The following is a 48,080-nucleotide window of genomic DNA, read 5'->3' as shown; positions in this document are numbered from 1 at the left end:
AAGTCCCTCGCCGACTACCTCGCCAGGATCGCCCCACCCAACAGTCAAACCGGAACCGACTAACCCTCAGGATTTCCGGCGCAGCACACTAGCTCGGACGTAGAGCTATGGATACTCGGACAACGGCGCACCCCCGCCCCCGCCGGTGGCGCTACGCGCTGATCGGCATTTTCGGCACCACGATGTCGAGCGGGCCGTCCGGAATCGCGACCGCGTCCGTGGACCAGCCCCAGATCGAGCAGACCCGCCGCGAGGTGTCGCTGTGGCCGTCACGCCCGTGCAGGACCCGGTAGTTGTCGATACACATCATCTCGCCCGCCTCGACACGGAACATGGGGCCGGTGTCGCGTGCCGCGACGACAGCCTCCTCCCACTTGCGCACGAAGGTCCAGTGCTCATCCTCGGACGAGCCCTCGACCGGCGCGAGATACGGGTGGTAGCGCCCCTGGAAGCGCCCGGAGGGGACGGTGCGGACGATGGGCGCGTACGTGCCCTGGGGGTAGTTGGGCTCGGAGTGGTCGATGTGGGTGGCACGGCAGAAGTCCGCGACGCCCGACCATTCCGGGTCGGCGGCGAGCAGATCGAGCAGCCGGGAGGTGTCGATGAGGAAGGAGTCGCCGCCCTTGGCAGCGGGGCGCTCGCACCACAGGAACAGGTGGTCGGGCGCGTAGTCGCCGAAGGCGAAGCCGTCGTTGTGCGCGACCATACGCTCCTCCGTCGGCGCGAAGCTCCGCTTGCGGCCGCGCGAGTCGGCGGGCTGCATGGCCACCTGCGCCGCCTCCCGCTCGCCGTGCGTCTTCGTGGCCTCGAACTGCGTGCCAATACGGACGGCCTTGTCGCCCATGACCTCCCGGCCGAACGCGACGGCCGACTGCTCGTCGCCGAGCCCGGTCACGATGGCCGCACCCTCGGCGGCGAGCACTTCGCGCGCTTCGACGGCACCGGCCACCCGGCGCGGGATGAAGCTTGCGGAACTGACGTCCATTTCCGACTCCCCTTGACGTGGGTCCAGTGTCTCCTGCGTGAACACAGCGTTGAACCGATCGGTTCAGCCAAGGTAGGGCCGCCGTGTTTCACCCGCATGTCCCGCACGGAACGCGTCGAATTCCCCTGCAGAGCAGGACATTGGGGCACACGAGCCCGCTGGCGGCCTTGACTCGTGGGAGCGCTTCCGATTGGGTCGCGCGCATCCGCTGCACCGCAGTCCGCCGCACCGCAAACGCACCGCACCGCACCGCAATGCACGCACTGCACCGCCATCCACCGCAACGGAAGGGTTCCACCATGAGACGTCTCGCTGTCCTGCTGGCGACGGTATGCGTGACGACCCTGCTCCCCGTCTCGACAGCGGGCGCCGACAGCCCGGTGGCGGGCCGGCCGACCGGCGCGGAGCCCTGGGAGCCCTACATACAGCAGGAGTTCACCGCCGCTGCCGGCCGCTTCTGCTCCTTCCCGCTGCAGCTGAAGGTCCTGGAGCAGGACATCCGCAAGCGGGTCCTGGAGCGCTACCCGGACGGCAGCATCAAGCGCGAGGAGTACGCGGGTCCGCTGGTCGTCGCGTACGTCAACGGCGACACCGGCGCGTCCGTGGAGCGCGACACGGGTGGCCGCGGCTTCCCCCAGTACCGCACCGACGGCACCTTCCTGCGCTACACATCGGTCGGCCCCGTCGGCTTCGGCATCCGTGAGGGCGACGACTTCCCGAAGGGCTACTACGTCGTCGACGGCATCCACGTCATGGAGTTCGCCGCCGACGGACGCCGTAGCTTCTCGGTCCGGCGGGGCCCGGAGGAGAACGTCTGCGAGGCCCTCGGAGACTGACTGAGCGGCTCGGCCCCGCAGAACCCTCTCAGTGGCGGGACGCGTGCGGTTGAATGGCGGGAGTTTGGGGGTGATGGGCATGGTGTCCACGGACCGGTTCCTGGCCTTCGCCGCGATGTCGCTGCTGGTGATCATCATCCCGGGGCCGAGCGTGCTGTTCGTCATCGGCCGGGCCCTGGCGCACGGGCGGCGGACCGCCGTGGCGACCGCGCTCGGGAACGTCTTCGGCTCGTATCTGCTCGTCGTGGCCGTCGCGTTCGGGGTCGGCTCGGTCGTCGAGCGGTCCGTCGTGGTCTTCATGACGGTGAAGCTGGCGGGCGCGGCGTATCTGGTGTTCCTCGGCGTGCAGGCGTTCCGGCACCGCAGGGAGCTGACGGCCGACGCCATCAGGGCGGCCGTGCCGACCGACGCCACGGCACACGGCGATCTCCGTACCGTCGTCGACGGCGTCCTCGTCGGTATGACGAACCCCAAGGGCATCGTCTTCTTCGCGGCGGTGCTGCCGCAGTTCGTCGACCACTCGGCAGGCCGTCTGCCGGCGCAGATGCTGCTGTTGGGGCTGATCCCGATCGGCATCGGCCTGGTCACGGACACGCTGTGGGGGCTGACGGCGTCCGCGGCGCGCGCCTGGTTCGCCCGCTCCGACCGTCGCCTGTCGCTGATCGGCGGCGCCGGCGGCTTCACCATGATCGGCCTCGGCGTGACGGTCGCGGCGACGGGCCGCGCGGACTGAGCCCCGCGTGACGGCCGCGGCGACGGGCCACGCAGACTGACCCGCCCCTCGCGTACGGCGGCCCCGCCTACGCGACCACGGTCCCGAACCGGATGTCGTACGAGGATGCGCCCGTCATCACCTTCAGCATCCGCTCCCCCTCCGCCGCCACCTCGTCCCGCTGCACCCGGGTCAGGGCGTCGAAGGGCTCGATGGTCAGCGTCGCCGCCGCGCCGTCCCCGGTCTCCTCCAGCCGCCATACGCCCGCCAGGAAGCCGTCGACGAGCAGCGTGCGGTAGGCCTGGTTGCCGTTCCAGCTGCGGCCCTTGTGCTCGGCGGGGACGACGCGGGTGCGGTCGGCGTGGGAGAGCAGCAGGTTGTCGAACTCGGGCAGGAAGCGGGGCGGCGCCGGGGTGTCGGCCCCGGGCCGTGGCGCGTCGGGCAGGTCGAAGAGTTCGGTGCCGCGCTCGTCGCGGAAGGTGAGCAGCCGGGGCCGCAGCCGCTCGAAGGCGTCCCGCAGCCGGGACAGGCCCGCCCAGGTCTGCATGTCCTTGACGGAGGCGGGGCCGAAGGCGGCGAGATAGCGCAGGACGGTCGCGTCCGGCGCCGGAGCTGGTTCGCCGGGACGGCCCAACCACTTCTCCGCCGTCGTGAGGACGACCTGCCCGCTGCGCCCCCACATGCCGCGCGGTGTGATCTGGACGAGCGGCAGCTTGCAGCGGGCAGCGACGGTGAGCGCCTGCGGATCGGCCTCCGGCCACTCGGCGAGCAGCGCCTCGCGCAGCTGCTTCATGGTGCGCGGTTCGGCCTCGACCAGCGCACGGCCGAACTCGGCGAGCCGGTCCAGGTCGACACCGGCGAGCCCCTCGCGGAAGGTGTTCAGCTCCCGATCGCGTGCTGCCTGCACGAGCGGCCGCAGGGTGAGGCAGTCGTCGGCGGTGTGGGTGTGGATGGTGGACCGCATCGTGACGATGCGGACGACGTCACGGGAGGCCATCAGCGCCGAGAGCTCCTCGGGGTCGAAGCCGTCGAGCCGGGCGGCCAGGGCGAAGTACGGCGGCTTGACGTTCTGCGCCTGCAGGCCGACCAGGTGTTCGACGGCGTCGCGAGCGGGCAGTGCGGTACGGCGAAGGAGCAGCTGACGGTCGAGCGTGGCGCGGTTGAGCTCCCGGGTGCCGAGCACGGGCGCCGCCGAAGTCGTCGTCTTCGTCATGCTCGGCACGCTAGCCCGGCTTGCGGACAGCTACAGTCCTATGAGGGCGGTCGAAGACCGCCGGTGGGACACCGGTCATACGGTTACAGGCACGAATCGGTACGCGGAGCGGTACGCGCATCGATACCCGAAGCGATACGGACACGGGAGGCTGCCGCGATGTCAGAGCGACGAGCGCGCCCCGTAGCGGCTCGAAGGATGGCGAGGAAGTACGCATGGCGGCGTGCGGCGGCTTCTCCCCCGCCGCCGTCCGCCGAGTCCGCGCCGCCGAAGCAGCCGCAGGACGCCTCCGCCGACCCGGGTGCGGAGGTCGACAGCATCGTGCAGGCGGTGCTGTACCGCGACGGCGTACGCGTCTCGGCACCGGCCACCCTCGCGGAGACCTTCCACGAGCTGCGCAAGCAGCAGGACGGCATGGCATGGATCGGCCTGGCCCGCCCGACCGAGGCCGAGCTGCTCTCCCTGGCGGCCGAGTTCGACCTCCACCCGCTCGCCGTCGAGGACGCGATGGAGGCCCACCAGCGCCCAAAGCTGGAACGTTACGGCGAGACGCTGTTCGTCGTCCTGCGCGCCGCCCGCTATCTCGACGCGCCCGAGGAGGTCGACTTCGGCGAGCTGCACGTGTTCGTGGGCCCCGACTTCGTGATCACGGTCCGGCACGGCGCGGCCCCGGACCTGTCGGCCGTGCGCCGCCGCATGGAGGAGACCCCCGAGCTGCTGAAACTCGGCCCGGAGGCGGTCCTGTACGCCATCCTCGACGCCGTCGTCGACGGCTACGTACCCGTCGTCGCCGGCGTGCAGAACGACATCGACGAGATCGAGACCGAGGTCTTCCGCGGCGACCCCGAGGTGTCCCGCCGCATCTACGAACTCTCCCGCGAAATGGTCGAGTTCCAGCGCGCCACCCGCCCCCTGGTGAACATGCTGCACGGCCTCATGGCCGGCTTCACGAAATACGGCACGGACGAGGAACTCCAGCGCTATCTCCGCGACGTCGCCGACCACGTCACCCACACCAGCGAACGCGTCGACGGCTTCCGTCAGGCCCTGGCCGACATCCTCACGGTCAACGCGACACTGGTGACCCAGCAGCAGAACGCGGAGATGCGAGCGCTGGCGGAGGCGGGCTTCGAGCAGAACGAGGAGATCAAGAAGATCTCTTCTTGGGCAGCGATCCTGTTTGCACCCACGTTGGTGGGAACGATCTACGGGATGAACTTCGACGTGATGCCGGAGCTGAACTGGACGTTCGGCTACCCTTTCGCGATCGGGCTGATGGCGGTCGTGTGCGTGAGCCTGTACTTCATCTTCAAGCGTCGGGACTGGCTGTAGTTGCAGGCCCCAACGCCTTGATCAACTTCGCGTACGCGAACATCCTTTAGGGCTGCTCCCGACCCCCTGGGGAGAATCTGGGGAGAATGCGCTGCGCTGGGGAGTGGGCAATCACCTCCCTCACCTGCTGTTCCACACCTGCCGAGCGCCTCGGTTCCAGTCGAGCGGCTGCCGTTGGCCGTCACCGAGAGTGCCTGGCGGGGCCCTGCCGACGCCTCGCTGGACGCGGTCAACCGGGCCCAGGGCACCACTCCAAGGGGCCCCGGTGACGGACGCCGACGCCGAGGAGTCCCGCCGCCGCCCGCCGGGGCGTTCGGCGTCGGCCGAAAACCCGTTGCCTGCCGGTCGCCGTCCTGGTGCGATGCAGGGGTTTCGATGGCGGGAGGGGACGGCTTGGCAGTGTGCGGGCTGCGGTGCGGTGCTGACGGCGGCGGTGTCGGAGGTGGCACTGCCGATCTGCGGGCCGTCGGCCATGGAGGGTCAGGCAGTTGCCGAGTAGCCGGAGCGGCGCTGCGGGGCTGCGCCCACGGGGTTCAGGGCGGCGTTGCAGCGCGAGTCGGCCTGTTCCTGCTCGCGTATCCAGGCGTCGAGTGCGTCGAGCCGGTACGTCACGCGCCCACGGGCGCCCATCCGGAAGCTCGGCGGTCCCTGCCGCCGGTGTCGCCAGACGTACAGCGTGCGAGGCGAGAGGCCGAGGTAGACGGCCGCCTCCTTCACGCCGAGGAACGCCCGGTCGACGGTGACGTCGCTTCGGGAGGCCGGGGAACCATCAGGAGACGTCGATATGCGCGCAGACAAAGAAGACACCTTTACAACGAGGGCGAAACGGGATGTGGCGCGACAGCCGAGGGCACGCGCCGTGCAGGAAATACTCCAGAGGATCCCCGGTTTCGGTAACCGGGAATCGTGATGTATAAGCGCTCACGCTGCCCGCGCCCAGAATCTGCTGGGGCGAAAGGGCGCGGAGTCTGTTGTAGCTCGCGCCGAGATGGGGAAGCGGTAGTCGTCTGCTGTGAGCGATTCCCGGGAACCCGTCACCGGAAAATGGCGAAACATAGCAGGGGATCCCCGGTTGGCGAAATCATGGCACGTCAGGCCAGACGCCCTGGTGGGCGTGCCTGCACAACAGGACCTTCAGAGCCGCTCAGTGGATATGCGCTGCCGTACGAGGCGGGGACTTCAAGCGCGTTGCCGAAGCATGGCGACTTGCCCGTATTTCAGCCCACCAATTCCTGGGCTATTTCGGCAACGGGGGATCCGGGTTTACTGTTTTGGTCCCACCGCAGGGACGTGTTCGCCGTGAGCTGTGTGCTTTCTCGGCGGAATGCTGGACTTGCGTGGGTGGGTGTGGCTGTCTTGGTCAGGCGCCGGAATCCTGATTCCGGCGCCTGGGAAACCCGGTATGCCAAAGCCGGGCCCAAGGAGCCCTCGTGTACACCCCGCGGGCCCCGCCGGCACGTCCGAGCCGGAGACCTCGCACCACTCCCCTCCCCACCCCCGAAGCGGGACACCCCTGCCCCGCCCTGACCTAGGAGCCGCCACACAATGAGCCTCGACGCCCAAACCTGGGTGTGGGACCACAGCCGCAGCAAAGGCACCGCCCGCATGGTCCTCGCCCTGATCGCAGACCGGTGCCTCGACCGCGACTACATCGCATACGCATCCGTCCCCGCTCTCATGAAGCGCGCGAACGCGTCCCGCACCGCCGTGCGCGACGCCCTCAGCAAGCTGACCAAGGACGGCGAGCTGAAACGGCTCGACGACCGGAAGGGGCCTCGCGGAGAGACGTACTACAAGCTCCCGAACGCCGCCCGATTCCTCGCCGAGCAGGCCGCTGAGGAGGGCCGGAGAACCGCCCCCACCGATCCGAAATCCGCCCCTCCCGACTCCGTCGCAGGGGGACCGGAAAGCCGCCCCGGGGAACAGATCCCGCGTCCGGGAGGGAGCAGATTCCGGCCAGAAGAGATTCCGCGCCCCAGAACAGTAGTGAACCGAAGGTGAACGGTAAGAGCAGCAGCACTGCCACCTTCCTGACCGCTGCTGACTGGCAGATCGACGACGCCACCGAAGCCTGGCTGGACCAGGACGGGCATCTGGCCAGGCTCGGCGAGCACGGACTGCGCACCGCCGACGAGAAGTGGCGCTCGTACCGGGCAGCGGGGGCACCCCGCGTCGCCGCCGCCTGAGCCGCCGACTGGCGCGCATGGATCGCCCGCGAGCACACCCCCGTGCCCCAACGCCCGCATCTGCGCGCGCTCCCCGGAGGCAGTGCCCCCGCCGCGGCCAGCCACTCGGCTTTGGGCTGCACGTATCCCGTCATGTGGGTGAGGGTGAAACCCTCGTCGAGCAGGTCGTCGAGTGACTGTGTGTCTCCTTCGACCATGGCGTCCAGGTAGGCGTGGTGGGCCTGGAGGATGCTTTCCCGGTCCGTCTGACTGGGGGTCGGTGGCACGCTGACTCCTTGCTGCGTGGCGGCCGTTGCGTGGCAGACCTGGGCTGTCGTCACGCCGCGGCGCGTGCCCGGACGGCGTCGAGGTCGTCGCGGACCCGCTGCGGCTCGGTGTCGAGCGGCATGTTGGCCTCGTCCCGTACCGCGTCCAGTGAGCCGGGCGGGTCTTGGTCCAGCGCCGCGAACAGCGGCCCCAAGTCGCTTGGTGCGGCACCCTGTTCGGCCACCAGCTCGAAGGTACGACCGGCCGCCTCGGGAGCGGTGAGGGCCGCCACCAGAACCCGTGCGATGTCGGTACGCGCGACACATCCGTCGGCGGGGCCGCCAGAGCGGCGGCAGTCGCCCTGGAGGAACACCAGTCGTTGCTCGTCGGGTCCGTTCATGTCGAACCAGCCCGGCCGCACGATGGTGCACGTGAGGCCACTGGCCCGTACAAGACGCTCCGAGCGGCGCTTCCACTCCAGCAGATGGCCGTAGCTGCTGCTGCGCGTGGTGGCCCCGATGGACGTCATCAGCGCCATGCGGGGCCGCGCGCCGTCCAGGGAGCCGAGGGCGCTCAGGACGTTGCGGACGCCTGCGTAGTCCACGGTCTCCGGCGAGGAAGCGCCGGTGCCGAAGGAGCCGAGGGTGAGCACGATGGCGTCGGCGCCGGCCGCCGCCTCGGGCAGGGTCTCGGGCCGGGTGACATCGCCGACGACAAGCTCGGCGTCGGCGGGGAGCAGCTGGGCGCCCTTCGCGCGGTCACGTACCAGGGCCCGGACGGTGTGCCCGCGGGCGATCGCCTCGGCCACCACGAGCCGTCCGATGCTGCCGGTGGCGCCGATCACCAGCACGGTCAGGGGCTGTGCTGCCATGTGCGTTCCCTCCTCGCCAGGGCACGGGTGGGATGAGCACCCGTGCCGTCAGTCTCACTCGGGCGTCGCGATCGCGCGCCCTGTGCGTCAAATCCCCCTGCGGGTGGTGTTGCCGCAGGTCACTCCCGTACGAGGGCGATTCTCAGCGCCCTCGTACAGCGTCCACGTGGGGGCCGGTCATGCCTGCTTCGGCTTCGCGAAGGTGGCGCCGTCGATCACGAACCGGTAGCGGACGTCGGAGGCGAGGATCCGCTCGTAGGCGGTGTTGATGTCCTGCGCGTCGATCAGCTCGATGTCGGCCGTGACGTCGTGCTCGGCCGCGAAGTCGAGCATCTCCTGTGTCTCGGCGATGCCGCCGAACAGCGAACCCACGAAGGACCGGCCGTTCTGGAGGAGAGTGAAGACCTCCATCGGCATCGGCTCGGTCGTCACTCCGACGTTCACCATCGTGCCGTGCAGGCGCAGCATCCCGAGGTAGTCGGGGAGGGACACAGGTGCGCTGACGGTGTTCAGGATGATGTCGAAGGTGTTGGCCAGCTCGGTGAACGCCGAACCGTCACCGGTCACGGCGTAGTGGTCGGCGCCGAGGGCCGCGGCGGCCTCGCGCTTGCTGCCGGACTGGGACAGGACGGTCACGTCGGCGCCCATGGCCTTGGCCATCTTCACGCCGAGGTGGCCGAGCCCGCCGAGGCCGACGACCGCGACCTTGGTGCCGGGCCGGGCGCCGAACCGCTTGAGCGGGGAGTAGACGGTGATGCCGGCGCACAGCAGCGGAGCGGCGGCGGCCGGGTCGAGAGCCTCAGGAACGCGGACGACGAAGTCCTCCGGGGCGACGATCGCCTCGGAGTAGCCGCCCTGGGTGTGGGCGCCGGGCTCGGCCGGATCGGGAGCCCCGAAGACAAGGGTGTTTCCCTTGAGGCAGTACTGCTCCTGGCCTGCCTGGCAGTTCTCACATGTGCGGCAGGAGTTGACCATGCAGCCGATGCCGACCAGGTCGCCGACCTGATGGCGGGTGACGTCGGGACCGATCTCGGTGACCCGGCCGACGATCTCGTGGCCGGGGACGAGCGGGCTGACCGCCAGCGGGCCGAACGTCCCGTCGACGTAGTTCATGTCGGAGTGGCAGATCCCGCAGTACAGGATGTCGAGCTTGACGTCGCGCGGGCCGACGTCGCGGCGGTCGATGGTGACGGGAACGAGCGGCTTGCCTGCTTCGTGGGTGCCGAACGCGTTGACGGTGGTGGGCATGATGGTTCCTTTGCTCAGGTACGAGGTGGGGTCAGGCTTCGGGGATGGCGCGGCCATAGGCCGCGAGGGTGACGTTCGTGGGCTCGGGGCCGCCTCGTCGACCGGTCTCCAGGGCGTCGAGGGACTTCAGCTCATCCGCGGTCAGGACGAAATCGAAGACGTCGATGTTCTCCGCGATGCGGTGCCGCTTGGTCGACTTGGGGATCACCGAGCGGCCCTGCTGGATGCCCCAGCGCAGCAGCACCTGGGCCGGGCTCTTACCGTGCACCTCGGCGATCGCGGTGACGGCCGGGTCCTCAAGGACGCTCCTACGGTCCTCGCCATATCCCGGGTAGAAGGTGATGCCGCCGATCGGGGACCACGCCTGGTTGAGGATGCCGTGCTCGGCGTCGAAGTCGAGGACCGCGCGCTGCTGGAAGTACGGGTGGATCTCCAGCTGATTGACGGCCGGGACGACGGAGGTCGCGTCAAGCAGCGTGGTCAGGTGATCGACCATGAAGTTGCTGACGCCGATCGCCCGGACCTTGCCATCTGCCATCAGCCGCTCCAGGGCACGGTAGGCGGCGAGGGTCTTGTCGAAGTCCGACGGCAGCGCCTGGTGCAGGACCAGCAGGTCGATCTGGTCCACACCGAGCTTGGCGGCGCTCTTGTCGAAGCCGTGCAGGGTCTCGTCGTAGCCGTAGTCGCTGATCCAGATCTTCGTCTCGATGAAGATGTCGTCACGGGGCACCGCGGAGGCGCGGATGGCCTGGCCGACCTCGCGTTCGTTGCCGTACGCGGCGGCGGTGTCGATGTGGCGGTAGCCGAGTTCGAGCGCGGCCGCGACGGCGGCCCGGGTCTCGTCCGGCGGGGTCTGGAACACACCGAGCCCGAGGGCGGGCATCTCGACGCCGTTGTTGAGGGTGAGGGTCTGCATCACAGGGACCTTTCGTGCGGGCGGGTACGTGCGGGGACGATGAGGGTGAGGGTGGCTGCGAGGGCCAGGGCGAGCAGGACGGCGGACCCGGTCAGCGCGGCACCCGAGCGGGCCGCGATGTCGGCGGCCCCGTGATCGGTGGAGACCGAGGCGGCCACAGCGGTCAGAACGCTCAGGCTCAGCGCACTGCCGATCTGGTGCACGGTGTTGACCAGGCCCGAGGCGGCTCCCGCGTCCGCGGGAGCGACCCCGTCCACGCCGCTGGAAGTCAGCGGGGCCAGGACCAGGCCCTGGCCAGCGCCGATGAGCACCATCGGCAACGCCACGCCCGTCAGGTAGGGCGTGTGCAGGTCGAGGCGGCTGAGCCACACCATGCCCACCATGGTCAGGGCGAGCCCGGTGGTGAGCACCTGCGGCCTGCTCGCCCGCTCCAGCAGCCGCGGCACCTGGACGGCGAAGACGAAGTTGACCAGCGTCATCGGCAGGAAGGCGAGACCGGCCTGCAGCGGCGTCCAGTGGTAGACGCTCTGTACGAACTGCGCCGTGAAGAAGAAGAACCCGATCATCGCGCCCATGTAGAGCATTCGGGTGACGTAGGCGCCGCTGCGCTCCCGGTCGGCGAACAGCCGCAGCGGCACGATCGGCTGCGCGGCCCGCCGCTCCACCAGGACGAACAGGGCCAGCATCACCAGTCCCGCCACCAGCGGAATCAGGGTGGCCGGAGCGGTCCAGCCGATGTCGGTGGCATCCACGATGCCGAAGACCAGAGCGGTGGAGCCCGCAGTCGCCAGGAGCGCCCCGGCGACGTCGAAACGGCCGCCCTGTCGCTCGGTCTCCGGCAGGAACCGCACGGCCAGCGCCACCATCGCGATGCCGACCGGGACGTTGAGGAAGAACCCGGCCCGCCAGGAGATCAGGTCGGCGACCAGGCCGCCCACCACCAGACCGAGAGCCGCGCCGAGCCCGGCCACCGCGCTGTAGGCGGCCATCGCCCGGTTACGGGCTCGGCCCTCGGCGAAGCTGCGGGTGAGCAGGGACAGAGCGGAGGGGGCCAGGACCGCCGCTCCGACGCCCTGCAGCGCCCGGGCGCCGATCAGCCACCACTGGGTCTGGGCGGCGCCGACCAGGAGCGAGGTCAGCGCGAAGACGACCAGGGAGACCAGGAACACCCTGCGGTGCCCGAACAGGTCACCGGCCCGGGCTCCCAGGAGCAACAGGCCGCCGAAGACCAGGACGTAGGCGTTGGTGATCCAGGACAGGCCGGTTTCGGAGAACCCCATGTCGGACCGGATCTGCGGCAGACCTGTGAAGACGATCGAGTTGTCGAGGATGACCATGAAGTAGCTGACGCAGATGATCGTGAGGATCAGCGTCGCCCGGGCCGGGGCAGCAGGGGCCGGCACACGCACCGCCATGGGCGGCGTGGATTCCGCTATGGCGACGTCGCCCGTCCCGTCGTACTTGGGTGCTGCGCGCACGGTGTGTCCTTCGCTTTCAGGGTGAGGGCCTGGTGTCGGACTCCTGGTCCTCGGTGCTCTCCAAGAGAACCCCGCGCGGGCACAGGGGTGGGAGTCACTGGTCTTCCAGGTACTGGCAGTACCTCGCAGGTCCTCGCGGACGGACCTACGGTGAAGGTCAAGGCACGACCGTCGTAGGTCGGGCTGGACCGTCCCACCGGGGCGCGATCACCGGCGGCGGAGCGATTTCAGGGATCTGGACGATGGCAGACAGAGACAAGAAGAGCGTGGCCGCCGAGGTCCGCGAGTTCCTGAGCACCCGGCGTGCCCGGATCACGCCCGAGCAGGCCGGGCTGCCGGTCTACGGCGGCAACCGGCGCGTCGCGGGCCTGCGCCGGGAGGAGGTCGCGCTGCTCGCGGGCATGAGCGTCGACTACTACGTCCGCCTGGAGCGCGGGAACCTCTCCGGCGCCTCGGACTCGGTACTGGAATCCCTCGCGCACGCGCTGCAACTGGACGAGGCCGAGCGCACTTACCTCTACGACCTGGCCCACGCGTCGACACCGTCGGGCCGGCGCCCCACAGCGACGACGTCCCGGGTGCGGCCCACGATCTTGCGCCTTCTCGACTCGATGGCCGATGTGCCGGCGTACGTGCGCAACGCGCGCTTCGACCTCCTGGCCGCGAACATGCTGGGGCGGGCACTGTACGCACCCCTTTTCGACTCGCCGCTGTTCGCCCAGCGCGGCCCGGCCAACGCCGCCCGCTTCATGTTCCTGGACCCTGCGAGCAAGGACTTCTGGGTCGACTGGGACAAGGGCGCTGACGACGCGGTCGCCTTCCTGCGCAACGAGACAGGCCAGGCACCCCACGACAAGGCGCTGACCGACCTGATCGGGGAGCTGACGACCAAGAGCAGCGACTTCGCCCGCCGGTGGGCCCGCCACGACGTGAAGTTCCACCGCTCCGGGGTGAAGAACCTGCACCACCCGCTGGTCGGCGATCTCGCCCTGCCCTACGAGGCGATGGAGTTGTCGGCCGATCCCGGACTTCGCCTCAACTTCTACACGCCCGAACCGGACTCCCCGGCGAGGGAGGCCCTGGACCTGCTGGCCAGTTGGGCAAGCACCGGGACCGTCGTCCCGACCGCGAACGACTGACCACCGAGCACACCCGAGGAGAACCCCTTCATGCAGTACCGACCGCTCGGCCGCACCGGCGTCCAGGTCAGCCCGCTCTGCCTGGGCGCGATGATGTTCGGCCCCTGGGGCAACGAGGACGAGGCCGACTCGATCCGCATCATCCACCGCGCCCTGGACGCGGGCATCAACTTCGTCGACACCGCCGACGTGTACTCCGCAGGCGTCTCGGAGGAGATCGTCGGCAAGGCCCTGAAGGGCCGCCGCGAGGACGTGTTCCTGGCGACCAAGTTCTTCATGCCGATGGACCAGAACGACCCCAACCAGCGCGGCGGCTCACGGCGCTGGATCATCCGCGAGGTCGAGAACTCCCTGCGCCGGCTCGACACCGACCACATCGACCTCTACCAGGTCCACCGCCCCAGCGCAGACACGGACGTCGCCGAGACCCTCGGCGCCCTCTCCGACCTCGTGCACCAGGGCAAGATCCGCTACATCGGCTCTTCGTCCTACTCCGGCTCCCAGATCGTCGAGGCCCAGTGGACCTCGCGGGAGCGACACCTGGAGCGGTTCGTGACCGAGCAGCCGCCGTACTCCATCCTGGTCCGTGGCATCGAGGAGGACGTCCTGCCCACCGTGCGCCGCCACGGCATGGGTACCCTCACCTACAGCCCGCTCGCCGGCGGCTGGCTGTCGGGCCGCTACCGCAAGAACGCCGCCGAGGGCCCCGCCTCCGCGGCACGCCCCCAGGCCCGCTTCGACATGAACACCCCTGCCAACCAGCGCAAGCTCGACGCCGTCGAACAACTCGCGCTCCTGGCGGAGAAAGCGGGTCTCACCCTGATCGAGCTGGCCGTCGCCTTCGTCGTCAACCACCCCGGCGTCACCTCGGCGATCATCGGACCGCGCACCATGGACCAGCTGGAGGCGTTTCTGCCCGCCGCCGACGTCACACTGTCGTCCGACGTACTCGACGCCATCGACGAGATCGTCGCGCCCGGCGTCACCGTCAACCCGGTCGACAACAGCTACGGCGACTTCGAACTGCGCGCCGACCAGCGACGCCGCTGACGCGCCCCGGGCCGGCCGGTCACGCCGGCCGGTCACGCCGGCCGGTCGCACCGACTTCCCCGCGACCACCAAAGGCGCACCGCTGCCGGGGTCCGCAGACTCTGCTCGGCTCCGAGGTCGGGCCGATCACCGGTGTATGGCCAGTACGTGGGGCGGCATGACCCGGTGGGTGGCCTCACTCGGCCGGTTGTGCGGTGGCCTGGTACTGGTCTGCGGCCCAGGAGGCGAGGATGCGCAGGCCGTCGTGGGTGGTGGAGCCGACTTCGGCGGTCCAGACGACGAGTTGCTGGTCGGGATCGGTGCTGGCGGTCAGGGTGTCCCAGTCCAGGCAGAGCTCGCCGGCGACGGGATGGTTGAGAACCTTTGTGCCCACGCTGAGGGTGGCAACGTGGTGTGCGGCCCACCACTGTCGGAAGTCCTCGTCCTGTACGCACAGTTCACCGACCAAAGCGGTCAGGCGTGGATCGTCCGGATACTTCGCCGCCTCCATGCGCAATTGCGCGACCGCAGTCCGTGCGACGCTTTTCCAGTCGGCATACAGGGTGCGCATCGCCGGGTCGGTGAAAAGGATCCGCACGTAATTGCGATGCTTTTCCGGGATAGCGGCGAAGTCGGTGACGAGTGCCGCCGCGAGGGGGTTCCAGGCGATGACGTCCATACGGCGGCCCATCACGATGGCGGGCGTGGCGGTGAGGTCGTCCAGGACTCTGCGCAGTTGTGGCTGGACTTTCTGCCGGGCTCGGCGGCGCGGTTTCGCCGTCTCCTTCCCGGCCAGGCCGAACACGTAGCGCCGCTGGTCGTCGTCCAGCTGCAGGGCCTGGGCCACTGCCTCCAGCACCGGCGCCGAGGGAGGCAGGCGCCCCTGCTCCAGGCGGGTGTAGTAGTCCGTGGAGATCGCGGCGAGCTGAGCCACCTCTTCCCTGCGCAGCCCGGCAACGCGACGCTGCCCGCCGCTGTCGGGCAGGCCGACGGCGCGCGGGCTCAGCTCGGAGCGACGCGCCTTGAGGAACTCGCCCAGCTCGTTCAGATGCGGTGTCGGACTCATTTCTCCAGTGTGGCAACGGAAGGGCCCGGTGTGAGGGGGAAGGATTCTTCCCAGGATGTTTCGTTCCCAGGAACAAACCCTCCACTGCACAGGCGCGTGTGGGGGTGCAAACCTGGAATTGCGCCAGACAGGACAGCGAAAGGAAGAGCATCGTGCCGGAAAAGGAATCCGCAGCACAGCAGGCCATCGGTGACGTCGCCCCCAAGCTCGCCGACCTCACCGACCAGGTGCTCTTCGGTGACGTCTGGGAGCGCGAGGGACTTTCCCCGCGGGATCGCAGCCTGGTCACCGTCAGCGCGCTGATCGCCCTGTACCGCTCCGACCAGCTCGGCTTCCACCTCAAGCTGGCCCTGGAGAACGGGCTGACCAAGGAAGAGCTCACCGAGGCCATCACCCACCTGGCGTTCTACGCCGGCTGGCCCAACGCCATGGGCGCCGCCGCGCAGCTCAAGGCCGTCCTGGCGTCAGCCGACGCCCCCCAGGACCACTGACACACCCCCTTTACGCAGGAGCTCCTCTTTCTCATGAGCAAGGTCTTCTTTGTCACCGGTGCGGGCCGCGGCCTGGGCACCGACATCGCCCGCCAGGCCCTGGTCGCCGGCCACCAGGTCGTCGCCACCGGTCGCCGCCCCGACAGCGTGCTCAAGGCGCTCGGCGGCGAGCAGGACAACCTGCTGGTCGCCGCCCTGGACATCACCAGCGCCGACGCCGCCCAGGCGGCGGTCGATGCTGCCGTGGCCCGGTTCGGCCGCGTCGACGTGCTGATCAACAACGCCGCCACGTTCCAGGCGGGCTATTTCGAGGAGATCTCCGAGGCGCAGATGCGCGCGCAGATCGAGACGAATCTGTTCGGCCCGATGAACGTCACCCGCGCCGTCCTGCCCGTAATGCGCCAGCAGCGCGCCGGTCACATCGTCACCATCTCCTCGATCGCCGGTCTGGTCGGCCAGGAGTTCTGCGTCGCCTACGCCGCCTCCAAGTTCGGCGTCGAGGGCTGGATGGAGTCCCTGCGCTACGACGTCGAGCCGTACGGCATCCGCACCACCATCGTCGAGCCCGGCTTCTTCCGCACCGAGCTGCTCGTGGACGCCTCCACCAGCTGGGCCGAGCTGTCCATCGACGACTACGCAGAGCGCACCCGGACCACCAAGGCGATGTGGCAGTCGATGAACGGTCAGCAGGCCGGCGACCCGTCCAAGCTCGCCGACGCCCTATTGAAGGTCACCGACCTGGACACCCCGCCGCTGCGATTCGTCGCCGGCGACGACGCCATCCCCACTGCTGAGGCCAAGGGCGCGGAGATCACCGCGCAGGCCACCGCCTCCCGCACTCTGGGCACCGGCCTCGCCCACGCTGACGCCGCCTGACCCCCGCCGCCCCAGGCACCCGATCCGCACCAAGGAGCACACCGTGGAATTCCTCAAGCCGCAGCCCACCGGCAAGGGCCCCGAAGACTGGTTTACCGGAGACGTCTGGTTCGACGTCATCCACGCCGGCCAGGAGCCGTCCCGCATCCGCGCCAACATGGTGCGCTTCGCGCCCGGCGCCCGCACCGCCTGGCACCACCACGCCGTCGGCCAGACTCTGCACATCGTCGCCGGCATCGCTCTGATCGGCACCCGCGACGGCACCGTCTACGCCGCCCACCCCGGCGAGACCGTCACCTGCCCGCCCGGCGAGGAGCACTGGCACGGCGCCACCGAGGACCGCTTCATGCAGCACCTCGCGCTGTGGGACGCCACCGCCCCGAATGACGACCGCCCGGAGACCACCTGGCTGGAGCACGTCACCGACGCCCAGTACCAAGCCCCCCGCACCCGCAACAGCCACTGACCCCGTCCCCACGATGAGGAGCATCCGATCATGACCGCGACGATGACCGCCCTCTTCGTCGCTCCCACACTCGTCGGCACGATTTACGGCATGAACTTCCAGAACATGCCGGAGCTGCACTGGAGGTTCGGATACCCCTTCGCGATCGGCTTGATGGGGGTTGTCTGCACGACTTTGTACGTGATTTTCAAGCGGCGGGACTGGCTCTAGACCCCTCGCCCCTCCGTCAGCGTAGGTTTCGCACTTTGCTCTCATGCGTCCTGCTGCTGCCGCGCCACCAGCGGTCCTTGACGGATTGCGACGGGATTCAGGTCCCACGCCTCGACAGTGAAGTCGCTGCCCCGGATGCCCGTGGTGTGGGCCTGCAGCCGCCATGGTCCGTCGCCGACGGGATAGAACCTGAGGGTGAGGACTTGACCGGTGGACAGGTAGATCTCGGCGATCGAGCGGTCCACGATGACGCGCAGTTCGACAGGAGTGCCGGCGACCCTCGCGACCGGGCAAGGGACGGTGTATACGCCCTCTCGTGCTCGTGCGTCCAGTGATGCATGGCTGCGGTCGACGGTGAGACGGCCGGCGGTGGGGTCGAGGCTGATGTGGAGGTACTCGGTGCCGTCAGCGGAGGTGATCAGACGCAGGCTGCTCGTGCCAGTGGGGTCGGGGGTCAGGACCGCAGTGAGGTCGAAGGTGCGGCTGACCTCCCCCAGTTCAACCGGCCGGGCTCGGGTGACGTGTTCCGTGCGGTGCAGGACGCGTTCCCCGCGCAGGGCGAGCAGTTCGCGTGCGGGGCGTTGGCCGACTGTGCCGTCGTCAGCCAGGGTCAGTTCGCGCGGGAGAGTGAGGACGCCTGCCCAGCCGGCCTCGTTCGACCACTCCGCGTCGCGGGCCTCCCACGCCCAGCCCCACAGCAGCCACCGGTCTTCCTCGGAGGCCTTGAGTAGGGCGGGGGCGTAGAAGTCCGGGCCGTGGTCCATCCGTACGGGCGGTGCGGCCGCCGTGAAACCGCCGTGTACCTCGTGGCCGGTGTGGACCGTCACGTGGCTTGGGCCGCCCTGCGGAGTCCAGTCGCTGACGATCAGGACGCCGCGGCCGCCGAAGGTCGCGTACTGGGGGCACTCCCAGCCGACCGGCTCGGTCGGGGCCGCTGGGCCGCTGGTGTGGAAGGGGCCGCGAAAGGCCCAGTTCTCCAGGTCGTCGGACTCGTAGAGCAGTGCCGCGGCTCGGCCGTCGGTCAGGGCAGAGCCGACCAGCATGCGCCAGCGGCCGTCCTGCTGCCAGACATAGGGGTCGCGGTACATGGTGGTGTCGGTGGGCGGCTGCGGGATGAGCAACTCCGGCCGCTTGGCCCAGGTGTGTCCGCCGTCGTGGGACTCGGCGGTGGTGACCGGCTGCCACCAGCGGCCGGTGCGGTTGGCGGAGTAGAAGGCCAGCAGCCGGCCGTCGACGGAGATGGCGTTGCCGGAGAAGCAGCCGTCCGCGTCGTCGCCGCCGGGGGTGGGGGCGAGGGCGACCGGGAGCTGTTCCCAGGTGATCAGGTCGGGGCTGCGGAAGTGGCCCCAGTGCACGTTCGCATGCTGCGGGGCGTAGGGGTTGTACTGGAAGAACACGTGGTAGTGGCCGCTGTGGAAGACCAGCCCGTTGGGGTCGTTGATCCAGTTGCGGGGCGGTCGCAGGTGTACGGCGGGCCGGTGGGGGTCGACGGGCGGCGTGGACACACGGGGCCTTTCGAAGGGTGCGCGAGGCACAGGGGGGTGGCATGAGAAGTGAGGGCGGGCGCCGGCGGCCCGGCGGAGGTCAGCCCTTGACGCCGCTGGAGGCGATGCTGCTGACGAAGGCCCGCTGGAAGGCCACGAACAGCGCGAGCACCGGCACGGTGATCATCGACGAGTAGGCCATGACCTCGCCCCAGGAAGGGTTGAGCTGGAAGAAGTAGTCGATGCCGACCATGACCGGCCGCAGTTCCTCGCTCTGGACGACCATCAGCGGCCACAGGTAGGCGTTCCACATCGGCAGGAAGGCCAGGATGGCCACCGTGGCGATCGCCGGACCGGACAGCGGCATGACGATGCGCCGGTAGATGCCGAACCAGCTCGCTCCGTCGATGACCGCCGCTTCGTCGAGTTCCTTGGGGATGCTCTGGAAGTACTGGTGGAACAGGAAGATGAAGAGGGCGTTGCCGACGAACGGCAGGATCTGCACCTGGTAGGTGTCCAGCCAGCCCTCGGTCACGATGAGCCGGCCGCCGTCCAGTTGGAGCCAGGGCAGTTTGTTGACCCACCAGACCATCGGCAGGGCGTAAGTCTCGAACGGCACGATCAGCGTCGCGATCACTGCGGTGAGGACGATCTTCTTTCCGCGCCACCGCATCCGGGACAGCGCGAACGCCGCGAGGCTGTTGATGAAGATGCTCAGCGCCACCGTGATGGCGGAGATCCCGATGGAGTTGAGCAGGAACCGGACGGCGGGCACCCGGTCGAAGACCCCGGTGTAGTTGTCCAGGGACAGGTGGCCGACCGGTAGGAATGCCTTGATGCCGTCCAGGTCGCCGAAGATCTGCTCGTCGGGCTTGAGCGACGACACCAGCATGAAGACGATCGGGAACGCGAAGAACAGTGCGAGCGCGATGCGCGCCGCCTGCAGGCCGATCAGGCGGAGCGACGGCCTCCGGCGGCGGCCCGGGCGTGCGGGGGCGGGGGATACGGAGGTCATGTCAGCCCTTCTCCCGGGTGAGGAAGCGCTGGACGAGGGAGACGGCCAGCACCAGAACGAAGAAGACGAGGGAGATCGCGGACGCGTATCCGGTCTGCTGCTGGCTGTATCCGGTCCGCACGGCCTGGTAGACGACCGTGCTGGTGGCGTCCAGGGGTCCGCCCTGCGTCATCACGCTGACCTGGGTGAACAGGGCGAACGCGCTGATGGTGATGGTGATGAGCACGAAGGTGCGGGTGGCGCTGAGGCCGGGCCAGGTCACGTGCCGGAAGCGCACCCAGCGGGTGGCCCCGTCCATGTCGGCTGCCTCGTACAGATCCTGCGGGATGGTCTGGAGTCCGGCCAGCCAGATGATCATGTGGAAGCCGACGCCCTGCCAGACGGACATGACGATGATGGCGGGCATGGCCGTGGACGGGTTGGTCAGCCAGTCCGGTCCGTGCACGAGACCGAGGGTGAGGCGGGAGATGATCTCGTTGACCAGCCCGGTCTTCTGGTACAGGAGCGTCCACAGGATGGAGACCACGACCATCGAAGTGACGACCGGGAGGAAGTAGACGGTGCGGAAGAAGTTGACGCCTTTGACCTTGGCGTTGACGAGCAAGGCGAGCACCAGCGCCAAGCCGCCCTGCAGCGGGACGACGACGACGGCGAAGTAGAAGGTGTTGCGCAGCGACTTGTAGAACAGCGGGTCGTCCAGCAGGGCACGGAAGTTCTGCAGGCCCGTGAACTGGGCCGGGGTCGGGGACACCAGGCGGGCGTTGGTGAAAGCCAGCGCGAAGGCCAGCACCACGGGGATGACGATGAACATCACCAGCAGGAAGACGGCCGGGCTCACCATGCCGAGTGCGGCGAGGCTCTCTCTGCGCCGTGCGCGCCCCCGCGTTGCACGTCGGGTCGATGGGGCGCCGGCGGCAGTGCCGGGTCGGGTGGACATTGACGACATTGTGGTGGTCATGGGACATCCAGGCAGGTACGTGTCCCGGCGGAGGCGGAGGGGAGGAACCGCATCCGCCGGGACGGGCGGGCGCGGTCAGCTGCCGGTGGAGTAGTTGTTGGTCGACAGGTTGTTATCGATCTGACTGACGGCCTGGTCGAGGGCGCCCTTGACATCGGCGCCGGCCAGGATGTCCCGAGCCGTCTTGGAGAACACCGTGGAGATGTACGGGTAGGCCGGGGTGACGGGCCGGACCACCGCGAACTTCTGCGCTTCCTTGAGGAAGATGTTGAACTGGCCGCCTGTTTCGTAGCCCTTGACCTCTTCCGCTGCCGCGTTGGTGGCGGGGATGGTGCCGGCGGACTTGGCGAAGTCCACGAAGTACTTCGTCTGTCGGGAGAAGTTCAGGTAAGCCTGAGCGCCTTCCTTGTTGGCGCAGGTCGAGCTCATGCCCCACTGCCATGACGCTCCGCCGATCTTCGGTCCGTCGCCGAAGTCGACCGGCGGGAGGATCGCCAGGTCGCTGCCGAACTTGTCCGTGTTGGCCTGGGCCGACCAGCTGCCGTCCCACTGGATGGCGGTCTTGCCGTTGCGGAAGTCGTCGGCGGGGCTCTTGCCGGACTTCTGCGGCGCGTAGCCCTTCGTGACCATCGAGCGGAACCACTTGCCCCACTCGACGGCCTTCTCGCCGTTCAGCGCGCCCTTGGCGGTCTTGTAGTCCGAGCGGTCGATGAGGTCGCCGCCGAAGCTCTGCAGCATCGGGGAGTAGGCGTACGGCCACCACTCACCGGGGTCGCCCGTGCCGAGATCCAGCGTGTTCTTGAACTTGCCGCTCGCCTTGATCTTGGCGAGCGCGTCCATGAACTCGTCCTTGGTCCAGGGCTTGTCGAGGGTGGGGATGCGGATGTCGTACTTCTTCAGGACCGACTTGCGGGAGTACATGGTCAGCGCCACGTCGTAGAAGCCGAACGCATAGGTCCTGTCCTGGTACGTGCCGACCGTGCTGGGCAGCTGGTCCTTCACGGCGACCTTGCCCTTGGACAGGTCCAGCGGCGCGAGGTACCCACCCCAGGCCCAGTTCGGGACGTTGGGCCCGTCGACGTCGAGGATGCACGGCAGCTTCTTCGCGGAGGCCGCGGCCACCACCGAGTCGTTGTAGGAACCCTGCGGGAACGCCTGGATCTTGACCTTGTACTTGCTCTGGCTGGCGTTGAAGTCCTTGACGACCTGCTTGACGACCGCGTACTCGGCGGCGTTGCCGGCATTGTGCGTCCACAGGGTCAGCGTGTTGCCGTCGGCGCCCGACGAGCCGGTGCTGCCGCTGCCGCCGCAGCCGGCCACGAGCGTCGCCGCAGCCAGGGCGGCTATGCTCGATACCGCGAGGCGCCTGGTTCTCGATTCCACGAGGTTCCTCCAATTTCACTGGGCACGGTCCTGGCAGACCGTGCCGGCGGCCGGTGATCACGGCCGCCTGTATCGGTGGTGCTTCGCCGTTCCGGGGTCAGAGTCGGGGCGGCGAAGCGACCGATGCCCGTACCACCAGCGGGCACGGCAGCATCTCCTGAGCAGCCGGAGCAGGTTCCTGGCCCGGTGCGCTCGTGAGCGCGAGCAGCTGTGCGACAGCCCGCGCCCCCATCTCGTAGTGCGGCAGGGCGACGGTGGTCAGCCCTGGGAACAAGCCGTCGCAGATCAGCTCCTGGTTGTCGAAGCCGATCACCGACAGGTCCCCGGGGATCGACAGCCCCAGTTCGGCGGCGGCGCGGTAGACGCCCATCGCCATCCGGTCGGCGAAGCAGAACAACGCGGTGGGCCGTGGCTCCGCCTGCAGCAGTCGCAGCGCCGCCCGGTACCCACCGGCGGCGTCGCTGGTCTCCGCCACCACCAGCCGGGGGTCCTCGGCGATGTCCGCCTCGGCGAGAGCGCGCCGGTAGCCCTCGAGACGTCCGTGGGTGGCCGGGATGTCGTCGACGTTGTTGATGAAGCCGATCCGGCGGTGGCCGTGGCGGACCAGCTCGCGCACCGCCGTCTCCCCGCCCAGGACCTCGTCCGGTACGACCGAGGGCACGGCGGGGTCGTCCGAGCGCGCGTCCAGCAGCACCGTGGGGACCGACCGCAGCCGCTCCGGCACCTCCACGACCCGGTGGTACATGGACGCGTACAGCACGCCGTCGACCTGGCGCTGCAGCAGCAGGTCGATCTCCTTGCGCTCCAGCTCCGGGTCGCCGCCGGTGTTCAGCATGAGCAGCAGCAGGCCGTGCTTGGCCGCCTCCTCCTGCGCTCCCAGGATGATCCGGCCGGCGTGCGGAGTGGTGGCGATCTGGTCGCTGACGAAGCCGATCGTGTTCGACCGCTTCAGCCGCAGTCCCCGCGCCAGTCCGTTGGGCGCGTACCCCAGTTCCCGGGCCGTTTCGAGAACGCGCTGCCGGGTCTCGGGGTTGATGCGCTTGCCCTCGACCTCGTTGAGGATGTGGGAGACGGTCGTGGCCGAGACGCCGGCCGCTGCCGCCACGTCCTTGATCCCGATCCGCCTGCCCATGTCGTGCCCAATCGTTTTGGCAAGTGAGTGCGGGATGAGATTGCGCCCCGCGAGGCGCCCCTGTCAACGGCTCGTTACGAACTCGTGGCCAAGCAATGTCGGCGCGAGGCGACGACCGGAGGCCGCCCGCCCCTGGCCCGGTGGGCGCCAACCAAGCCCACCGGGCCTGCGGTTCGGCCACGAACGCGGCGCCGGCGAAGCAGCCGGCCGCCCGGCCGGATCTCATCGGACAGCGGGCGGGTGGCCGGTCCCACGGCACGACAAGGGCCGGGCCCGCGAGGCGGGCCCGGCCGACGTCAGGTCACCGGATCAGGGGGCCGTCAGGTCACCGGATCGAGGAAGGTCAGCACGGAGGCGTCCTCCTCGATCAGTGGGGCGAGTGCGGTGTTGAACGGGCCGCCGTACGGGGCCTTCAGGTGTGCCTGGAAGGCGTCCTCGTCCCGGTACACCTCGAAGATCCAGTAGGCACGCGGGCTCGACGCCTTGGTGTAGACGTCGAAGGCGAGGTTGCCGTCTTCCTCGCGCACCTTCTGGGCGTAGTCCAGGATCAGGCGGGCGACCTCGTCCTCCGCACCCTCGCGGGCGGTGAACTCGGCGAGCAGGGTCTTGTTCACGGTGTGGCGTCCTCCGTGGTCAGGCGTGGTTGAGGATCAGTCGCGGTAGGAGTCGAGGTGCCAGACGCGGGCCTGGTCCAGCTTCACCGAGCCGTTCTCGGCGAAGACCTGCACGCCCTGGCTGGCGGGGTCGGGGAAGATCTGGTCGGTGATCACCGCTTCACCGCTGCCGCCGAAGACCTCGACGGACGACCAGTCGACGAGGATCCGCAGCTTCACCTTGCCGTTCTTGGCCTGCAGCGGGGCTCGCTGGACGCCGGGGAAGGTGCTGTTGAAATCCACGGCACCGGAGCGGGTGCGGTCGACGTACAGCTCCTGTGTCGTGGTGTCGTAGCCGATGACGGTCTCCTCGCCGTTGGCGCCGGTGCGCACCTTCAGGCCGAAGCGTTCGGCGTCCTTGAGGGCGAAGGTGGCCTCGATGTCGAGTGCCTTGCCCCTGGCCGCAGGGCCGATCAGGGGCTGTGAGGTGCTCTTGACGGTGACGCCGGCCGCCGTCGCCGGGCTCTTCTCCCGGAGCGACGCCAGGCTGTCGACCGGCTCGCTGGTCAGCCGGATCCGGCCGTCGACGGTGCGCAGGGCCATCTCCCGGGGGGCGCTTTGCGCACCGCGCCAGGGGGAGGTGGGGATGGCGCCGCTGTAGTCCCAGTTGTTCATCCAGCCGATCATGTACCGCTTGCCGCCCGGTGCGTTCTCCCAGGACACCGCCGCGTAGTAGTCCTTGCCGTAGTCGGCCCAGTCGGCGCGCTGCACGACGGACTTGGCGGGGGTGCCGGCGGCGGTGAACTGGTCGGCCATGATGTGGCCCCAGCCGGCGGTGTTCATGTCGACGATCTGGATGCGTGCCTTCTTGCCGGCGTAGGGACGCAGGTCGAAGGAGGACCAGTCCAGGGTCTCGCTGTTGGCGCCGGTGGCGCTGCGGACGACCTGGCCGTCGACGATCAGGTTGACGGACGTCTCCTGGGAGACGGGCTGAGCCTTGGTGTCGGACAGCATGATGTGGTCGACGTTGAGGTGGCCCCAGCCGCCGGTGTTGTCGTCGACGATCCTGATCTGCGCCTTCTTGCCGGCGAGGTCGCTGACGTCCCACGAAGCCCAGTTGAGTGCCTCGGCGTCCTTTCCGGTGGCGCTGCGCACCACTTGGCCGTCGACGAGGAGTTCGACGGCGGTGGGGTCGGCGGAGCCGGCGGGGTGGTTGCCGCCGCCGATGAGGAAGTTGATGTGGTTCTTGTCGACGGTGAATTCGGGCGAGGTGAGGGTGCCGGTGGTGGAGTCGCCGTTCCGGTAGGTGTTGACCAGGCCGTCGCCCAGGAATCCGGAGACTTCTTGCTGGTTGGGGAGGGTGCCGGTGGCCGGTGCCGTGCCGAAGGCGTCTCCGGTCGTCGTCCAGTCGCCGTAGCTGCCGCCTTCGAAGTCGGCGAGGACCGTGCCTGCGGGCGGCGGTCCCTGCTCCATGACGGTTCCGGACTCGTGCGGGTGCCGTCCGCCGCCGACCTTGAAGTTCAGGTAGGAGCTGTCGACGGTGAATTCGGGTGAGGTGAGGGTGCCGGTGGTGCCGTCACCTGAGTGGAAGCTGTTGGCGAGGCTCTTGCCGTCGAAGCCGTCGACTGTCCCCTGCCCGGCCAGTGCCCCGGCCGCCGGTCCCTCGCCGAACGCGGTGCCGGCAGTCGTCCACGTACCGAAGTCGGTGCCCTCAAAGTCCTGAACCACCGTGCCGGTGGGCGGGGTGTAGGTGCCCTTGTCCTCGGCGGTGAACTTCTTGCCGTCGAAGTCGCCGATGAAGTACTGGGCGGCCGAACCGCCCGCGATACCACCCGGGTTGATGTTGACGACCAGAACCCACTTGATGTTGTTCTCGTCCCCGTCGACCGCGAGGGGGAACAGGTCGGGGCACTCCCACACGCCGCCCGTCGCGCCGGCCGGCCCGAACTCGCTGAGCAGGTTCCAGTCCTTGAGGTTCTTGGACGAGTAGAACTGCACCTTGTGCTCGGTGGACAGCGACACCGTCATCAGCCAGCTCTTGGTCGGCGCGTACCACTGGACCTTGGGGTCGCGGAACTCCTTGGAGCCGATGTCGATGACGGGATTGCCCTGGTACTTGGTCCAGGTGCGGCCGCGGTCGGTGCTGTAGGCGAGCGACTGGGCCTGTATGCCCGTGTCCTTGTTGTAGCTGGTGTAGATCGCCACCATGGGCGGGTTCTCCTTCGTGCCGAACCCGGTGGTGTTGTTCCAGTCGACGACCGCGCTACCGGAGAACACCATCTCCTTGTCGTCGTGCGACAGGGCGAGCGGCAACTCCTTCCAGTGCACGAGGTCCTTGCTCACCGCGTGTCCCCAGGACATGTCGCCCCAGGAGTTGCCATTGGGGTTGTACTGGTAGAAGAGGTGGTACTCGCCCTTGTAGTACACGAGGCCGTTGGGGTCGTTCATCCAGTTCTTCTCCGGGGTGAAGTGGAACTGGGGTCTGTAGGTCTCGGAGTACGGCGGGGTGTCGGCAGCGACGGCCTGGGGGGCCAGCGGGGCCCCGGACAGGGCGCAGACGGTCGCCACCGCCGCGATCATCCGGGTGCGGGCATGCCGGGATACACGTCCAGAGCTCATGGGATCTCCTGTGCCGCGGCCGTCCACGCAGCGGAGCCTGCCGCCCGGCGCGGACCGACCGAAAAGTGACGTCTTGTCGGCGCCGTCGTCCGCGGCGCCGACAAGGAGTGTCATCGTTGACTTGTGTCATCGATGACATCGAGTGGCCCGATGATGGGGGCAATCCGGCCAACGCGTCAACAGTTCGGGGGCGATGTAGCCCTACGCAGCTCGTCTGCCCGTCATACGCCGTCGGCTGTGGCCGGCTGCGCCAGCTGGCTCTGCCACGGCGGATTGGGACCGGCAACCGAGCAGGTCAGAGCCGCGACCTGAGCGGCGAACCGGCAGGCCGCCGCGACATCGTCCAGATGGAGTTCCGTCAGCCGGCCACCGAGGAGGCCGTGGGCGCCGAGGTGGTGCAGCAGCCCGGCGGTGAAGGAGTCCCCTGCCCCGACCGTGTCGACGACCTTCGTCGCCACCGCGGGCACCTGAATCCGTTCGCCGTCCAGTGAGGCCAGGACACCGTCGGCGCCGCGCGTGATCACGACGAGCCGCGCCCCGGCCGCGTGCCAGATGTCGCACGCCTGCTCGGGCGATGTGCCCGGCAGCAGGAGTTCCAGGTCGTCCTCGCTCAGCCGCAGCACATCCGCGAGTTCGCACCAGTGCGCCAGCCGGGCGCGGTAGACGTCGGGGTGCACCAGGAGCGGCCGGACATTTGGGTCGATACTGACCGTCGATCCGGGGGCGGCCGCCGCCAGGAATTCCTCCACCACCACCGCCCCGGGTTCCCGGACCAGGGCCAGGGATCCGGTGTGCACACAGGCGGTTTCGGACAGGTCCACCCGCGCCAGTTCCTCGGCCGTCCACTGCCAGTCGGCCGTGCCCTGCGCATGGAAGGAGAACGCAGCCTGCCCCTGGGCGTCCAGCTCCGCCACGGCGAGTGTGCTGGGTTCCGCGGCCGGGACGGCGTTCGAAAGGTCCACCCCCGATGCCTCCAGATGGGCGCGGAACAGGCGGCCGAACACGTCGCCGGACAATCGCGCGAGGAAGCGGGCCGGGGTGCCAAGCCGGGCCAGGGCCACGGCCGTATTCGCAGGTCCGCCGCCGGGCAGGACGCGCAGGGCGAGTTCGTTCGAGGTGCTTGCGGGTTCGGCGAACGCGTCCGCGACGCACTCCCCCAGGACTGTGATCTGACGCGGGCTCATGGGCTGCTCTTCTCTGACGAACACACGGGCAAACCGGACGCGTCGTGGCGCAGCTGCCGGACGACTACGGGCGGGCGACGGCCGCGGGCGTTGCCGATTTGTGACGAGTGCAAGGCATTGACGTTTCCGGGAGACGGAGTCCATCATCCTCGCCATGCAGTGTCAACGATGACATAAGTCAACGATGACACCTCGGGCGGCATGCTCTGATCCCGACCCCGTGCCGCTCGCTATCCCACAGGAGTCGAACATGTCTCGCACCACTCGCCGGTCCTCCTCCCTCCTCAGAGCCGCCGCGGTCACGGGCGTCGCGGCCCTCACCCTGACGGCCTGCGGCTCCGGCTCCGGCTCCGGCTCCGGCTCCGGATCGGGTTCGTCCAGCGCCAGTTCGGGCGACGTCAAGGTCGGTCTGATCACCAAGACCGACACCAACCCGTTCTTCGTGAAGATGAAGGAGGGCGCGGAGAAGGCCGCCAAGGAGAACGGCGCCCAACTGGTCACCGCCGCTGGCAAGTTCGACGGCGACAACGCAGGTCAGGTCACGGCCATCGAGAACATGGTCGCCTCCGGTGTGAAGGGCATCCTGATCACCCCGAGCGACTCCAAGGCCATCGTGCCCGCGATCGCGAAGGCCCGTGCCAAGGGCGTCCTGGTCATCGCCCTGGACACCCCGACCGAGCCGGACAGCGCGGTCGACGCCCTCTTCGCCACCGACAACCTCAAGGCCGGCGAGCTGATCGGCGAGTACGCCAAGGCCGTCATGAAGGGCAAGACCGCGAAGATAGCCACGCTCGACCTCGCGCCGGGCGTGTCCGTCGGCGTCCAGCGGCACAACGGCTTCCTGAAGGGCTTCGGCATCGACGACAAGGACCCGGCAGTCGTCTGCTCCCAGGACACCGGTGGCGACCAGGCCAAGGGCCAGACGGCGATGGAGAACTGCCTCCAGAAAGAGCCCGACATCAACGTCGTCTACACCATCAACGAACCGGCCGCCCTGGGCGCTTACACCGCGCTCAAGGCCAAGGGCCGGGAGAAGGACGTCCTGATCGTCTCCGTCGACGGCGGCTGCACCGGGACCCAGGCGGTCAAGGACGGCAAGATCGCCGCCACGTCCCAGCAGTACCCGCTGAAGATGGCCGCCGAGGGCGTCAAGGCCGTCGTTACGTACGCCAAGGACGGCAAGAAGGCGTCCGGTTACACCGACACGGGCGTCACCCTGATCTCCGACAAGGCGCAGGACGGGGTCACGTCCAAGGACACCGCCTACGGCCTGGAGAACTGCTGGGGCTAAAGCCGCCCCCGAGGACCGTACGACACCGCCTCTCCCCTCAGTCGGGCGGCCGGCCCCTCCTCCTCCCCGACCGGGGACGGCCGCCCCCTCGTCCTCTTGTCCTCCGACAAGGAGTGACAACGACTTCTGTCTTCCGACAAGGACTTCGCATGACAGCCACGACCACGCCGTACGCCGAGCTCAAAGCGCCGACCACGGCCCGCAGACTGCTCACGGCACCGACCACCGGCCCGCTGGTCGCCCTCCTCCTGGCCTGCGCCTTCTTCTCCCTGACGACCGACCAGTTCCTCACGGGCGGCAACTTCTCGCTGATCGTGCAGCAGGTCATGGTCGTCGGCACACTCGCCATCGGACAGACCCTGATCATCCTCACGGCGGGCATCGACCTGTCGTGCGGTGCCGTGATGGCGTTCGGCAGCATCGTGATCGCCAAGATGGCGGCCGAGGGCTCCCTGCCCCCGCTCGTCGCCATCGCTCTGGGCCTGGTCGTCTGCGGCGGCTTCGGGCTGCTCAACGGGCTGCTGGTGCAGAGGATCCCGCTGCCGCCGTTCATCGTCACCCTCGGCATGCTCAACGTGGCGTTCGCGCTGACCCACATCTACTCCGAGGAGCAGACGGTCACCAACCTGCCCGGCCCGCTGACGGCCCTCGGGCAGACCTTCCCGCTCGGCCGCACCGACATCACCTACGGCTCCCTGGTCACCATCGCCCTGTTCCTCCTCCTCGCCTACACGCTGAGCAGCACCGGCTGGGGCCGGCACGTCTATGCGCTGGGCAACAGCCAGGAAGCGGCGCGGCTGAACGGCATCCGCACCTCCCGGCTGACCATCGGCGTCTACACCGTGGCCGGTCTCCTCTACGGCATCGCCGCTCTGCTGCTCATCTCCCGCACCGGAGTCGGCGACCCCCAGGCAGGACAGACCGACAACCTCGACAGCATCACCGCCGTGGTCCTCGGCGGCACCAGCCTCTTCGGCGGACGCGGATCGGTCCTGGGCACCTTCATCGGCGTGCTCATCGTCGGCGTCTTCCGCAACGGCCTGCAGCTGATGGGCGTCGCCTCCATCTACCAGACCCTGATCACCGGAATCCTGGTGATCCTCGCGGTGACCGTCGACCAGATCTCCCGGAAGAAGTCCCGATGACTGCCACCTCCTCCCCGACCCCTGTGCTGCAGGCCCGCGGTCTGGTCAAGCGCTACGGCCACGTCACCGCCATCGACGGCGCCGACTTCGACCTGATGCCCGGCGAGGTCCTCGCCGTCATCGGCGACAATGGAGCCGGCAAGACCAGCCTGATCAAGGCGCTCACCGGCGCGGTGGTCCCCGACGCGGGCGAGATACGCCTCAATGGCGAGCCCATCACCTTCTCCGGTCCGCAGAGTGCACGCGCCCACGGCATCGAGACGGTCTATCAGGACCTCGCCGTGGCCGCCTCCATGGACATCGCCTCGAACATGTTCCTAGGGCGCGAGCTCCGTCGCCCCGGCGTCCTCGGCAGCGTCTTCCGCATGCTGGACAAGAAGCGCATGCGCCAGGAGGCCGCGGAGCACATGGCCGACCTGAAGATCGGCCTGCGTTCGCTCACGCAGTCGGTCGAGACCCTCTCCGGCGGGCAGCGGCAGGCCGTCGCGGTCGCCCGTTCCGTCGCCTGGGCCCGCAGCGTCGTCGTCATGGACGAACCCACCGCCGCCCTCGGTGTCAAGGAATCCGGTCAGGTCCTGGACCTGATCCGCCGCGTCCGGGACAAGGGCATGCCGGTCGTCCTGATCAGCCACAACATGCCGCACGTCTTCGAGATCGCCGACCGGATCCACGTCCACCGGCTGGGCCGGCGCGCCGCCGTGATCAAGCCCTCCGACTACTCCATGGCGGAGGTCGTCGCCATCATGACCGGCGCCCTCACCGTCGATGAGGCCGGAGGTACTGTCGTAGCGGATTCCGAGGCGGCGAAGGCCGCAGGCGTCCAGGCCAACTGACGTACGACTGAAGCACTCACAGGTTCCGGCCGAGGCCGCGGCCGGGACCGACGAGCACAGGAGACCGTTTCCTCCATGGCAGCGAACCGCCGCCCCACCCTGGCAGACGTCGCCCGAGAAGTGGGCGTCAGCGCCAAGACCGTCTCCCGCGTCCTCAACGAGGACGGGCCCGCCTCGGCCCAGACCAGGGAACAGGTTCTCGCCGCCGTGGCCAAGCTCGGCTTCCAGCCCAACCTCATGGCCCGCAACATCCGCGTCGGCGGACCGGACACCACCATCGGACTGGTCATCCCCGACCTCGGCAACCCCTTCTTCGGAGCCGTGGCCCGCAGCATCGAGGACACGGTCCGCGACCGCGGCCTGACCCTGCTCATGGGCTCCTCCGCGGACGATCCCGACCGCGAACGCGCGCTGACGGACAAGTTCCTCGCGCGCCGCATCAGCATCCTGATGGTCGTGCCGTCCGTCGGCGCCGACCACTCCCACCTCAAGACCCACCGCGCCGCGGGCCTGCCCGTCGTCTTCCTCGACCGTCCGGGAGCGGGCCTGGCCACGGACAGCGTCGTCAGCTCCAACCGTGACGGCGCCCACGAAGGCGTCGCCCATCTGATCGCCCACGGACACCAGCGCATCGGGTTCATCGGCGACCTTCCCACCAAGCTCTACACACGCCGCGAGCGCCTGGCCGGCTACCGCACGGCTCTACAGGAAGCCGGCATCCCCTACGACCGTTCCCTGGTCACCAGCGCCCACGACCAGCACGGGGCCTCCGCTGCCACATCCCAGCTACTGGGCCTGGCGGATCCCCCCACCGCCCTGTTCGCCGGCAACAACATCGTCGCGCTGGGAATCGTCACCGAACTCGCCCGCAGCAAACGGAAGGACGTCGCCGTCGTCGCCTTCGACGACGTGGAGCTCGCCGAGGCACTCGAGCCGGCCCTGACCGTCGTCGCCCAGGACCCCGAAGAAATCGGCAGAGCGGCAGCGACCACCGCCCTGGCCCGCCTGGACAGCGACCGCTCCCGCGCCCGCACCATCACCGTCCCCACCCGACTGATCGTCCGGGGGTCGGGCGAGCGCCCCGCTCGGGTGCTGCAGGAGGCTTGATCCTCTCGGTTGGCGAGAGCAGTCCGGGTCACACCGATGCGGTCAGATCCCACGCCTCGACCGCGTACGCGGCGGACGCCACGCCCATGGTGCCCATCTGCACGCGCCAAGGGCCCTCGCCGACAAGGTAGAAGCGCACGGTGAGGGTGCGGCCGGATGCTGTGAAGAGTTCGGCGACCGAGTGGTCCAGCAAGATCCGCAGGGTCGCTGTGCGCCTTTCCGGCGGGAGGCGCCAACGGCCGCCCTTCGCACGGGGATCGAGGGAGGCGCGGTCGCGCTGACACGGCGGTGTCCCGGAACCCGGTCGGCCCGGGCCCCGGGACCGCCCGAAGCCGGAACGGTCGCGCCCGCCAGGGGGCGTCAGCGGACAGGCAGCGGCAGGACGCGCCGATAGGCGACGACGGCGACGGCCGCGACCACCACGTGCATCACCATCAGTGCACCGACGGCCAGCGGGCCACTGCCGGGCGTGTCGCCACCGAGCAGGGACAGGTCGGGCACGAACGACACGACCACGAGCACGGGCACCAGCCACCGCAGCAGCCCCGCCGGGTTCTTGGCGACGCGACGGACGACCGCCCAGCCGATGGCGCCGAGGACGACGCCGAACACGGTCAGCGGCGCATACGCGGTGGGGTGCAGCGGATCGAAATCGGCCGACGCCCCCGCCGCGCGGGCGAGCAACGCGACCACCGCGTTCCCGAGTACACCCACGACAGCCGCCGCGAGAAGCCCCGCGACCACGGTCAGGGCGCGGGAGCGCGGCGCGGACGGGGCGGACGAGACGGCATCGGGGACGGAACCGGGCATGGGGACCTCCTGGAGAGGAGCAGGGACGACAGATGCAGCGACAGAAGACATGCGTTTGAGAGTTCAAACACTGCAGACGCTACTCCCACAGTGTTTGATCAGGCAAACATCTCGACTAAAGTGGCCGCCATGGCTCCCACCCGCTGGCTCACTCCCGAGGAGCTGAGAGCCTGGATCGACTTCGTCGACTGCTCGACCCTGATGAGCGATTACCTCGATCAGCAGCTGCGGCGCGACGCCGCCATGACGCACGCGGACTACAGCCTCCTGGCTCGCCTGTCCGCGGCGCCCGACCGCACCCTGGGGATGTCCTTCCTCGCCGAGCAGCTGAAGTTCACCCGCAGCCGCCTCACGCGCGCGGTGATCCGCCTGGAAGCGTCCGGCTACGTACGGCGCCGGGACGACCCGGCCGACGGGCGCGGACAGCTGGTCGAACTCACCGACGACGCCATGGAAGTGATGACCAAGGCGGCCCCCGGCCATGTGGCCGCCGTCCGCCGCGTGATGTTCGACGCACTCAGCCCCGAACAGGTGGAGCAGCTCGCCACCATCACTGCCACCGTGGTCGCCTCCCTCAAGCAGGCCGACGAGGAGGACGCCTACCCGTCGGCCCTGCCGTGGCACCGGCGCTGATACCGGCCGACAACCGACCGGCTGGGCCACCCGCCATGAGCGCAGTTCCAACAAGCCGGTACTCGAACGCGCGTGGGGCGCCCTGGCCCGCGTGGGAGAGCTGCACACCGCACCCCGGCATCGCCCGCCGGGCCTGGATCCGCACCCGGGCTCGGCATGGCACATGCGGCGTGGGAACCACCGCCGGGGATATGTCCCGTCGCGCCACTGTGTCGAGCTGGGGCAGGTCGTGGAGGCGCACACGCTCATCGGTGCGTTTCACTGCGCCAGGCGCACCTCCCGCCGCGGTCTTCCCGCCAAAGCGCCAATCCAAAACGGCGCCGTCAACGTACTAACAGCAGGGTCGCAACCCGGGGGTCCGCCCTCGGGCGGCTGGTTCCCGTACAGCGGAAAGGTGCATCCACCATGCGAGTACAACGCGCGAGGCGTCTCGTAGCGGCGTCCGCGGTCAGCGTTCTGATGGCTGGCGGCGCTGCGGTCGGCGCAGCAGGTACGGCCGCAGCGGCAACCCCTGCCGTGCACACTCATGTGACCACCAACGAGTGTGACGACCGCGGTGACTGGGGCGGGGGCTGCTTCGACCATGGCCGCTCCCATCACCGCTTTGATCACCGCGACCACCGCTTCGATCACCGCGATCACCGCTTCGACCACCGCTTCGACTACCGCTTCGACTACCGCTTCAACCAAGGCTTCGTGATCATCGTGCTGCCGCGCTAGCAACGGGTCGACTGACGGTTTCCGAGCACCGGGTCGGTGGCGAGATTGCGGCCGATGGTGAGCCAGTCGACGCCGCGAGGCGCAGGTCGATTGCGTCGGCGCGACGCTTGGCGATGGCGGCACGCTGCGCCTTGGTGCGGCGGGTCAGTGCTGGTTCCTCCGGCGGTGCGCCCCCGCGCACGCCTGCCCATGATCGCACTGCACCCAACAAAGGCGGTGACGGACGGGCATCTGCGTCGACGCGGCAACAGAAGTAAGACCGTGTGGCGCAGCGCGGCGCGACGTGATCCAAACACGAGCATCGCGAGCCGCACCAACGACATCCCTGAGCCCGTGGTGCTGAACGGCGTGGTGTACGCGGGATCCATCACGGGATCCCTCTTCGCGGTCGCCCCGCCCGCAGCTTGAGCGAGACGGGCCGCGCCCGGCGCGGCGGCGCGGCCGCTCGCCGACTTCCTCGCACCCGAGACCCCCACCGGCGCGGTCACCACCGCGATCAACAGGCCGACGGCCAGACCGGCCAGGCACCCGACCAAGCCCCGCTAGGGCGAGGCAGCGGTCTCTCCTGAGTCAGGCGGCCAAGCGCCCCAGAGTCTCCTGGAAGGAGACGGCGTCCTTGGGGGGCCGGTTGTGGGGCAGCTTGGCCAGGAGGGCGGCCATGCCGCAGGTGTTGGTCACGCCGGAGAAGACCAGTCCGGCGCCGACGGCTCCGGACAGCCAGTGCGCGGGCTGCCAGGCCAGTCCGGCCAGGAAGCCGACGACGACCAGGGAACCGGCGGCCAGCCGGACCTGGCGGTCCATGGGCCAGGTGGTGCGGGCTCCGGCGGGCCGCTCGACGGCGTGTCCGGCCGCGGCCCAGGCGCTGGTGCCGCCGTCCAGTGTGGCCGCCTCGATGCCCAGGTCGGCCAATTGGCCACAGGCCTTGGCCGAGCGGGCTCCGGATGCGCACACCACCAGCAGAGGCGTGCGACCGGCAGCGGTCTTCAGGGCGTCGGCGGCCTCCTCGATGCGGTCCAGGGGGACGTTGTGGGCGCCCGGCAGGTGGCCGGCGGCGTACTCACCGGGAGAGCGCACATCGACGACGGTGAACTCCCCGAAGCGAGAGGTGGCCTGGCCCGGGGTCAGAGTGGTGAGGGTGGTCACGGAACAATTCCTTTCATTGGCCGGTTTCCCTCCACGGTAAAATACCCATGGGGGTATACCGAGGAGGATGTGTGCAACTCGACATGACGACCGACGAACTGAAGTCGGCGCTGAATCGGCTGCGGCGCGCCCAGGGGCAGATCTCGGGGATCATCCGGATGATCGAGGAGGGCCGGGACTGCGAGGAGGTCATCACGCAGCTGGCCGCTGTCTCCCGCGCCCTGGACCGGGCCGGGTTCTCGATCATCGCGACGGGGTTGCAGCAGTGCATGTCCGGCGAGAGCCCCAAGGAGCAGGATTCCGCACAGATGCGGGCACGGCTGGAGAAGCTCTTCCTGTCATTGGCCTGAGTTCCCTGCGGGTCTGCCGTGGCCGCCCAGACAGCCTGGGCGGCCACGGCAGACCCGCACACGTTTCACAGCAGGGCGCCGATCCCCATGGCCACCGCGACGGTCAGCAACAGGCTGCCGAAGACGCGTTGCAGCGTGGCGGGTGACACCTTCGCGCTCAGCCGCTTGCCGTCCCAGGCGCCCAGGACGGCGGCCGCGATGAACGGCATGATCAGGGTCCAGTTCAGCGTGGTGGCGGTGGCCGTCCGGGCGATCAGGGCGACGAGCGCGTTGGCGATGATGACCAGCAGACTGGTGCCGACGGCCGCGCTCATCGGCACGGCGAGCACGGCCACCAGTGCCGGGACGGCGAGGAAGCCACCGCCGACTCCGAGGAATCCTGTCACCGCACCCAGCCCGGCCCCGGCCCCCGCCGCACGCGGCGCCGACACCGTCCCGTTCTCTGGCGGCGTCCGGCGGCGCAACATGCGGAGCGCGGCCAGGACGGCAAGAGCCGCGAAAGCCAGGGTCAGCACAGTGGCCGGTATATGCGTGGAAAGGGCGCCCGCGACGGCTGCGGGCAGCAGCCCCGCCGCCGCGAACAGCAACCCGGCCCGCCAGCGCACCGCTCCCGCGCGGGCGTGCGCCAGCAGGGCGGTGAGCGAGGTGACGATCACGATGACCAGGCTGGCGGTGGTCGCCTCGGCCGGGCTGAAACCCAGCAGGTAGATCAGGGCCGGTACGGTCAGGATGCTGCCGCCCGCCCCGAGCGAGCCCAGTGCCAGACCGACCAGCGCCCCGGCCAGCAGTGCCAGGATCAGCGCGGTCATATGACGGTGCCCGCTGCGCCGTGCCCGTCCTGGACCGGCAGGCCCTGCTCAGCCCAGGCGATCATGCCGCCGGTGACGTCCACCGCCTCCACCCCCCGCCCGGCCAGCAGCTTCGCGGCCTGTTGAGAGCGGTTGCCCGAGCGGCAGATCAGGACCAGGCTGCATCCGTCCGCTGGGCCGGGTACGTCCGCAGCGCCAGGTACGTCCGCTGCCCCGGCGGCCAGCTGCGACAACGGAGCATGCAGCGCGCCGGGGGCGTGACCGGCCCGGTACTCGTCCGCCTCACGGACGTCGAGCAGCACCGCCGTACATCGCTGGAGCATGTGGTGGGCCTGCGCAGGGGGGATGCGGCCGGGGCCGCATGGGGAGAAGAGCATCGTTTCGTTCCTTGGGTGCTCCTCGACTGCCGGACCGCCGATGGCCGGGCAGACGAGGCCGTGCGGTCAGTTCCGGGCAGGCGCCACAAGCGGGAGGCCGGCATCGGCGGCCGCTGCGTAGCGGTCGTCGACGGCCACCACCTCACGCCCGGCGGCATCGAGCACGGACGCGGCGATCGCCGCGCGCATCCCGCCGGCGCAGTGCACCCACACCGTGCCCGTGGGCACCTCGTCCAGGCGCTGGTGGACCTGATGAATCGGGATGTGCACGCTGCCCTCGATCCAGCCGCCGGCCCGCTCGGCGGCGCGGCGCACGTCCAGGACCACCACGTTCTCGCCCCGCTCGCGCGCGGCGGCCAGGTCGGCGAAGGTCGCCCGCGGGAACGACGCCGGCCGATCCTTCTCGGTGACCCAGTCGGCCGGGGACCCGATGGCCGCGGCGGCCGGGCGGTCGATGCCCACCCGGGCCAGTTCGCGCTGGGCCCGGCTGATCTCCTCGGGGCTCTCCGCCAGCAGCGTCACCGGCTTGCCCCACGGGATCACCCACGCCAGGTAGGTCGCCAGCTGCCCCTCGAGCTCGAAGTTGACCGAACCGGCCACGTGGCCGGCGGCGAAGGCCACCCGGTTACGCAGGTCGACGACCCACTCCCCCGCCGCAAGGCGCCGCTCGATCTCGCCCGCGTCGGCGCGCTGCGGAGGGGTGAGGTCCATCGGCGCGGGACCGGCGGCATTGGCCGGACCCATGTGCGCGTAGTAGGCCGGCACATCGTCGAGTCGGGACAGCAGCTCGCGGACGAAGGTCTCCACGTCCTGAGTCAGCGCCGGGTTGGACGCCTTCTCCACACCGATGGTGCTGTGCTCCCCGCCGGCCTGGGCGGAGGAGCAGAAACTGCCGAAGCCGTGCGTGGGCATCACCGCCACCTCGTCGTCCAGCTCCGTCGCGAGCCGGTGCGCGGAGGCGTGCTGGGCCCGGGCCAGCTGCTTGGTCAGCCGCGGCTCCACCAGGTCGGGCCGCCCCACACTGCCGATGAGCAGCGACCCACCCGTGAAGGCGGCCACCGCACGCCCGTCCTCCTCCAGCACGTAGGAGGTGTGGTGCGGAGTGTGTCCCGGGGTTGCCACGGCCCGCAGCACAAGGCCCTCGTCGACGCCCTCCACGTCCCCGTCGGCCACGGGAACTCGTTCGTACGCCACCGACGCCCCGGCGGGCACCAGATAACGGGCACCGGTCAGCCGGGCCAGCTCCAGGCCGCCGGTCACGTAGTCGTTGTGCACGTGCGTCTCGGCGACCGCCGTGATCCGCACTCCTCGCCGAGCTGCCGCGGCGATCACGCGGTCGATGTCCCGCGGCGGGTCCACCACGACCGCGGCCCGGGCTCCGCCCGCCAGATAGCTCCGGTTGCCCAGACCTTCGGTCTCCAGGATGTCGGCAAAGAACACGGCGCTCGCTCTCCCTCACTACGTTTTACCCCCCGGGGTATCCGCGTTCACCGTAACAGAGATACCCAGGGGGGTATTTTGGAGGGTGTGCGACGGCCGTCACATGAGCGAGTTCATTCAGAGGCCGAAAAGGGCTGGGCTGATCCTGGAGCCCACGGGACCTGGGCTTGGCTGGAGGGTGTTTCAGCAGGTCGTCATGGTGACGGGCACGAGTTCGCTGCGACGTACGCGATCCTGCTGTGGCTGACGACAACGGGACAGGACCCGCTGCACACGTCCTCCGCCCCCACCACCTGCGTCATGCTCGTCGCCCCGCTGGTGCCCGTGGCCGCGGCCGTCCGCGTCACCGCGCGCCAGGACCGCGCCCCCGCGCAACGGGCGTCATACCTTCTCCATCGTTCCCCTCACCCAATGCGCTCCGTCCCGGGCACTGTTCGCCTGGGCGCGCCGTCTAGGGTGCGGGCATGATCTCGCAAGGCTACCTTTCTGAACTGTTCTCGCTGGACGGCCGCGTTGCCGTGGTGACGGGCGGCAGTTCCGGCATCGGCCGGGCCATCGCCGGGGCTCTCGCGCGAGCGGGTGCGAGCGTGGTGGTCGTGGCGCGCAAGGAGGCGGAGCTGGCCGCCACGGTCGATGAGCTGGCGGCGGACGGCTGCCGGGCGGCCTGGGTGAGCGCCGACTTGAGCACCCGCGACGGTGTGCGCGCGGCGGCGGAGCAAGCGGCCGCGGTGTTCGGCGAGCCCGACATCCTGGTCAACAGCGCCGGGATCAACCTGCGGCCGCCGATGGGCGAGTTGGGCGAGGAGGTGTGGGACGCCACGATGGCGGTGAACCTGGAGGCGCCGCATCTTCTGGGCCGGCGGTTCGGTCCCGGCATGGCCGAGCGGGGCTTCGGGCGGATCATCCACATCACCTCCCAGCAGGCGCATCGGGCGTTCGTCCAAAGCGGCGCCTACGGGGTCTCCAAGGGGGCGCTGGAGTCGCTGGCCCGCTCCCAGGCCGAGGCCTGGTCACCGCACGGCGTCACCTGCAACACTCTGGTGCCGGGCTTTGTGATGACCCCGCTCAACGCGCAGCTGTCGTCCGACCCGGAGAAGGTGGCGGAGCTGGCCGCGCGCACGATGATCGGACGCAACGGCCTGGCCGAGGACTTCGCGGGTGCAGCGGTGTTCCTGGCGAGCCGCGCCTCCGGCTACGTCACAGGGCAGGCGATCTTCGTCGACGGCGGGTTCTCCGTTCACTGAGCTCAGAAGCGCCGACCCGGCCCGGCGCCGGGCGGTCCACCGAGGCCGGGTGGGCGACTTCGCCCTGCACGAGCCCATGGTGCTCGGCCACGTCGCCGCCCTCAGGCCCGGCACCCACGGACCGGCCGGACCGGCAGTCGGTACCGCCGTAGCGGTCCATCCCCCGCCGCGGATCAGCGAACCGTCGATGCCTGTGCCGACGCCGACGCCCGTGCCGAGGTTGACGACGGCCATGCTCTCGACGACCACGGTCGCCGAGCTGAGCCCGGTGTGCCGGGCGAGTTCCTGGCGGGTGGACGGCCCGAGTTCGAACAGCGCACGCAGGACCTCGCAACGGTTCTCGCTACGGAGATCACGGGCCGTGCGCCGCGACACCATTCCCCCTCAGTCGTTCGGCGACTCCAGCCGTAGCGTACGGAGCTCCGGATCGCCCTGCCCCTCGATTCCCCTGATCAGGAGGGTCAGCCCGGACCATCCCGCCGGAACCCAGAGCGCGTCCGGGTCTCCGCCCGAGAAGGCCGGTCGGTCGCCGACCCAGATGCGGCCCAGGCACTCGCCGGCGGCCCATCCGGTCGCGCGGATCTGCGATCCGTCCAGCCGTATCAGGAAGCCGTCGCCGGATGGCGGCAGGTCGACGTCGAGCCATGCCTCCTCACCCGGTTTCAGAGCCAGCGGTAGTGGGATGTCCTGCGCGGGACCGGCCTCGGCGGCGAACCCGGTCAGCAGGTCGTCGTCCTGCACGGCGCACGACCAGTCCGTCACCTGCTCGAGGCTGAGCAACTCGGCGCGAAGGCCGCCGCCGCTCGGGTGGTGCGGCATCGTGATCGAGACCTGATGGCTACCGGCGGGCAGCAGGAGCCAGGGATCCTCGGCATGGACGGTGGTCGGCTCGCCGTCGTCCACGGTCACGCGCACCGGCTCGACCACACCCCGCAGGTGCAGCGCCGACACGGTTTTCGACTGGATACCGCGCGTGTAGGTGATGGGTATACCGACGCGGGTGCTGCTCCAGCCGCCGAGCTCCCTTGTGGGCGCCGGTACGCCCGCCCACTGGCCGTGCACCGTCCACAGAGCCGACACGTCCCTCACGTCCCGGACCGTCCACAGCGTGCCGAGTCCGCGAAGCGCGCCGAGGCGGAGTGCGGGCAGGCGCGCGTCGTCGAAGTTGGCGTGCCCCCAGATCTCCACGAGGGCCTCGATTGCGGCGCTGCCCGTCACATCGTGGACGCCGATCCGCTGCGCCGCACCGAATCCGGCGGCCGTCGGAAGTACCCGGCCGGCGATCGACAGGTCGACGATGTCCGCCGCGCCGACGAGAAGCAGTTCGTCGACGCCCGTCAGATCCGCCGTGGTCCGGTAGGTTCCGCGCCCCCGGTAGGCGCCGAGCGACTCCAGCGTCGGCGGCAGCTCGTGGCTGCCCGCCGGGTTCTCGGGAGCGGCGACCGACCGCCGCCGCACCGCCTGTACGGTGGCCGGCGGCGTCGTGTCCTGCCGGTCCGGCGCGTCGGTCAGTTGCACGGTGCCGTCGCGGTCCAGCACTTGGAGGCGGGCGGCGTCCGACGGCGCCAGCACGACAAGCGTCAGTCCGTCGACGATCGTCCGCTCGGGTGCGCCGTTCGCCGGTGCCGGGATCTCCACCTGGGTTCCACCCAGGACGACGGTGACCGGCACGTCGGAGGAGAACGCCAGCGCGCCCTCCGTCGCCGCGACCAGATCCGCCGACGCCAGGGTCAGCGTCGCGTCGGAACCCCAGGACCGCAACGGCACGTCCACCAGCATCAGCGGACATGAGTCCGGTGCGACGGCAACCGATTCGCCGTTCACCACCGCCCTGCCCGGTGCCGTGCCGAGATTCGGTACGGCAATCAGCTGGCCGCCTTCATGAAGGTCCAGAGCCGACGGCGACGAGCTGGTCGGAAAGTCGGCGGTGACCTCCACGCGAGGCACGGTCGACGTTGCGAGCGCCAGCCGCGATCCCAACGCGTCGATGACGCGCGCGAACACCTGTGCCTCGGTGTACTCGGGCCTTTCGGCACCGGTTGACGAGACGTATCCGCCGAAGTCGTAGCCGTGGCTCATGAAGTTGCCGGGGTTGCCCCAGTTCCCGCTGGACGGCGTGTACCCGAAGTTCCACCCGGACGACTGCAGATACGGCGCGATCAACGAGGCGCCGCTCGCCAGCAGCCGCCGCAGCGTCCGATGGCGCCGATTCGTCTCGGTGATCAGCAGCGGCACACCGCGGTCCGCCACCATCTCGGCGTAGCGCCGTACTTCGGGTTCGATGTGCGGGGAGTCGTCGTCCGGGTAGAAGTTGCACGCCGGTACGACCCCAGGGACGTCTCCGGTGGCACCCGTGAGATCACCCTGTCCGGCGCAGGCGATCAGCGGCACGGTGATGCCGTGGTGAACTACCTGGTCGCGCAGGGCGGTCAGATATCCCGTGCGGTCCTCGCAGTCGAAGAAGTCCAGCTCGTTCTCCAACTGCACCATGATGACCGGGCCGCCCTCCGGGTACTGGCGGTCGGCCAGAATGGGCAGCACTTGATCGAACCACGCGCTGACCTGGGCGAGGAACCGCGGTTCGTGCTGACGGACCCTCAGGTCGGGATCGAGGCCCAACCAGGCGGGCAGCGCGCCGCCGTCCCACTCTGAGCAGATGTACGGGCCTGGCCGCGCGATGACGTACAGCCCGGTCTCCTGCGCGAGATCCAGGAAGGCGGCGACGTCCCGCCGGCCCTCGAAGGACCAGCGGCCGGGCGCCGTCTCGTGGAAGTTCCACGGCAGATAGACGTCCACGCAGGTGTATCCCGACGCCCGTACCTGTTCGAGCCGCGAACGCCACTGCTCCCGCGGAAGGCGGAAGTAGAACAGCGACGCGCACAGCACGACGCGCGGACTGCCGTCGGTCCAGATGCCCCGGGCGTCGAGCTCGATGCCGCTGTTGACGATGGCCGGATGACTCACTTGACCCCCGCGCTTCCGCCGCTGATGTCCATTTCGTACAGGTACCGCTGGCCGAGGTAGTAGACGGCGATCATCGGCAGCGTGAGAAGGATCGAACCGACCATCACCAGGTTCCACGGCGGCGGCTGGCCTGCCACGCCCGTGGTGGTGATGTACTGCACGCCCAGCGCCAGCGGCATCTTCGACTCGTCGTTGAGGTAGATCAACGGCCCCATGAAGTCACCCCAGTTGTACGTCAGGGTGAAGATGCCGATCGCGATCAGCACGGGCCACAGCATCGGGAGCATGATGCGCCGGTAGATGCCGAAGAATCCGAGCCCGTCCACCATGGCCGCCTCGTCGAGCTGATTCGGCAGACGGGAGACGAACTGGCGTACAAGGAAGACGTTGAACGCGTTCGAGAAGAAGTTGGGCACGATCAGCGGCAGATAGGTGTTCACCCAGCCCAGGTCCTTGAACAGGATGAACTGCGGGATCATCGTGATCTGCGTCGGAATCATCATCGTCGCGATGACGACGAGGAACATCACGTTCTTCCCGGGGGCCCTCAGACGCGCGAACGCGTAGCCGACCAGGCCGCTCGACACCATCTGGCCGATGACTGAACCGACCGAGATGATCAGGGAGTTGACCAGGAACCGGCCCATCGGCAGATCACTGCTGAAGACCCGGGTGAAGTTCTCCCAGCGGAACTCGTGCGGGAAGATCGTGAACCCGTTGGTGGCCACCGTGTGGTCGCTCGACAGTGCGATGGACACGGCGAACACCAGCGGCGTCGACAGCAGCGCCGACACGACGATCAGGGTCGCGTAGGTGAAGGGTGTCGCCCGGAACACCCGCAGGACGCGGGGCGCACCGCTCGCGCCCCCTTCGTCCTGGCGGCGCTTTTCGCCTTCGTGCTGCGGCGCGGCGGCGGATACCACGGTCGCCATCACTTCACCTCGGTCTCGTAGAACACCCAGCGGCGGGTGGTGCGGAAGGCCAGCAGGGTGAACACCAGGATCACGGCGAACAGCAGCCACGAGATCGCCGACGCGTAGCCCATGTGGTAATAGGAGAACGCCTGGTCGAACAGGTACGGCACCATCGTCTGGCTCGCGTTGTACGTACCGGGCTGGGAGGCCTTGGGCGTGAGGATGTACACCTGTGAGAAGACCTGGAACGCCGCGATCAGCCCCATCACCAGGTTGAAGAAGATGACCGGGGTCAGCTGCGGCACCGTGATGCTCCAGAACTGCCGCACCGGGCCGGCGCCGTCGATTTCGGCCGCCTCGTACAGCTCTTGCGGAATGCCCCTCATCGCGGCGAGCAGCAGGACGGTCGCGCTGCCCGCGCTCCACACCGACAGCAGGATCAGTGCGTACTTCACCCAGCCCGGGTCCAGCAGCCACTGCGGCCCGGAGATACCGATCTTGCCGAGCACGTCGTTGAGCGGACCCGACGGGGCGAGTACCACCCGGAAGGCCATCGAGGCGGCGACCAGGGGCACCAGCGTCGGCAGGTAGATCAGGGTGCGGAACAGCTTGCGGCCACGAACCTGCTTGTTGAGCAGGTTCGCCAGCCACAGCCCGATCAGCAGTCCGAGAGGGACGGAGATCGCCGCGTAGTGGAAGGTGTTCCCGAGGGCCTTCCAGAACACCGGATCCTCGGTCAGCAGCTTGGTGTAGTTCTGCAGGCCGACCCACTTGGGCGCGGTGAAGGAGTCCCAGTCCGTCATCGAGAGGTAGATCGACGAGATCATCGGCCCCAGCAGGAACACGAGGAACCCGATCACCCACGGCGAGACGAACAGGTAGAACCAGAGCGCCTCACGGCGCCGCAGCTTCGACATGGCCATCGTCGGCTATCCCGCGGACTTGATGATGGACTCGAGGTTCTTCTGGACCGCGCTGAGCGCGTTCTTGGCGCTCTTCTCCTTGCCGAGCCAGAAGTCGGCCAGTCCGGTGTCGAACGCCGCCTGCATCTCGTTCCACTCGGGAATGAACGGCGCCTTGAAGAGGAAGGAGCTCGACTCGCCGAACACGCCCATGTTCACCGGCGTCTTCATCCACGCCGGCTTGAGGAACGCCTCGCTCTGCTGCACCTCGAGGTTGGCCGGCACGTCCTCGCCGGTGGCGATGATCTGCTGCTGGGCCGTCGGCGAGGTGAGGAAGTCGATCGCCTTCATCGCGTTCTTGGGGTTCTTGGCGGTACGGGAGATGGCGAGGCCGCTGCCGAAGGAGGACACGGCCTGCTTCTTGCCGCGCCACATCGGTGCGATGTCCCACTCGAACTTGGTGTCCGTGAGGCCGGCGATGGCCCAGAACCCGGTGGTGTTGACCGCGACCTTGCCGGCCGCGAAGGCCTGGTCACCGCCGACGTCCGTGCCCATGTCGGCGTACTGGGCCTTCGTCGGCACCACGCCGTGCTTGAAGAGCAGGTCGCCCGCCCACTGCAACGCCTCGACGACCTCGTCGCTGTCCACCGCCGGCTTGCCGTTCGCGTCGATGATGGTGCCGCCGTTCTGGTACGCGAAGCTCCACCACTGGGGCCACCAGCCCGCGCCCCCGTAGCCCCACGTCTTGCCCTTGCTCGTCAGCTCCTTGAACGCGTCGAGGGTGTCGTCCCACGTCCAGTCGGCCGTGGGCGCCTTGATGCCCTTCGACTCGAACAGGGTCTTGTTGTAGTAGACGATCATCGCGCCGGAACGGTCCGGTATCGCGTAGACCTTGTCCTGGTACGAGTAGAGCGACCCGATCGACCCGAACCGCTTGCTCAGGTCCAGCCCCGCGCTCTTGGCGAGGTCGTCCAGCGGCTGGAGCTGGTTCTTGCTCGAGTAGACGTTGACGTTCTCCGCGACCTGCATGATGTCCGGGCCCTTGCCGCCCGCGATCATCGTCTGCACCTTCTGCGGGTACGAGTCCGACGGGATCAGCTGGAGCTTCACCTTCAGGTCGGGGTACTTCTTCACCAGCAGGTCGATGCGCTTCTGGTACGTGGTCCGGTCGGTCTCGCCGCCCCACACCGTCATCACGAGGGGCTCATCGCTCGAACCGCTGCTGGAGCCGCACGCCGTGAGCGTGATGACGCCCGCCGCGACTCCCAGACCAAGAAAACTCCGACGTGAAACCTGCGCTCTGTCAAGCGACATGGCACTGCCCTTCCTTGGACGTGTCACAGCTCTGGAGGTCGCCCGACGACTGGGCCGGGCTTCGAGTGGCGGTTAAACTAACCATCGTTTTAAGTCAGGGACAAGACCTTGTTTCCCACGCGTTTCTGATCGCATCTCAGTCGTTATGCCGCCGCGGAAGCGGCCGCAGGACGACCAATCTGGTTCGCGCACCTCTCTTGACTCAGGCGGAACGCGCGGGGAGCCTGTATCGATACAAGGCACCTGCAACTGTCGGCACTCCGGACTGCCCTTTTCACGGGCACGATCCAGCGTCCGCTCTTCGGAAAGAGCGACGTCGCCCACTCAGTGGTTCAGGCCCCTTCGCCGCCTGGAGGCTCAGGTTCATGGTGCTGCGGGCTGCGTGACTCCAGCACGTCCAGGTCGCGCTCGGCGTACAGGCGGTGCTGCCACTCCTCGTTGAGGATGCACAGCAGGCAATCCCGGACGGGATAGCTCTCCGGCCCGGGCCACCCGGGTTCGGTGACCGGTACCGTGCGGGAGCTCAGCTGCTCGTCGGTGAGGTCGTTCAGCACCTGGCGCATCGTGGCCATCCGGTCCGTCCGTAGGGCCACGACCTCGTCCAGCGACGGGCGTGCGTCTCGGTCGCGCGGCACGCCGGGTTCGTCCTGCATCTGGTCGAAAGGCAGGTCAAGGGGGTCCCATGGGCTCGGGTCCCCGAGCATCACGCGCCGGATCCATGCGTCGGTGGCGAACACCAGGTGACGCAGGGTCTCGATGAAGGACCACTCGCCGTCGACCGATTCGTGCAGCAGTTCCGGGCTCAGCCGGCGGGCGCGCGCCACGGTTCCGTCCCACAGCCGCTCGAGGATCTCCCATGCCTCGCGGAAACCCGCTGGATCGGTCGGGCGCATCTTGGCCCGGTCCGGGTGGCGTCGGTCCAGCTCGGCCTCGACCAGCGGTGCGATGTCCACGCCGTTGATCGTGAGGTTCCACACCTCACCCATGATGTCCACGTTGAACAACTCGACGCCGCGCATCAGGACGCCGCTCATGTTGACCTGCTCTAAGCGGGCACCGCTCAGGTCGGCGACGTAGAACCGGGCGCCGGTCATCGCCACATGCTCGAAAGTGGCTCCCCGCAGGCTTCCGTCAGACTCACCCATGTCAGTCCCCCCGGGGATGTCGGACCACCTTCGATTCGACAGTACCGACCAGCTCTGACAAGACGCCCGATTCTGGTATCACCGGCAGGCCCGAGCGGTCCGTGTGCGGATCGTCCCGGGGTAGTTGTCGACCTTCACACACAGGCCGCCACGGGTGTACGGATGCTCTCGGTCACCGGTCACATCGACCGCCTTGCCGTCCTTGACGGTCACGAGCATGGCGCAGGTATCGGGACAGTCATGCGGGCACGCGCCACGCGTCACCGCGCCGCCCGTCGCCTCCGTTGCGTTCATGATGCTCTCCTCGAATCGAAGCTGCTCCCATCGTGGGAGAGCAGGAAGGAGCGGCACGCGACGGCGAGCGACACATGTTCGACCTGGCGCGACAGGATTCGTCCCGGAGGCCTGCCGCATGTGCGGGCATGTTCAGGTGGCCGCGGTCACCGTGAGCCGCAGCCGGGCGCCGTCCCCTCCGCCGAGCCGGATCTCCTGCCGGGTCTTGACCGTGTCGGTGGCCAGCCAGGGGTTGTCGTCCGTGCCCGGGTGCAGTACGAACTCGGGGTGGTCGCTGCTGTGCAGGTGGAGGCGGAGTCGGTGGCCGGGGCGCAGCCGGTAGCCCGCGTGTCCGAGGGACAGATCGACCCGGTGCGCTGGGCCGGGGACGTGGGCGCGGCCGTGCGCGATGAGTTCCGCCTCGCCGTCCGGGTGCACGTCCAGCAGTTTGGCGAACAGGTCGCTGGACGGGCCGGTGGTGGACAGGTGCAGCGACAGGGTGACCGGGCCGGTCAGGTCGAGCGCGTCGGGCGTCCGTGCGGCGTCGAAGACCGCGACGTCCGGGCGGGTGGACCAGTCCTGCAGGCGGGGGTTGGTCTGCAGATACGCGAAGGAGTTCGGGGAGGCCGACGGCACCGGGTCGGCCGGCTCGTGGACCCAGGATGCGGTGCCGGTGACGGGCTCCTTCTCGGCCAACTCACCCTCTGCCAAGTGGAGTTCGTATGTCACCGACCCGGTCGGCGGCCACGTGGCGGACTCACGGAAACCGCGCTCGGCGGCGTGCACCTGGTGCCAGCGCACTTTGGGCAGGTCCTCGGCGGCGCCCTGATGACGCAGGAAGATGTCGAAGAAGTCGAGGGCCGGGTCCAGGTAGCGCGGCAGCATGCCCTGGAGTGCCTCGGTGTTCAGGGTGTGGTCGGCGTCGGGGCCGTGCTGGGCGGGGCTGCGGTCGACGTGGTGGTTCTCGTGGTCGATCGCGTCGATGAGCAGGTAGTGCA

General features: G+C 69.1%; 45 protein-coding genes and 3 pseudogenes. 18 read left to right on the top strand and 30 right to left on the bottom strand.

Translation table 11 applies throughout. The features are described from left to right. Positions 1–151: 151 nt before the first annotated feature. Positions 152–985, bottom strand: a complete 834-nt coding sequence (locus ABT009_RS42845) for a TauD/TfdA family dioxygenase (RefSeq protein WP_351307294.1) — start codon at positions 983–985, stop codon at positions 152–154. A gap of 299 nt (positions 986–1,284) precedes the next feature. Between ABT009_RS42845 and ABT009_RS42840 the strand changes: the two genes are divergently transcribed. Both ABT009_RS42840 and ABT009_RS42835 read left to right on the top strand, forming a co-directional pair. Next, complete coding sequence (locus ABT009_RS42840; protein ID WP_351307291.1) at positions 1,285–1,821, top strand: hypothetical protein; 537 nt, start codon at positions 1,285–1,287, stop codon at positions 1,819–1,821. A gap of 79 nt (positions 1,822–1,900) precedes the next feature. Next, on the top strand, positions 1,901–2,554 hold the full coding sequence (locus tag ABT009_RS42835) for a LysE family translocator (RefSeq protein ID WP_351307288.1): 654 nt from the start codon (positions 1,901–1,903) through the stop codon (positions 2,552–2,554). Between the two features lie 67 nt (positions 2,555–2,621). Here the strand turns inward: ABT009_RS42835 and ABT009_RS42830 are convergent, their stop codons facing one another. Continuing rightward, on the bottom strand, positions 2,622–3,746 hold the full coding sequence (locus ABT009_RS42830; protein WP_351307285.1) for a winged helix DNA-binding domain-containing protein: 1,125 nt from the start codon (positions 3,744–3,746) through the stop codon (positions 2,622–2,624). A 159-nt stretch (positions 3,747–3,905) separates the two neighbouring features. On the opposite strand from ABT009_RS42830, the gene ABT009_RS42825 reads away from it, so the two are divergent. Then, positions 3,906–5,078 carry a magnesium and cobalt transport protein CorA gene (locus ABT009_RS42825; protein WP_351307282.1) on the top strand — a complete coding sequence of 391 codons (1,173 nt, stop codon included), beginning with the start codon at positions 3,906–3,908 and terminating at the stop codon, positions 5,076–5,078. 480 nt (positions 5,079–5,558) lie between these two features. On the opposite strand, the gene ABT009_RS42820 is transcribed toward ABT009_RS42825, so the two are convergent. Beyond that, the gene (locus ABT009_RS42820; RefSeq protein ID WP_351307279.1) at positions 5,559–5,876 is read right to left on the bottom strand and encodes a helix-turn-helix transcriptional regulator; all 318 of its coding nucleotides are present in this window, start codon (positions 5,874–5,876) and stop codon (positions 5,559–5,561) included. 747 nt (positions 5,877–6,623) lie between these two features. On the opposite strand from ABT009_RS42820, the pseudogene ABT009_RS47620 reads away from it, so the two are divergent. Beyond that, positions 6,624–7,345: pseudogene (locus ABT009_RS47620) on the top strand (helix-turn-helix domain-containing protein); the annotation flags it as partial. Between the two features lie 68 nt (positions 7,346–7,413). Here the strand turns inward: ABT009_RS47620 and ABT009_RS42805 are convergent. The 5 genes and pseudogenes from ABT009_RS42805 to ABT009_RS42785 all read right to left on the bottom strand — a co-directional run. Then, positions 7,414–7,461, bottom strand: a pseudogene (locus ABT009_RS42805) (hypothetical protein); the annotation flags it as partial. Positions 7,462–7,580: 119 nt separating this feature from the next. Continuing rightward, positions 7,581–8,381, bottom strand: coding sequence for an SDR family oxidoreductase (locus ABT009_RS42800; protein WP_351307276.1), 801 nt, complete (start codon positions 8,379–8,381; stop codon positions 7,581–7,583). Positions 8,382–8,558: 177 nt separating this feature from the next. Next, complete coding sequence (locus ABT009_RS42795; protein WP_351307274.1) at positions 8,559–9,629, bottom strand: NAD(P)-dependent alcohol dehydrogenase; 1,071 nt, start codon at positions 9,627–9,629, stop codon at positions 8,559–8,561. 31 nt (positions 9,630–9,660) lie between these two features. Next, a complete protein-coding gene (locus ABT009_RS42790; protein ID WP_351307271.1) occupies positions 9,661–10,545 on the bottom strand; it encodes an aldo/keto reductase in 885 nt (294 codons plus the stop codon). Beyond that, entirely contained in the window at positions 10,545–12,023 is a 1,479-nt protein-coding gene (locus ABT009_RS42785) for an MFS transporter (RefSeq protein WP_351307268.1), read from the bottom strand. Before ABT009_RS42785 ends, ABT009_RS42790 begins: the two co-directional genes overlap by 1 nt. A gap of 242 nt (positions 12,024–12,265) precedes the next feature. Here ABT009_RS42785 and ABT009_RS42780 point away from each other — a divergent pair, with 242 nt between their 5' ends. Together ABT009_RS42780 and ABT009_RS42775 are read left to right on the top strand one after the other, a co-directional pair. Then, positions 12,266–13,162, top strand: coding sequence for a helix-turn-helix transcriptional regulator (locus ABT009_RS42780; protein ID WP_351149535.1), 897 nt, complete (start codon positions 12,266–12,268; stop codon positions 13,160–13,162). A 30-nt stretch (positions 13,163–13,192) separates the two neighbouring features. Beyond that, positions 13,193–14,212, top strand: coding sequence for an aldo/keto reductase (locus tag ABT009_RS42775; protein WP_351307266.1), 1,020 nt, complete (start codon positions 13,193–13,195; stop codon positions 14,210–14,212). 175 nt (positions 14,213–14,387) lie between these two features. Here ABT009_RS42775 and ABT009_RS42770 read toward each other — a convergent pair whose 3' ends face one another. Then, positions 14,388–15,257, bottom strand: a complete 870-nt coding sequence (locus ABT009_RS42770; RefSeq protein ID WP_351307263.1) for a helix-turn-helix domain-containing protein — start codon at positions 15,255–15,257, stop codon at positions 14,388–14,390. A 152-nt stretch (positions 15,258–15,409) separates the two neighbouring features. Between ABT009_RS42770 and ABT009_RS42765 the strand changes: the two genes are divergently transcribed. The 4 genes and pseudogenes from ABT009_RS42765 to ABT009_RS42750 all read left to right on the top strand — a co-directional run. Next, positions 15,410–15,748 (top strand): carboxymuconolactone decarboxylase family protein, encoded by a 339-nt coding sequence (locus tag ABT009_RS42765; protein WP_351307261.1) that lies wholly within the window; start codon positions 15,410–15,412, stop codon positions 15,746–15,748. 33 nt (positions 15,749–15,781) lie between these two features. Further along, complete coding sequence (locus ABT009_RS42760) at positions 15,782–16,624, top strand: SDR family oxidoreductase (protein WP_351307259.1); 843 nt, start codon at positions 15,782–15,784, stop codon at positions 16,622–16,624. Positions 16,625–16,667: 43 nt separating this feature from the next. Next, positions 16,668–17,090 carry a (R)-mandelonitrile lyase gene (locus ABT009_RS42755; protein WP_351307256.1) on the top strand — a complete coding sequence of 141 codons (423 nt, stop codon included), beginning with the start codon at positions 16,668–16,670 and terminating at the stop codon, positions 17,088–17,090. 48 nt (positions 17,091–17,138) lie between these two features. After that, positions 17,139–17,300 (top strand): annotated as a pseudogene (locus tag ABT009_RS42750) (CorA family divalent cation transporter); the annotation flags it as partial. 41 nt (positions 17,301–17,341) lie between these two features. Here the strand turns inward: ABT009_RS42750 and ABT009_RS42745 are convergent. From ABT009_RS42745 to ABT009_RS42710, 8 genes are all read right to left on the bottom strand, one after another. After that, positions 17,342–18,805: a glycoside hydrolase family 32 protein gene (locus ABT009_RS42745; RefSeq protein ID WP_351307253.1), complete on the bottom strand. Its 1,464-nt coding sequence runs from the start codon at positions 18,803–18,805 to the stop codon at positions 17,342–17,344. Positions 18,806–18,884: 79 nt separating this feature from the next. Further along, a complete protein-coding gene (locus tag ABT009_RS42740) occupies positions 18,885–19,799 on the bottom strand; it encodes a carbohydrate ABC transporter permease (RefSeq protein WP_351307251.1) in 915 nt (304 codons plus the stop codon). Between the two features lies 1 nt (position 19,800). Further along, positions 19,801–20,736, bottom strand: a complete 936-nt coding sequence (locus ABT009_RS42735; protein WP_351307248.1) for a carbohydrate ABC transporter permease — start codon at positions 20,734–20,736, stop codon at positions 19,801–19,803. Positions 20,737–20,832: 96 nt separating this feature from the next. Next, on the bottom strand, positions 20,833–22,140 hold the full coding sequence (locus ABT009_RS42730; RefSeq protein ID WP_351307246.1) for an ABC transporter substrate-binding protein: 1,308 nt from the start codon (positions 22,138–22,140) through the stop codon (positions 20,833–20,835). 97 nt (positions 22,141–22,237) lie between these two features. After that, the gene (locus ABT009_RS42725; RefSeq protein ID WP_351307245.1) at positions 22,238–23,272 is read right to left on the bottom strand and encodes a LacI family DNA-binding transcriptional regulator; all 1,035 of its coding nucleotides are present in this window, start codon (positions 23,270–23,272) and stop codon (positions 22,238–22,240) included. A gap of 320 nt (positions 23,273–23,592) precedes the next feature. Next, the gene (locus tag ABT009_RS42720; RefSeq protein WP_351307243.1) at positions 23,593–23,886 is read right to left on the bottom strand and encodes a putative quinol monooxygenase; all 294 of its coding nucleotides are present in this window, start codon (positions 23,884–23,886) and stop codon (positions 23,593–23,595) included. A gap of 36 nt (positions 23,887–23,922) precedes the next feature. Next, positions 23,923–26,484, bottom strand: a complete 2,562-nt coding sequence (locus ABT009_RS42715; protein ID WP_351307242.1) for a GH32 C-terminal domain-containing protein — start codon at positions 26,482–26,484, stop codon at positions 23,923–23,925. A 221-nt stretch (positions 26,485–26,705) separates the two neighbouring features. Continuing rightward, positions 26,706–27,668 (bottom strand): carbohydrate kinase family protein, encoded by a 963-nt coding sequence (locus ABT009_RS42710; RefSeq protein ID WP_351307240.1) that lies wholly within the window; start codon positions 27,666–27,668, stop codon positions 26,706–26,708. A 250-nt stretch (positions 27,669–27,918) separates the two neighbouring features. Here ABT009_RS42710 and ABT009_RS42705 point away from each other — a divergent pair, with 250 nt between their 5' ends. From ABT009_RS42705 to ABT009_RS42690, 4 genes are all read left to right on the top strand, one after another. Continuing rightward, positions 27,919–28,959, top strand: coding sequence for a sugar ABC transporter substrate-binding protein (locus ABT009_RS42705; protein ID WP_351307238.1), 1,041 nt, complete (start codon positions 27,919–27,921; stop codon positions 28,957–28,959). A gap of 149 nt (positions 28,960–29,108) precedes the next feature. Beyond that, entirely contained in the window at positions 29,109–30,104 is a 996-nt protein-coding gene (locus ABT009_RS42700) for an ABC transporter permease (protein ID WP_351307236.1), read from the top strand. Continuing rightward, positions 30,101–30,937 carry an ATP-binding cassette domain-containing protein gene (locus ABT009_RS42695; protein ID WP_351307235.1) on the top strand — a complete coding sequence of 279 codons (837 nt, stop codon included), beginning with the start codon at positions 30,101–30,103 and terminating at the stop codon, positions 30,935–30,937. Before ABT009_RS42700 ends, ABT009_RS42695 begins: the two co-directional genes overlap by 4 nt. A gap of 75 nt (positions 30,938–31,012) precedes the next feature. After that, positions 31,013–32,044 (top strand): LacI family DNA-binding transcriptional regulator, encoded by a 1,032-nt coding sequence (locus ABT009_RS42690; RefSeq protein ID WP_351307233.1) that lies wholly within the window; start codon positions 31,013–31,015, stop codon positions 32,042–32,044. A 28-nt stretch (positions 32,045–32,072) separates the two neighbouring features. Here the strand turns inward: ABT009_RS42690 and ABT009_RS42685 are convergent, their stop codons facing one another. Next, a complete protein-coding gene (locus tag ABT009_RS42685; RefSeq protein ID WP_351307231.1) occupies positions 32,073–32,237 on the bottom strand; it encodes a hypothetical protein in 165 nt (54 codons plus the stop codon). A 167-nt stretch (positions 32,238–32,404) separates the two neighbouring features. Next, positions 32,405–32,854: a DUF6069 family protein gene (locus ABT009_RS42680; RefSeq protein WP_351307229.1), complete on the bottom strand. Its 450-nt coding sequence runs from the start codon at positions 32,852–32,854 to the stop codon at positions 32,405–32,407. 129 nt (positions 32,855–32,983) lie between these two features. Between ABT009_RS42680 and ABT009_RS42675 the strand changes: the two genes are divergently transcribed. Next, positions 32,984–33,487 carry a MarR family winged helix-turn-helix transcriptional regulator gene (locus ABT009_RS42675; protein ID WP_351307227.1) on the top strand — a complete coding sequence of 168 codons (504 nt, stop codon included), beginning with the start codon at positions 32,984–32,986 and terminating at the stop codon, positions 33,485–33,487. 528 nt (positions 33,488–34,015) lie between these two features. Beyond that, positions 34,016–34,207 (top strand): hypothetical protein, encoded by a 192-nt coding sequence (locus ABT009_RS42670; protein ID WP_351307225.1) that lies wholly within the window; start codon positions 34,016–34,018, stop codon positions 34,205–34,207. Positions 34,208–34,777: 570 nt separating this feature from the next. On the opposite strand, the gene ABT009_RS42665 is transcribed toward ABT009_RS42670, so the two are convergent. Then, positions 34,778–35,350 (bottom strand): rhodanese-like domain-containing protein, encoded by a 573-nt coding sequence (locus tag ABT009_RS42665; protein WP_351307223.1) that lies wholly within the window; start codon positions 35,348–35,350, stop codon positions 34,778–34,780. A 71-nt stretch (positions 35,351–35,421) separates the two neighbouring features. Between ABT009_RS42665 and ABT009_RS42660 the strand changes: the two genes are divergently transcribed. Next, on the top strand, positions 35,422–35,700 hold the full coding sequence (locus ABT009_RS42660) for a metal-sensitive transcriptional regulator (protein ID WP_351307222.1): 279 nt from the start codon (positions 35,422–35,424) through the stop codon (positions 35,698–35,700). A 65-nt stretch (positions 35,701–35,765) separates the two neighbouring features. Here the strand turns inward: ABT009_RS42660 and ABT009_RS42655 are convergent, their stop codons facing one another. The 3 genes from ABT009_RS42655 to ABT009_RS42645 all read right to left on the bottom strand — a co-directional run bounded on the left by ABT009_RS42655 (position 35,766) and on the right by ABT009_RS42645 (position 38,326). Then, the gene (locus tag ABT009_RS42655) at positions 35,766–36,509 is read right to left on the bottom strand and encodes a sulfite exporter TauE/SafE family protein (protein ID WP_351307220.1); all 744 of its coding nucleotides are present in this window, start codon (positions 36,507–36,509) and stop codon (positions 35,766–35,768) included. Continuing rightward, positions 36,506–36,886 (bottom strand): rhodanese-like domain-containing protein, encoded by a 381-nt coding sequence (locus tag ABT009_RS42650; protein WP_351307218.1) that lies wholly within the window; start codon positions 36,884–36,886, stop codon positions 36,506–36,508. The genes ABT009_RS42655 and ABT009_RS42650 overlap by 4 nt, the downstream gene beginning before the upstream one ends. Positions 36,887–36,952: 66 nt before the next feature. Further along, positions 36,953–38,326, bottom strand: coding sequence for an MBL fold metallo-hydrolase (locus ABT009_RS42645; protein WP_351307216.1), 1,374 nt, complete (start codon positions 38,324–38,326; stop codon positions 36,953–36,955). A gap of 464 nt (positions 38,327–38,790) precedes the next feature. Between ABT009_RS42645 and ABT009_RS42640 the strand changes: the two genes are divergently transcribed. Further along, positions 38,791–39,570 (top strand): SDR family NAD(P)-dependent oxidoreductase, encoded by a 780-nt coding sequence (locus tag ABT009_RS42640; protein WP_351307214.1) that lies wholly within the window; start codon positions 38,791–38,793, stop codon positions 39,568–39,570. Between the two features lie 384 nt (positions 39,571–39,954). Here ABT009_RS42640 and ABT009_RS42630 read toward each other — a convergent pair whose 3' ends face one another. The 7 genes from ABT009_RS42630 to ABT009_RS42600 all read right to left on the bottom strand — a co-directional run. Further along, positions 39,955–42,534 carry a beta-galactosidase gene (locus ABT009_RS42630; protein WP_351307213.1) on the bottom strand — a complete coding sequence of 860 codons (2,580 nt, stop codon included), beginning with the start codon at positions 42,532–42,534 and terminating at the stop codon, positions 39,955–39,957. Next, on the bottom strand, positions 42,531–43,466 hold the full coding sequence (locus tag ABT009_RS42625) for a carbohydrate ABC transporter permease (RefSeq protein WP_351307211.1): 936 nt from the start codon (positions 43,464–43,466) through the stop codon (positions 42,531–42,533). The genes ABT009_RS42630 and ABT009_RS42625 overlap by 4 nt, the downstream gene beginning before the upstream one ends. Further along, a complete protein-coding gene (locus tag ABT009_RS42620; protein ID WP_351307209.1) occupies positions 43,466–44,371 on the bottom strand; it encodes a carbohydrate ABC transporter permease in 906 nt (301 codons plus the stop codon). Before ABT009_RS42620 ends, ABT009_RS42625 begins: the two co-directional genes overlap by 1 nt. Before the next feature lie 6 nt (positions 44,372–44,377). After that, a complete protein-coding gene (locus ABT009_RS42615) occupies positions 44,378–45,664 on the bottom strand; it encodes an ABC transporter substrate-binding protein (RefSeq protein WP_351307207.1) in 1,287 nt (428 codons plus the stop codon). A gap of 332 nt (positions 45,665–45,996) precedes the next feature. Beyond that, positions 45,997–46,809: a DinB family protein gene (locus tag ABT009_RS42610; RefSeq protein ID WP_351307205.1), complete on the bottom strand. Its 813-nt coding sequence runs from the start codon at positions 46,807–46,809 to the stop codon at positions 45,997–45,999. Between the two features lie 78 nt (positions 46,810–46,887). After that, the gene (locus ABT009_RS42605; RefSeq protein WP_351307204.1) at positions 46,888–47,103 is read right to left on the bottom strand and encodes a hypothetical protein; all 216 of its coding nucleotides are present in this window, start codon (positions 47,101–47,103) and stop codon (positions 46,888–46,890) included. 132 nt (positions 47,104–47,235) lie between these two features. Beyond that, a partial coding sequence (locus ABT009_RS42600; protein WP_351307202.1) for a CocE/NonD family hydrolase occupies positions 47,236–48,080 on the bottom strand: 845 nt, incomplete at its 5' end.

It is taken from the genome of Streptomyces sp. NPDC002896 (genome assembly GCF_040295225.1).
Classification (GTDB): domain Bacteria; phylum Actinomycetota; class Actinomycetes; order Streptomycetales; family Streptomycetaceae; genus Streptomyces.
The sequence above is the reverse complement of the archived record's forward strand: the minus strand, read 5'-3'. Positions and strand labels throughout refer to the sequence as shown.

Bases quoted from the DNA above. Each gene is read 5' to 3' on its own strand.
- ABT009_RS42845 (WP_351307294.1), bottom strand. From the start codon at position 985: ATGGACGTCAGTTCCGCAAGCTTCATCCCGCGCCGGGTGGCCGGTGCC.
- ABT009_RS42840 (WP_351307291.1), top strand. From the start codon at position 1,285: ATGAGACGTCTCGCTGTCCTGCTGGCGACGGTATGCGTGACGACCCTG.
- ABT009_RS42835 (WP_351307288.1), top strand. From the start codon at position 1,901: ATGGTGTCCACGGACCGGTTCCTGGCCTTCGCCGCGATGTCGCTGCTG.
- ABT009_RS42830 (WP_351307285.1), bottom strand. From the start codon at position 3,746: ATGACGAAGACGACGACTTCGGCGGCGCCCGTGCTCGGCACCCGGGAG.
- ABT009_RS42825 (WP_351307282.1), top strand. From the start codon at position 3,906: ATGTCAGAGCGACGAGCGCGCCCCGTAGCGGCTCGAAGGATGGCGAGG.
- ABT009_RS42800 (WP_351307276.1), bottom strand. From the start codon at position 8,381: ATGGCAGCACAGCCCCTGACCGTGCTGGTGATCGGCGCCACCGGCAGC.
- ABT009_RS42795 (WP_351307274.1), bottom strand. From the start codon at position 9,629: ATGCCCACCACCGTCAACGCGTTCGGCACCCACGAAGCAGGCAAGCCG.
- ABT009_RS42790 (WP_351307271.1), bottom strand. From the start codon at position 10,545: ATGCAGACCCTCACCCTCAACAACGGCGTCGAGATGCCCGCCCTCGGG.
- ABT009_RS42780 (WP_351149535.1), top strand. From the start codon at position 12,266: ATGGCAGACAGAGACAAGAAGAGCGTGGCCGCCGAGGTCCGCGAGTTC.
- ABT009_RS42775 (WP_351307266.1), top strand. From the start codon at position 13,193: ATGCAGTACCGACCGCTCGGCCGCACCGGCGTCCAGGTCAGCCCGCTC.
- ABT009_RS42770 (WP_351307263.1), bottom strand. From the start codon at position 15,257: ATGAGTCCGACACCGCATCTGAACGAGCTGGGCGAGTTCCTCAAGGCG.
- ABT009_RS42760 (WP_351307259.1), top strand. From the start codon at position 15,782: ATGAGCAAGGTCTTCTTTGTCACCGGTGCGGGCCGCGGCCTGGGCACC.
- ABT009_RS42740 (WP_351307251.1), bottom strand. From the start codon at position 19,799: ATGACCTCCGTATCCCCCGCCCCCGCACGCCCGGGCCGCCGCCGGAGG.
- ABT009_RS42735 (WP_351307248.1), bottom strand. From the start codon at position 20,736: ATGTCCACCCGACCCGGCACTGCCGCCGGCGCCCCATCGACCCGACGT.
- ABT009_RS42725 (WP_351307245.1), bottom strand. From the start codon at position 23,272: ATGGGCAGGCGGATCGGGATCAAGGACGTGGCGGCAGCGGCCGGCGTC.
- ABT009_RS42715 (WP_351307242.1), bottom strand. From the start codon at position 26,484: ATGAGCTCTGGACGTGTATCCCGGCATGCCCGCACCCGGATGATCGCG.
- ABT009_RS42710 (WP_351307240.1), bottom strand. From the start codon at position 27,668: ATGAGCCCGCGTCAGATCACAGTCCTGGGGGAGTGCGTCGCGGACGCG.
- ABT009_RS42705 (WP_351307238.1), top strand. From the start codon at position 27,919: ATGTCTCGCACCACTCGCCGGTCCTCCTCCCTCCTCAGAGCCGCCGCG.
- ABT009_RS42700 (WP_351307236.1), top strand. From the start codon at position 29,109: ATGACAGCCACGACCACGCCGTACGCCGAGCTCAAAGCGCCGACCACG.
- ABT009_RS42695 (WP_351307235.1), top strand. From the start codon at position 30,101: ATGACTGCCACCTCCTCCCCGACCCCTGTGCTGCAGGCCCGCGGTCTG.
- ABT009_RS42690 (WP_351307233.1), top strand. From the start codon at position 31,013: ATGGCAGCGAACCGCCGCCCCACCCTGGCAGACGTCGCCCGAGAAGTG.
- ABT009_RS42680 (WP_351307229.1), bottom strand. From the start codon at position 32,854: ATGCCCGGTTCCGTCCCCGATGCCGTCTCGTCCGCCCCGTCCGCGCCG.
- ABT009_RS42675 (WP_351307227.1), top strand. From the start codon at position 32,984: ATGGCTCCCACCCGCTGGCTCACTCCCGAGGAGCTGAGAGCCTGGATC.
- ABT009_RS42655 (WP_351307220.1), bottom strand. From the start codon at position 36,509: ATGACCGCGCTGATCCTGGCACTGCTGGCCGGGGCGCTGGTCGGTCTG.
- ABT009_RS42650 (WP_351307218.1), bottom strand. From the start codon at position 36,886: ATGCTCTTCTCCCCATGCGGCCCCGGCCGCATCCCCCCTGCGCAGGCC.
- ABT009_RS42640 (WP_351307214.1), top strand. From the start codon at position 38,791: ATGATCTCGCAAGGCTACCTTTCTGAACTGTTCTCGCTGGACGGCCGC.
- ABT009_RS42625 (WP_351307211.1), bottom strand. From the start codon at position 43,466: ATGGCGACCGTGGTATCCGCCGCCGCGCCGCAGCACGAAGGCGAAAAG.
- ABT009_RS42620 (WP_351307209.1), bottom strand. From the start codon at position 44,371: ATGGCCATGTCGAAGCTGCGGCGCCGTGAGGCGCTCTGGTTCTACCTG.
- ABT009_RS42615 (WP_351307207.1), bottom strand. From the start codon at position 45,664: ATGTCGCTTGACAGAGCGCAGGTTTCACGTCGGAGTTTTCTTGGTCTG.
- ABT009_RS42610 (WP_351307205.1), bottom strand. From the start codon at position 46,809: ATGGGTGAGTCTGACGGAAGCCTGCGGGGAGCCACTTTCGAGCATGTG.
- ABT009_RS42605 (WP_351307204.1), bottom strand. From the start codon at position 47,103: ATGAACGCAACGGAGGCGACGGGCGGCGCGGTGACGCGTGGCGCGTGC.